This is a genomic window from Saccharopolyspora elongata, assembly GCF_004348985.1.
Lineage (GTDB): Bacteria > Actinomycetota > Actinomycetes > Mycobacteriales > Pseudonocardiaceae > Saccharopolyspora > Saccharopolyspora elongata.
In genome coordinates this window covers 1-56,749 of record NZ_SMKW01000026.1, presented here as the reverse complement: position 1 = coordinate 56,749, position 56,749 = coordinate 1, and the positions used below count along the sequence as shown (strand labels likewise).

Sequence of the window (56,749 nt, the reverse complement as noted above, 5' to 3'; positions counted from 1 at the left end):
CGGGGCACCGCCGCCACCGCCACCGCGGAAGCCGCCGCCGCCCCCACCGGGACGACCGCCGCCACCGCCGGGACGGCCACCGCCGCCACCGCCCGGACCGCCACGGCCGCCGCCACCGCGGCCACCGCCGGGACCGCCACCGCTGCGCGGCGGACGGGGCGGCATCATGCCGGGGTTCGGACGCGGCGGCATCATGCCCGGGTTCGGGCGCGAGCCACCTTCACCGCGCGGGGCGTTGCCCGCGGCCGGGGCCGTGCCGGCACCCTGACCGCCGCCCTGACGCTGGCCACCGGGACCGCCGTGCTGGCGGCCGGGACCCTGCCCGCCGCCCTGACGGCCACCCGGGCCCGGCCGCGGCGGCCGCTGCTGCGGCGCTCCGCTGCCAACGCCGAACGGGTTGTTGCCGACGCGCGGCTGCCGCGGGCCCGGCTTGGGCGCCTTCGGGCGCGGCGGAACCACGCCGGCGTCGCCGTCGCCACCCTGCTTCGGGCTGGGCTTCGGACCCGGCTTGGGGCCGGACGCCGGACGCGGCGCGGCCGCCTTGGCGGCCGGTGCCTGCTCAGCCGGCTTGACCTCCGGCTTGACCTCCGGCTCGGGCTTGGGGGTCGGCTTCGGACCCGGCTTGGGGCCGGGCTTGGGACGCTCTCCGACCGGCGCCTCGGGGCGCGGGCCGGGCTTGGGTCCAGGCTTCGGCGCCGCCGCATCGGCGCGGGACGGCCTGGGTTCTGCCGGAGCGGGCTTGCCTCCGCCGGCGTCGCTCTTCTTCGACGCCGAGGGCTTGGCGAGTGCGTCGCGAAGCCTGCGGGCCACCGGGGCTTCCACGGTGGATGACGCGGACTTCACGTACTCGCCCTGCTCGGCGAGCTTGTTCAGAACTTCCTTGCTGGTAACACCGAGCTCTTTGGCGAGCTCATGTACGCGGGCCTTGCCTGCCACTGCTCTCCTCATCTGGGTGAGGCCGGGCGGCAGTCCCGCTCGACCTCGTCCTATCGCCGATGCGCGTTCATGGCTTCAGCTTCACGGCTGATTCATGACGGGTCGACCTGCTTTCCTTCAGTTGCCTGGCGCGGGACGGATCCCGCGTCGGTCACGTCTTGAGCCGCCTGCTGCGGTTGCCCGGCACTCAGGTGGGCCTGCACGGCCGAGGTGTCCAGGACTCCCGGTACACGGAGTGCACGCGGAAAAGCCCGGCGCCGTTCGGCCAGACGAAGGCACGCCGGATCGGGGTGCAGCCAAGCGCCCCGGCCCGGTTGCCGACGTCGTGGATCGGGTACGGCGACGGGACCAGCCCGACCGACCTCAGCCACCACACGCAGCAGCTCAGAGGATGACGTCCGGGCACGACACCCCACGCAGGTACGAACGGGCTCACGGCTTTCGCCGTGCTCGCCGGACACCCGTGTGCGGATTGTCGCTCCCCTCGCGTCGAACCTCCTTTGATTCTAACCCGACGACGTTACTCGGCCGAACCCACGGTCGGCAGTCCCTCCACCGCAGGGTCCAGACCGGACGCCTGCGCCGGGGGTTGCGCCGCCGGAGTGGCCGACGCACCCGGGTCGGCATCGCTGCGGATGTCGATCCGCCAGCCGGTGAGCCGAGCCGCGAGCCGGGCGTTCTGGCCTTCCTTGCCGATCGCCAGCGAGAGCTGGAAGTCCGGCACGACCACCCGCGCGGTCTTGGTGCGTTCGTCGACGACCTCCACCGAGACTACCTTGGCCGGCGACAGGGCGTTGCCGACGAAGGTCGCCGGGTCGTCCGAGTAGTCGATGATGTCGATCTTCTCGCCGCCGAGCTCGCTCATCACGTTGCGCACCCGCGAGCCCATCGGCCCGATGCAGGCGCCCTTGGCGTTGACGCCGCTGACGGTCGAGCGCACCGCGATCTTGGAGCGGTGCCCGGCCTCCCGCGCCACCGCGGGGATCTCCACGGTGCCGTCGGCGATCTCCGGGACCTCCAGCGCGAACAGCCGCCGCACCAGGTTCGGGTGGGTGCGGGACAGCGTGATCTGCGGTCCGCGCGCGCTCCGGGACACCCCGACGACGTAGCACTTGATCCGGGTGCCGTGCTCGTAGTTCTCGCTGGGCACCTGCTCGGCGGCGGGGATCACACCCTCGCTGTCGCCGACCGACACGATGACCATGCCGCGCGAGTTGGCGCGCGCGTCGCGCTGGATGACACCGCCGAGGATCTCGCCCTCCTTGGCGGAGAACTCGCCGAAGGTGCGCTCGTGCTCGGCGTCGCGCAGCCGCTGCAGGATGACCTGCCGCGCGGTCGTCGCCGCGATGCGCCCGAACCCCTCCGGGGTGTCGTCCCATTCCTCCTGCACGCTGCCGTCGGCCGCCAGGGTGTGCGCGAGGACCCGCACGACACCGGTCTTGCGGTCCACCTCCACCCGCGCGTGCGGCTGGTGCCCCTCGGTGTGGCGGTATGCGGTGAGCAGTGCCGATTCGATCGCTTCCAGGACCGTCTCGAACGGGATGTCCTTGTCGCGTTCGATCGCCCGCAGCGCCGCGATGTCGACGTTCACCTCGACTCCTCCGTGTCTTCCCGGTCGTCCCCCTCTTGGGAAACGCCGCTCGCAGCCCGCTCCAGCTTGACCAAATCCTCCGCCGGTGGCTGCTGGAACTCCACCTCGACCACCGCGCGTTCGACATCACGGTAGGCCACCCGGCGCAGTTCGCCGGCGACCAGCACCGTGACTCCTTCATCATCGGCCGCCCCGACCCGCGCCACCAACTTCTCGCCGTCGGCGAACCGGATCTTGACCAGCCGGTAGCGGGCGCGACGCCAGTGCCGCGCGCGGGTCAGCGGCCGGTCCACGCCCGGCGAGGTGACCTCGAGCGTGTAGGAGCCGGCCAGGACGTGCTCGTGCGCGTCCAGCACCTCCGACACCGCGCGACTGACGTCGGAGATCTCGTCGAGCCCGACGCCGTCGTCGGAGTCGATGACGACCTTGATCAGCCGGCGGCGGCCGGCCTGCTGCACGTCGAACTCCTCGAGGTCGAAGCCCGATCTAGCCACGGCCTCGGCTACGACGGGCTCCAGCTGCGCGGTGATCGCACCGCGCGGCGGGCTGGACACGTTGGCACTCCCTAAATTCCGATCGGGGTCTGGAGCAGACCTGGAAACATCGCGGCACGGGGTCTCGCGGCCGGGCCGGCCGGCGGGACGTTCACGACCAGTGCTGTCCGTGCCGGCCGCGGTCGCCCAGGGTATCGCGTCCACCCGCACCCGAGCGCGGCGTGGGACCCCAACGATCGGCGGATCGTACCGATCACCGGGGGCGATGCCCGGGCGTCCGGCCGGGTGATCGCCTGGCAGGATAGGCCGACGTGGAATCCCCTTCGCGAGCCAGGTCGCTGCTGGGGCGGCGGAGCGCGCTGCGGTTGTTCGCGGCCGTTCCGGTCGCCGCCGCGCTGACCGCGGCGTGCAGCTCGGCACCCGAGGAGCCCGACCCGCTGGTGGCGCTGGCGGCCGCGGCGAAGTCCGACGCACAGCTGGCGAAGGCGATCGCGCAGGCACATCCGGGCCTGGCCGACGCCGCCGGCGAGGTCGCCTCGGTGCGTTCCGAGCACGCCGCCGCGTTGCAGCGCGAGGTCGACCGGGTCAATCCGCGCGATCCCGAAGACCCGCCGTCGGTGCCCGATCCGGCGCCGCAGCAGGCCCCGTCCTCGGCGAGCACGGCGACGAAGGCGCTGCGCGATGCGCTGACCGGCGCGCAGGACAGGGCGGCCCAGCTCGTGCCCGGGGTGGAGCCCTATCGCGCCGGGCTGCTGGGATCGGTCGCGGCGAGCTGCGCGAGCCTGCGGGAGGTGCTCGGATGACGGGGCTTTCGGACGAGGCGGGCAACGCGCTGCGCAGCGCGTTGAGCGCGGAGCACGCGGCGGTGTGGGTGTACGGGCTGGCGAGCGCGTTCGTGAGCGAATCCCGCGTGCGCAGCGCGATCGGCGACGCGATGGAGCAGCACAGGAGGCTGCGCGACACCGCGGAGCGGGTGATCCGCGACGCGCAGCAGACGCCGCCGGCGGCTCAGCCGGCGTACGACGTCGGGGAGTCGGTGAGCGACCAGAAGGCGGCGATCGGGCTGCTGGTCAAGACGGAGAGCGACTGCGAGACCGGCTGGCGTTCGGTGTTGGAGAACGCCGAGGACGCCGCGCTGCGCGGTATCGCGCTCGACGGCCTGACCACCGCTGCCGTCCGGGCCACCCGGTGGCGGCTCACCGTCGGCACGCAGCCGGCCGCGAAGCCCTTCCCCGGTCAGCCCTGACCCCGGCGGTCAGCGCGGGGTCTGCTCCTGCGGCCAGCCGAGCTTCAGGGCTTCCTTGGTGACGTCGAGCAGCGCCGGGTCCTTGTGCGGCGTGTTCTTGTCGAAGTAGGCCGAGTCGCCGATCACCACCAGCCGGTCCTGGCGGCCCGAGGCGTAGGCGTCGTCGTCCAGCGCCGGCATGCCCTTAGTGCCGTCCCGCCCGTCGTCGACCAGGTCCCGGATGTTGCCCGTGCCGTCCTTGGTGGTCAGATCGTTGAGCTGCTGCGCGGTGGCCGCGTCCGGCATCAGGACCGTGACCAGCGAGGTCAGCACCCGGGTGCCGTCGGGCAGCTTGGTGCTGTAGAGCGCCCGCGTGAGGTGCGCGCACTCCTGCTCCTGGAAGAAGCTCTTGATCTTGGCCGTGGAGACGTTCTGGCAGCCCTGGAACGCTTCTTCGCGGCGGATCGGGACGAACTCGTAGCGCGGCACCTCCGCAGGCGGCGGCGCGGCCTCGTCCTCGGTGTCCGGCTTGATCATCAGCCAGATCAGCCCGGACAGCACGGAGATCGCGACGAGCCCGAGCCCGCGCAGCAGCCAGCCGGTCGGCGTGATGCGACGCGGCTGCGGCTCGGGCTGCGCCACCGGGGCCTGCCAGCTCGTCGCCTGCGGCGGCTGCTGCTGCACCGGCGGCGGCGGCTGCGGTGGCTGGTCGCGGCGGGGCGGTGGGGCGAACGCCGGCCGGGTGGCCTCGTCCGGCGGCGGCACCGGTGCGCGATCCGGTCTGATAAGCGAGTTGTCGCGCCGCAGCGGCGTGGTTTCGCGCTGCGTGTTGGCTTGTGCTCCCGTCATCTCTTCGGGCACACCTCGTCGGTCCGGCACGAGCACCAACCGTAGCGGGCGCTGATTACAAGTCGGACACCCCGGATGGTCATCGCAGCGCACGCACCGCACGCTCGACGTCGGCGGAGGTGTTGTAGAGGTGAAATGACAGGCGTGCCCGGCCCGCTCGCGCCGCGCAGGTGATCCCGGCCTCCGTGAGCTTCGACACGGCGTCCGGCGCCCGCACCGAGACGATCGCGGAGCCGGCGGCTGGCAGGCCCAGCGCCGCGCTGAACTCGTCGGCCAGCCCGGTGCAGTGCGCGGCGACCGCGGCCATGTCGAGCCCGGCCAGCCATCGCATCGCCACCGCCGCCCCGACCTGCGCGAACCACGTCGGCGAGAGGTCGAGCGAGCGGGCGCCGCCGGCCAGCCGCAGCGGCAGGCCGTAGGTGGTGCTCCACGGGTCCTGCCCGGCGTACCAGTTCGCGCTGTTCGGCACGACCTCGGGCGCATCCGGGTGCACCGCCAGCCAGGCGGCGCCGCGCGGTGACAACAGCCACTTGTAAGCAGCGCCGACGACCCAGTCGGCCCAGTCGAGCCGCACCGGCAGCCAGCCCAGCGCCTGCGTGACGTCGATGAGCACCCGCGTCGAACCCACGGCGGCGCTCCGCCGGAGGCCGTCGAGGTCGACGATCCGGCCGTCGCTGGACTGCACCGCGCTGACCGCCACCAGGTCGTGGTCCGCGGCGTGCTCCGCGATCTCGTCCAACGGCACCTCGGTGACCTGCACGTCCGGTTGCGCGGCGAACGGGAAGACGACGCTGGTGAACTCGTTCTCGGCGACCAGCACGCGAGCGCCCGCCGGCAGGCTCGCCGCGACCAGGCCGACGAGCTGGGAAGCGGTGGCCCCGATCGCCACCCGCTCCGCGGTGGTGCCGACCAGCGCCGCGAACGACGCCCGTGCGTCGGCCACCGCCGGCTCGAAGTCCTCGGGCAGGTCGCGGCCGCTCCCCCAGCGCGCCACCGACTCCGCGACCGCGCGGGCCGCGTCGGCGGTCGGGATGCCGATGCTCGCGGTGTTGAGATAGCCGTCCGGGACGTCGAACCGCGCACCGAATGCCTCACGCATGGCGGCATCCTCGCACCGGCCGGGCCGGTTCCGGTACCGCTGCTTACGGTGGAACCCATGCACAGCGAGGAAATCGAGGTCCGGACCGGCTCCGTGGAAGTCGTCTACGACCTGGGCGCGGAGTGCGAGCGGTTCCTGCGTTCGGCCCGGGCCCGCGACGGCCTGCTCAACGTCTGGGTGCCGCACGCGACCGCCGGGCTGGCGATCATCGAGACCGGCGCGGGCAGCGACGACGACCTGCTCGCCGCCCTTCGGGACCTGCTGCCCGCCGACGACCGCTGGCGGCACCGCCACGGCTCGCGGGGCCACGGCCGCGACCACGTGCTGCCCGCGTTCGTCCCGCCGTACGCGTCGATCCCGGTGCTGGGCGGGGAGATGGCGCTGGGGACCTGGCAGTCGGTGTGCCTGGTGGACACCAATGTGGACAATCCGGTCCGCCGGGTCCGCCTGAGCTTCCTGCCCGGCTGATCCCGGCCGCGATTTCCACCGAAATCGACGATTCGATTTCAACCGCATTGCGAACAGGAGCGGGAACGAGGCAACTTCGAGCCGGGATCTTGCGCGGGGCGTGGTCGCGCGAGCACTCTTTGCGACCGTGACGACAACAGCTGGGGGAACTCGCCGCCTGGCCCGCGTGGTGTCCGCGGGCGTGGTCGGGACCACCGTCGAGTTCTACGACTTCTTCCTGTACGGGGCGGCCGCGGCCACCGTGTTCGGCCCGGTCTTCTTCCCGCATTCCGACGGGCTGCTCGGCGTGCTGCTGGCGCTGGTCACCTATGCCGTCGGGTTCGCCGCCCGGCCGCTGGGCGGCCTGGTGTTCGGGCACTTCGGCGACCGGGTCGGCCGCAAGCGGCTGCTGGTGATCAGCCTGGTCCTGATGGGCTCCGCATCGGTGCTGATCGGCGTGCTGCCGGGCTACCAGCAGATCGGGATCGCGGCGCCGCTGCTGCTGACGCTGCTGCGGCTGGTGCAGGGCTTCGCGCTCGGCGGCGAGTTCGGCGGCGCGGTGCTGCTGGTGGCCGAGCACGGGCCGCGCGAGCGGCGCGGTTTCTGGACCTCGTGGCCGCAGACCGGCGGGCCGCTGGGCAACCTGCTCGCCACGGGCGCCCTGGCCGCGATGGCGGCCGCGACGACCGGCGCGCAGTACTCGGCGTGGGGCTGGCGGATCCCGTTCCTGGCGTCGATCGTGCTGGTCGTCATCGGGTTGTGGGTGCGGCTGCGGGTGGCCGAGTCGCCGCTGTTCCAGGCCGTCGCCGAGGAGAGCCGCGAGGAGCGGGCGCCGGTGCTCGAAGCGTTGGCCCAGTACCCGCGGGCGGTGTTCGCGGTGTTCGCGGCGCGCGTGGGCGAGAACGCCGCGTTCTACGTGTTCACCATCTTCCTGCTGGTCTACGCGGGCAACATCGGGCTTCCCACCGCGATCACGACCACCGCGGTGGCCGTCGGTTCCCTCGTGCAGGCGTTGTCGATGCTCGCCGGCGGGGCGCTGTCCGACCGGCTCGGCCGCCGCCCGGTGGCGATCACCGCCGCCGTCGGCTGTGCATTGTGGACGGTTATCTTCTTCCCGCTGGTGGGCAGCCACGATCCGGTGCTGGTGTTCCTGGCGGTGGCGGTCGGCCTGCTGCTGCACGGCACGCTGACCGGCGCGCAATCCGCCTTCTACGCCGAACTCTTCGGCACCTCGGTGCGGTATTCCGGGGTGTCGCTGGGATATCAGGCCGCCACGGTGGTCGCCGGCGCCGCCGCGCCGCTGATCGGCGCGGCGCTGCTGCGGGCGACGCATTCGGCGATGCCGGTGGCGATCATGTTGATCTGCTGCCTGGCGCTGACGGTGCTGGGCATGTCGATCGTCACCGAGACCGCCCGCCGCGAGCTCGCCGCCTGAGCCCGCGGCTGCTGGGAAATCGGGCGTCCCGCACCGTCCTGTCGGCTGGCAGGATGGTGCGGTGACGCGACTCGTGCTGTGGGACATCGACCTGACCCTGATCGACGCCCGGGGCTTCGGCTCCCGCTGGTACCGCCGCGCGCTCGCGGACGTGACCGGGAAGGCCCTGCAGCGCATGCCGGACACCGCCGGCCGCACCGAGCTGGCGATCACCACGGACGTGCTGGAGATCCACGGCAGCACCCCGGACGAGCCCACGATCGCGGCCATGTTCGCGGCGCTGACCAGCGCGGTCGCCGAAACGCGCGACGAGCTCTCGCAGCGCGGCAGCGCGCTGCCCGGCGCGGCCCGGGCGCTGACGGCGCTGGCCGACGAGCCTCGGTTCACGCAGACGCTGGTGACCGGGAACCTCGCGGAGGTCGCCTTCCACAAGCTCGAATCGTTCGACCTGCACCACCACGTCGACTTCGAGATCGGCGGCTTCGGCGAGGCCTCGGTGCACCGCCACGACCTGATCGCGGACTCCGTCGCGAAGGCCGAAGACCGCCACGGCGGGCCGATCGCCCCGGACGCCGTGGTGGTCGTCGGCGACACGCCGCACGACGTCGCGGGTGCGCTGCGCTTCGGCGCGGTCGCGGTCGGCGTCGCCACGGGCTCCAGCAGCGAGGACGACCTCCGCGCCGCAGGCGCCCACGCGGTCCTGCCGAACCTCGCCGACACCGACGCGGTGCTCGCCGCATTGTCCTGACCTGCGGATTCCGGAGCAGCGAAGACACGGGGCCGTGGGTCCAGGGAAACCCCGGCCCCACGGCCCCGTTATCGGCTTCGGGTCTCTCAGCCGCGGACGACGTCGATGAGGTGCTGCACCGCGTTGTCCGCCTCGACCTCCGCGCGGTCGCCGGAGCGGCGGTCGCGGACCTCGACGACGCCCCTGGTCAGGCCCTTGCCCACCACCAGGACCGTCGGCACCCCGATCAACTCGGAGTCGGCGAACTTCACGCCCGGCGACACCGTCCGGTCGTCGAGGATCACCTGCACGCCGGCCGCGTCGAGCTCGGCCGCGATGGCCTCGCCGCGCTCCCGGATGCTCTCGTCCTTGCCCGCGATCACCACGTGCACGTCGGCGGGCGCCACCTCGCGCGGCCACACCAGGCCGACCTCGTCGTGGCTCTGCTCGGCGATCGCGGCCACCAGCCGCGACACGCCGACGCCGTAGGAGCCCATGGTGATTCGCTTCGGCTTGCCGTCCTGGCCGAGCGCGTCCAGCGAGAACGCGTCGGCGTACTTGCGGCCGAGCTGGAAGATGTGGCCGATCTCGATGCCGCGCGCGGCGACCAGGGTGCCGCGGCCGTCCGGCGACGGGTCGCCCTCGCGGACCTCGGCGGCCTCGATGGTGCCGTCCGGGGTGAAGTCCCGGCCGCACAGCAGGTCCACCACGTGGTGGTCGGTCTTGTCGGCGCCGGTGACCCACGCCGTCCCGGTCACCACGCGCGGGTCGACCAGGTACCGAACGCCGTTGTCCTGCAACGCCTTCGGGCCGATGTAGCCCTTGACCAGGAACGGGCTGGCGGCGAAGTCGGCTTCCTCCAGCAACGCCACCTCGGCGGGCTCCAGCGACGCCTCCAGCCGCTTCATGTCGACCTCGCGGTCGCCGGGCACGCCCACAGCCAGCAGCTGCCAGTCCGACGAGCCCGGCTGCCGGGTCTTGACCAGCACGTTCTTCAGCGTGTCGGCCGCGGTGAACTTGCGGTCGGTGTTGGCGTTGAGGTAGTCGACCAGGGTCTCGATGGTCGGCGTGTTCGGCGTGTGGTGGACCTCGGCGGCCGCCTTGCCCTCGACCGGTTCGGCGGGCGGCGCGGGGGTGACCACGGCCTCGACGTTGGCGGCGAAGCCCGACTCGGTGCTGCGGACGAAGGTGTCCTCACCGGTCTCGCTCTCGGCCAGGAACTCCTCGGACGCCGAACCGCCCATCGCGCCGGAGGTGGCCGCGACGATCACGTAGCGCAGCCCGACCCGGTCGAAGATCCGGATGTAGGCGTCGCGGTGCAGCTGGTACGAGTTCGCCAGGCCCTCGTCGTCCAGGTCGAAGGAGTAGGAGTCCTTCATGACGAACTCGCGGCCGCGCAGGATGCCGGCGCGGGGCCGCTCCTCGTCCCGGTACTTCGTCTGGATCTGGTACAGCATGACCGGGTAGTCCTTGTAGGAGCTGTACTCGCCCTTGACGGTGAGCGCGAACAGCTCCTCGTGCGTCGGACCGAGCAGGTAGTCGCCGCCCTTGCGGTCCTTCAGCCGGAACAGGTTCGGGCCGTACTCGGTCCAGCGGTTGGTCGCGTCGTAGGGCTCCTTCGGCAGCAGCGCGGGGAAGTGGATCTCCTGCGCGCCGATCGCGTTCATCTCCTCGCGCACGACCTCCTCGATCTTGCGCAGCACCCGCAGGCCCAGCGGCAGCCACGAGTAGATGCCCGGCGCGATCCGGCGGACGTAGCCGGCGCGGACGAGCAGCTTGTGGCTCGGCACCTCGGCGTCGGCCGGATCCTCGCGCAGGGTACGCAGGAACAACGTCGACATCCTCGTGATCACGGCTACTAGCTCCTCGTCCGGCCCGATACGTCAACCGCAGGGTAGCGACCCACCCCGGGGTCACCACCAGCGGATTACCCGCGCCGCCCGGCGGCTGTCGGGGTCGGCGCCTATCTTCCGCGCCATGGCACTGAACATCGGCATGGTGACGATCGACTGCGCATCGCCCCGGAAGCTGGCCGACTTCTGGACGCAGGCCCTGGACACCTCCGTCGTCCTCGACGTCGGCGAGTTCGTGATGCTCGCCGCGAACCAGGAGGGCGGGGTGGCGCTCGGGTTGCAGCAGGTCCCGGAGCCGCGCGCCGGGAAGAACCGGGTCCACGTGGACCTGGGCACCACCGACCGGCAGGCCGAGGTGCGCCGCCTCGTCGAACTGGGCGCCACGGAGGTCGGCGAGCACGATGGGCCCGGCGGCCTGGCTTGGACCGTGCTCCGGGACCCGGAGGGCAACGAGTTCTGCGTGGCCAGCGGACACTGATCCGGTTGGCCCATTGTCGGGCCACCGCGGGTGCGGTTACCTCGAACGAGGTGTCCGTTTCACGTAGGGGGTTCGATGTCCGCTCAGCAGGCCCGCAGCGACAACGGCCGATTAGCGGAGTGGAGCCTCCGCACGCGCCTGCTCGCGCAGGGGGCGCTGACCTGGCTCTTCGCCGTGCGCGGCGACCCGATGGCGCGCCTGTTGCACGCCCCGTGGCGGGACGATCCGTACCCGCTCTACCGGCAGATGCGCGAGCAGGGGCCGCTGGTGCGCAGCAAGCTCGGGGTGCTGGTCGCGACGACCCACCAGCTGTGCGACGAGGTGCTGCGGGACCGGCGGTTCGGCGTGCGCACCAGCGACGGCTCCTACGGCGATCCGACGGCCGCCGCCGTTGACCTGCAGCTCTCGCTGCTGGAGCTCGATCCGCCCGATCATGCGCGGTTGCGCAAGCTCGCCGCCCCGGCCTTCCGGCCGCGCCGCCTGGAGACCTATCGCGAGCGCATCGAGCAGATCGCCCACGACCTGCTGGACCGGGCCGCCGAGCGCAGCGAGTTCGACGTGGTCCGGGACTTCGCCGGGCCGCTGCCTATCCGGGTGATCTGCGAGCTGCTCGGGCTGCCGCCGCTGGACGCGCAGCGGCTGGCGCACCACGGCACGGTGCTGGCCGGCGCGCTGGACGGGGTCCGATCGGCCCGCCAGCTCCGGCAGATGCGGGAGTCCTTCGGCGAGCTCGACGCGATGTTCACCGGGCTGATCGAGCAGCGCCGCGCGGAGCCCGGCGAGGACATCGTCAGCGACCTGGTCGCGGCTCTCGACCAGGACAAGCTGACCGGCGCCGAGCTGGTGCAGCTGTGCGACCTGCTGCTGGTCGCCGGTTTCGAGACGACGGTCAACTTGATCGGCAACGGCACCCTCGCGCTGCTGCAGCACCCGGAGCAGTGGGATCTGCTGCGGGCCGATCCCGGCATGGCGTCGGCCGTGGTCGAGGAGACGCTCCGCTGGGATCCACCCGTTCAGGTGACGATGCGGATCGCGCACGAGCCGGTGGAGCTGGCCGGTCGCCGGCTCCGGGCGGACACGCCGGTGCTGGCGGTGCTGGCGTCGGCCGGGCGGGACCCGGCGGTGCACGACGCCCCGGACCGGTTCGACATCACCCGCCCGGACCGGGCGGATCACCTCGCGTTCTCCTCGGGCATCCACTACTGCCTGGGCGCGCCGCTGGCCCGGCTGGAGGCGGAGATCGCGTTCCGCTGCCTGGCGACCCGCCTGCCGGGGCTCCGCCGGGCGGGCGCGGTGGTCCGCCGCCCGACGTCGATCATCCACGGCCTGTCCGCACTACCGGCCACCACCGACCGCACCCTCTCCCCCGCCTGACGTCACCCGTCCGACTCGAGGTCCCGCAATTTCAATGGAAATCGAACCCTCGATTTCCATTGAAATTGCGGAAGTTATCCACAAGGGGGTCGACCTATCCACAGATTTTCGACGAGGTGTATCTGATCGAGGGTCTCGCGCCTCTACATCTACATGACACTCCAAGCGTTCCCTCCCGAAATCGGCGATACCCCCCACAAGCTCTTCCTCCGCTCCGAGGCCATTGCCGCGGGTCTCACCGACTGGCAGTTGCGGGGCAGCGCGTTCCGCAAGGTGCTGCACGGGGTCTACACCACCTGCGATACCCAGCTGACGCACGAGCTCAAATGTGCCGCAGCGGCCATGACCTTGCCGAGCGGCTCGGTGATCACCGGCCGATCCGCTGCGACGCTGCGTGGCGTGCCGCTCGCGGATTTCAGGGCGCCGGTCGAAGTGATCGTGCCCCGCGAGGACGGGATGCTTCGCAGGAAAGGACTCCGCTGCACCGCTGCCCGAGCCTTCGACTTCGAGCATTCGTCGTGGCGTGGGATCGGGGTGGCGGGATTTCCGCGCATTTCGTTCGACATCCTGAAGCAGCGCTCGATGTCCCAAGCCGTCGCGTACTGCGACGCGCTGTTGCACGCGGGGAGCATCACGATCGAGGAGATCGCGGGCTTCCTGGTCGGCAGGAAGGATCATGGAATCGTCCGGGCGCGTATGCGGCTCGAACATCTCGACGGCCGCGCGGAGTCCGTGCCGGAGTCGATCCTCCGCGTCGAACTCGCGCTGTGCGGACTACGCCCGGTTCCGCAACTGGAGGTATTCGATGGTGATGGATTCGTCGCGCGCGTGGACCTCGCCTTCGAAGCCGCCCGGGTCGCGGTCGAGTACGACGGGGGATGGCATGCGGACCCGGCGCAGATCAAGCGCGACGAGATCCGGCGGAACCGTCTCAGGAGTCTCGGGTGGGTCGTCATCGTCGTGACGAACGACCAGCTCCGGGAGGGTTTCGACCAGGTCGTTGCGAGGATCCGAGCCGCGTTGAAGCACCAGTACGCAATTTCCATTGAAATTGGAGGTTCGATTTCAATGGAAATTGCGTGACCCCGGAGGTGAGGCGCTGCGCACCGGGCTCGTCTGCCTCGTCTGGGGACCGCTTAGCCTGGTGGGGTGTTGGTTCTGCTTCCTCCTTCGGAGACCAAGGCCCTCGGCGGGGCGGGGGCGCCGCTGGACCTCGACGCCCTGTCCCATCCGGAGTTGACGCCCACCCGGCGGAAGCTGATCGAGGCACTGTCCACTTTGGCCGATGACGTGCCCGCCAGCCTGACCGCGCTGGGGTTGTCGGAGCGCCAGGTGGAGGAGGTCGAGCGCAACGCAGAGCTGTGGGATTCGCCCACTGCTCCGGCGCTCGAGCGCTACACCGGGGTGCTCTACGACGCGCTGGACGTCCGGTCGCTGTCGGCCGCCGAGCGCGCGCGGGCCGATGCCCGGCTGGCCGTCGCTTCGGCGCTGTTCGGGCTGGTCCGGGGTACTGATGCGATCCCCGCCTACCGCCTGTCCGGGGGCAGCGCGCTGCCCGGGTTCGGGACGCTGCGCGGCGTGTGGCGCCCGGTGCTGGAGCCGGTGCTCGCGGATGCCGACGCGCTGGTGGTCGACCTGCGGTCGGGCGCGTACTCGGCGCTGGCCAAGGTGCCGAACGCCGTCGCGGTTCGCGTGCTGTCCGAAGACGCGGCGGGCAAGCGGAAAGTCGTCAGCCACCACAACAAGTCGCACAAGGGGAAGCTGGCCCGGGCCCTGGCCCGGACATCCGAGGAACCCGGTGCGCTCGAGGACGTCCTCGACGTCGCCAACGACGCCGGGTTGCAGGTGGAACGAGAGGGTGCGCGCGGGCTCTGCGTCGTCGTCCGGGCCTGACTTTCCGGGCGCGGAAATTCGGTTGCGGCGGCGGCCGTCGATCGATCAGACTTGCTCCGGCCGGTTGGTATGGCTCGGAAAGCTGGAGGGGGGTTCGCCATGGTGGCCTTTGTGGCCTTCGCGCGCGTGCGTATTCCGCGCAGCCGCCCCCGAACCCGCCTCTCTCCGCCACGCGTGCGCTGAAACACCGGTGCCCGGCGGAGGTCCCGCTTGAGGAGCACCAGATCTTGTCTGCGTACGACGAGTACGACCCGGACTTCATCCGCATCACGAAGCCGATCAAGAACCGCAAGCCGAAGCAGTCGAAGAAGCGTCGCTTCGACGACGAGCCGATGCGGCGCGGCCGACTCACCGAGGAGGAACGCGCCCTGCTCGCCGCGCTGCGCGACGAGCCAGAACCACAACCGCTGCCCGACGGCGCCGACCGCTGGTCCACCTGGGACACCGGGGAGCGCGGCCCCGGTCCGCACCCGCCCTGGCTGGTGACCGAGCTGGCCGCGGTCGACCACGAGCTGGGCGTGCTCAAGACCGGCAAGGAAGCCGACGTGCACCTGCTGCGCAGGTCGTTGCCCGGTGGGAATTCCTGCCTGCTCGCGGCGAAGCGGTACCGAGACATGGACCACCGGATGTTCCATCGCGACGCGGGCTATCTCGAAGGCCGGCAGATGCGCAAGTCCCGCGAGACGCGGGCGATGCAGCAGCGCAGCTCGTTCGGGCGCGGCATGATCGCGCAGCAGTGGGCGGTGGCGGAGTTCACCGTGCTGTCGTCGCTGTGGCTGGCCGGCGTGCCGGTGCCCTACCCCGTGCAGCGCGTCGGCACCGAGGTCCTGCTGGAGTTCCTGGGCTCCGCCGACGGGACGGCGGCTCCGCGGCTCGCGGCGCTGCGGCCAACACCGGACGAGCTCGACGAGCTCTGGCGGCAACTCGTCGACGCGCTCGTGGTGCTGGCCGAGCAGGGTTACACCCACGGTGACCTGTCCGCGTACAACGTGCTCGTGCACGACGGCAGGCTGATGCTGATCGACCTGCCGCAGGCGGTCGATCTCGCGGCGAATCCGCGGGGGCTCGAATTCCTGCGACGTGACGCGGACAACATCGCCGGCTGGTTCCGCGCCCGCGGCGCCAACGAGCACCTGGCGGATCCCGAGGAACTGACGGTTCTCCTTGCCACAGCGGGAAATGTGATGTGACCGCGGTCTCAACGCCGGGTCCGGCCGCCGCGCACGCCAGCCACCGGCGACCGCGCGTGATCAGCTAGACTCGGCGCTGAACCGGGCCGGGAAACCTCCCGGCCGACCACGAGTCGACGGACTCGGAATCCACATCCATCGGCGCGAATGCGCCGGGCTCGTCCTTGCGATCGCACGCGGTCTCCGCGAAGCCTCCCCGTGACGTGCCGCATCTCGGGAGTCTCTTCGTGCCATCAAGTTCGTACAACACGCCCGCGCGCTCGTCCCGGCGGCCCCGCCGGCGCCGCCCGCAATCCCAGCAGCCGGCGCCGAAGCGCAGCCTGTTCGACGAGGTCGGCGTCACAGCCGTCGACCCGGCGCCCTTCGACCAGCTCGGGCTGCCGAAGCGGCTGGTGCGCGCCCTGGCCGACAGCGGGATGGTCGAGGCCTTCCCGATCCAGGCGGCCACCATCCCGGACGCGTTGACCGGACGGGACGTACTGGGCCGGGGCCAGACCGGATCCGGCAAGACGCTGGCCTTCGGCCTGCCGCTGCTGGCGATGCAGGAGGGCAACGCCCGCCCGCTGCACCCGCGCGGGCTGGTGCTGGTGCCGACCCGCGAACTGGCGACGCAGGTCACGGACGCCCTCAAGCCGCTGGCCAAGGCGCTCGGCCTCTACGTCCGCGAGGTCGTCGGCGGCACCTCCTTCACCCGGCAGGCCGACACCCTGCGCCGGGGCGTGGACGTGCTGGTCGCGACGCCCGGCCGGCTGGCCGACCACGTGCGCCAGGGCACCTGCGTGCTGTCCGAAGTGGAGCGGACCGCGCTCGACGAGGCCGACCAGATGGCGGACATGGGCTTCCTGCCGCAGGTCCGGGAGCTGCTCGACCTGGTCCCGGCCGACGGCCAGCGCTTGCTGTTTTCCGCGACGCTGGACGGCGACGTCGACAAGCTCGTCGAGCGCTACATGACCGACCCGGTGGTGCACTCGCTGGCACCCCCGGCGGCGAGCGTGGACAGCATGGAGCACCACCAGCTCCTGGTGTCCGCGGCGGAGAAGCAGGCGGTGCTCGCCCGCATCGCGGCCCGCGAGGGCCGCACGATCATGTTCGTGCGCACCAAGCACCACGCCGACCGGCTCGCGAAGAAGCTGCGCGCGGTCGGGATCCGGGCCGGGGCGCTGCACGGCGGCAAGGCCCAGAACGCGCGCACCCGGATCCTCGACGAGTTCAAGACCGGCGAGACCGAGACCCTGGTGGCGACGAACGTCGCCGCGCGCGGCATCCACGTGGACGACGTCAGCCTGGTGGTGCACGTCGAGCCGCCGGCCGACCCCAAGGACTACCTGCACCGAGCGGGCCGAACCGCCCGTGCGGGCGCGACCGGCACCGTCGTCACCCTGGTCACGGACGACCAGAAGCAGGCCTTCCGGACGATGGCGAACCAGGCCGGGGTCACGGCCACGACCACGACGGTCCGCCCGGAGGACGCCGAACTGGCGCGCCTGACCGGAGCCCGCGAACCCGACGGCGTCGCCATCGTCGACCCGAAGCGGCGCGAAGCGCCGCGCAGCAGGCCCGCGAAGCAGGGCGGTGCGCCGCACAGTCGCGGTGCGAGGCAGGGCGAAGCGCCGCGAGGCGCGAAGCGGCGCACCGAGCACGAGGTCGGCGAGCCCAGGGCGAGCCGCAGGCCGCGCCGTGCGGACGGCAACGGCCAGGTGCGCCGCGACAGCGGCCGCAGCGCCGAAGGCGCGCACGGAGATCGCGCCGGCCGCGGCGTGCACGGTCCGTCCGGGCGCGGTGCCCGGCGAGGCCACGGCACCCGCAACGACCGCGGCGGTGCGCGCCGGGGGTGACGCGCGGCTGCGGGCGCTCGTGAACACGGGTCGCCAACCCGAGCAGGAGGGAAACCGGTGGGCCAGAAGTCGCCGCTGGACGGCAAGGGCGAGGATTTCGTGCAATTCTGGCAGGAACGGCACCTGTGCACGCTGACGACGGTGCGCCGCGACGGCACACCGCACGTCGTTCCGGTGGGTGTGACCCTCGACGTCGAGTCGGCGGTCGCGCGCGTGATCTCCTCGGGCACCTCGCACAAGGTGCGCCAGATCCTCGCCGCCGGGCCGGCGGGCGTGCCCGCCTCGGTCTGCCAGGTCGACGGGCGGCGCTGGTCCACATTGGAGGGTCGTGCCGTGGTGCGGGACGATCCCGGCGCCGTGGCCGATGCGGAGGCCCGGTACGAGCAGCGCTACAAGAAGCCCCGCCCCAACCCGTCCCGCGTGGTGATCGAGATCTCCGTGACGAAGGTCCTCGGCACGGTCTAGCGGCGACGTGGTGAGGTGGTGCAGTGACCGTTCACCAGGAGAAGCCGGAGCTCGTCCACGTCGTGGGCATCGGGGCCGACGGTGCAGCGGGTCTGTCGCCGCACGCCCGGGAGATCGTCGATTCCGCGGACGTGCTGTTCGGCAGCTCGCGGCAGCTCGACCTCGTGCCCGAAGCGAGCGGGCGGCGGGTGACCTGGCCCACGCCCATGCTGCCCGCGCTGCCCGGCTTGCTCGCCGCGCACGCCGACCGGTCGATCTGCGTGCTGGCCAGCGGGGACCCGATGTTCTACGGGGTCGGCGCGACCCTGGTGAAGCTGCTGGGCCGGGATCGCGTGCGGATCGTTGCGCACCCGTCATCGCTGTCGCTGGCCTGCTCGAGAATGGGCTGGCCGCTGCAGGAAACGGCCGTCGTGAGCCTCGTCGGCAGGCCGGTGGAGCTGCTGCACCCCCGGCTCCAGCCGGGAAACCGGTTGCTGGTCCTCAGTTCCGACGGCGGCACGCCGGACGAGGTGGCCGCGCTGCTGCGGGCCCGCGGTTACGGACCGAGCAGCATGACGGTGCTGTCCGATCTCGGCGGCGCGCAGGAGGGCCGGACGAGTTCCACCGCGGACGACTGGGACCAGTCGGCGGTGAGTCCGCTCAACGTGATCGCGGTCGAGTGCCGCCCGGCTCCCGACGCGAAGCTCCTGCCCAGCACGCCAGGTCTGCCCGACGACGCCTTCGAACACGACGGGCAGCTCACCAAGCGCGACGTGCGGGCGATCACGCTGGCGCGGCTGGCCCCGACGCCCGGGCAGTTGTTGTGGGACGTCGGTGCGGGCGCCGGTAGCATCGCGATCGAGTGGATGCGCAGCGATCCGGCCTGCCGGGCGATCGCTATCGAGCACCGCGAGGACCGGGCACGGCGCATCGCGACGAACGCGAGCGCGCTGGGCGTCCCCGGCTTGCAAGTCGTCACCGGAGCCGCGCCGCGCGTGCTGGACGGGCTGGACGAACCCGATGCGATCTTCATCGGTGGCGGTGGCACCGCACCGGGTGCGCTGGAGGCGTGCTGGGCCGCTCTACGACGAGGCGGTCGGCTGGTGGTCAACGCGGTCACATTGGAGTTGGAGGTGCTGGTGACCGACTGGTACGGCCGCCACGGCGGTGAGCTGGTCCGGATCTCGGTGGAGCGCGCGGCGCCGATCGGTGGCTACACCGGCTGGCGACCGGCGATGCCGGTGACGCAGTGGGCGGTGAGCAAGCGATGACAGTGCGTTTCGTGGGTGCCGGGCCGGGTGCCGCAGACCTGATCACCGTGCGGGGCCGCGACGTGATCGCCTCGTCGCCGGTGTGCCTGTACGCGGGCAGCCTGGTGCCGGCGGAGCTGCTGGCGCACTGCCCGGCCGACGCCAGGCTGGTGGACACGGCGAAGCTGACGTTGGACGAGATCCTCGCCGAGATGCTGGCCGCCCACGGGGCCGGGCTCGACGTGGCGCGGCTGCACTCCGGGGACCCGTCGGTGTTCAGCGCCGTCGCCGAGCAGATGCGCCGGCTCGACGCGGCCGGGATCCCCTACGAGGTGGTGCCGGGCGTGCCGGCGTTCGCGGCCGCGGCGGCCTCGCTGAAGCGGGAGTTCACCGTGCCGGGGGTCGGGCAGACCGTGGTGCTCACCCGCACCTCCGCGCGCGCGACACCGATGCCCGAGCACGAGGACCTCGCCACGCTCGGCCGGAGCCGGGCGACGATGGTGCTGCACCTCGCGGTCAACCGCATCGAGCAGCTCGTCGAGGAACTCCTGCCCAACTACGGGGCGGACTGCCCCGTGGCCGTGGTCGCGAACGCGAGCCGCGCGGACGAGATCGTCCTGCGCGCAACGCTTTCCGACATCGCGGAACGCGTGCGCGCCGCGGGCATCGTGCGAACCGCCGTCGTCGTGGTGGGCCAGGTGCTGACCGCGTCGGAGTTCCCCGACAGCCACCTCTACTCCGCCACCCGCTGCCGCGACTAGGGCTTGGGCCCTGGTGGTCCCGCAATTTCCATTGAAATCGAAGGTTCGATTTCAATGGAAATTGCGGGACGTCCCCGGGCGAGCTCTCAGGTGGTGGCGGTGGTCATGCGGCCGACGATGGTGCCTGCTCGGTCGATGACGACGACGTCCACCGAAACTCGACCACCGCGAACCCACGCGGCGAGCACGGAACCGGGCGTCGCCGCGCTACCAGCCGTTCCACCTCCTGCTCGCGCGAGGTGTCGGGGCGCAAGCACAGGTGGATCCGGTTCTTGATCTCCTTGGGCTCGGGCACCTGGTTGAAGTGCAGCACCGGTCCCTCGGCCAGCATCACCTCGGTCTCCCGGTCACCCGGCTCGCACTCCGGATGCAGCGGCCGGCCGGTCACGCTGCTCCAGAACCGGGCGAGCTCGTAGGCGTCCGCGCAGTCGATCGCCACGTTCTGCAATACCGAAACCATGCGCGCGAGCCTTCCCGAACTCCGCTCCGAGCACCACCGAATTGCGGTGGCCCGCGCTAGTCCGCCTCGGTGCGGCCAACGATCGTGCCCGCCCGGTCGATGACGACGACGTCCACCGAAACCGGTGCCCCGCGCAGGGTTTCGAGGCACACCGCCCGTGCCCGCTCGGCGATGAGATCGCCGAGCGGCAGGCTCGCGGCGCGGCAGAGCTGCAGCGCTTCGAGCGCGGTGTTGGCGCCCCTGACCCGGGCGACCAGTTCGCCGCTGCCGCCCGCGTCGCGCACGATCCCGGCGAGCGAGCCGAAATCGACCTGGGACCGCTTGGAGTGCAGGTCCATGTGCCCGTCGGCGAGCTTGGAGATCTTCCCGATGCCGCCGGCGATCGTGAGCCGGGGAACCGGGTGCCGCCGCAGGTACTTCAGCACCGCGCCGGCGAAGTCGCCCATGTCGAGCAGCGCCTCGCCGGGCAGCGCGTGGAGTTCCGCGGCGACCTTCTCCGAGGTGCTCCCCGTGCACCCGGCGACGTGTTCGAGCCCCGCCGCCCGGGCGACGTCGACACCGCGGCGGATGCTGTCGATCCACGCCGAGCACGAGTACGGCACGACGACGCCCGTGGTGCCCAAGATGGACAGTCCGCCCAGGATTCCCAGCCGCGGGTTCCAGGTGTGCCGGGCGAGTTCCGCCCCGTCGTCGACGGACACCTCGACGACGACGTCGCCGCTGCCGGCGTGCTCCGCGGCGACGCGCGCGACGACGTCGCGGATCAGCTGCCGCGGCACGGGGTTGATCGCCGGTTCGCCGACCGGCAGCGGCAGGCCGGGCTTGGTGATGGTGCCCACGCCTTCCCCCGCTCGGAACACCACGCCCTGCCCCGGTTCCGCGGGGCGGACCGTGACCGACACGAGAGCGCCGTGCGTGACGTCGGGGTCGTCGCCGGCGTCCTTGATCACGCCGGCCGTCGCGAAGCCGTTGCCCAGCCGTTCGCGCGCGAGCGCGAACGCCGGGCAGTGCCCCTTCGGCAGGACGATCTCGACGGGATCTGGGAACGTCCCGGTCAGCAGCGCCGTGTAGGCAGCCGCCGTCGACGCCGTGGCGCAGGCCCCCGTCGTCCAGCCGTACCGGAGGCCCGATCCCTCCCCTCGCCCGCTCATACCGGGAGAATGCTCCTCATGCGGTTCGCAGCGACAACGGGGCGGGTCGGATGACCCGCGTGCTCGTCCTCGGTGGCACCGGCGAGGCCAGGAAGCTCGCCGAACGGCTCGCCGAGCGGCCGGACCTGCGCGTCACGTCCTCCCTCGCCGGCCGGGTCCGCGAGCCGCAGCTGCCGCCGGGCGAGGTGCGCGTCGGCGGCTTCGGCGGTGTCGACGGGCTGGCCGAGTGGATTCGGCGCGAGCAGGTCGACGCGGTCGTCGACGCCACCCACCCGTTCGCCGGCACGATCACCGAGAACGCCGTGGCGGCAGCGGAACGCGCGGGATGCCCGATCCTGGTGCTGCGCCGTCCCGCGTGGCGGCCGGGCCCCGGGGACGACTGGCGGGCGGCGGCGTCCTTGGCCGCGGCCGCGGAGCTGCTGCCCGAGCTCGGCGAACGGATCTTCCTCACCACCGGCCGGCAGGGCCTCGCGCACTTCGCCGCGCTCGACCTGCGATTCCTGGTGCGGACCGTCGATCCGCCGGAACCGCCGCTGCCGCCGCACACCACGGTGCTGCTCGCCCGCGGGCCGTTCACGGTCGACGACGAGGTCGCACTGCTGCGGGAGCACCGCATCGACGTCGTCGTCACCAAGAACAGCGGCGGTTCGATGACGAGCGCGAAGCTCACCGCGGCCCGCGAGCTCGGGCTGCCGGTAGTGGTGGTCCAGCGGCCGCCCCAGCCCGCCGCACCCTCGGCCGAGACGGTCGAGGACGCCGTCGCCTGGCTTGATTCCGCGCTGCGCCAACGAGATCACGCCGGGTAGCGCCGCGGCGTGAACACGACGTCGCGCCCGTCGGCGCCGCCGACGAGCCGCGTCGTCGACGAGCCGATCAGCAGCAGGCATCGCATGTCCACATCGGACGGATCGAGGTCGGCCAGGCGCACCACCTTGATGCTCTCCGCCGGGCCGCCGACGTCCCGTCCGATGACCACCGGCGTGTCGGGCGAGCGGTGCTCCAGGACCGCGTCCCGGGCGGCCGCGACCTGCCAGGTCCGGCTGCGCGAAGCGGGGTTGTAGATCGCCATGACCAGGTCCGCCGACGCCGCGGCCCGCAGCCGCTCGACGATCACCTCCCACGGCTTGAGCCGGTCGGAGAGCGACAGCACGCAGAAGTCGTGGCCCAGCGGCGCGCCGACGCGGCTGGCCACCGCCTGCGCCGCCGTCATGCCGGGCAGGACGCGCACGGGCACGTCCGATCGCTCCGCCGCGACCTCCAGCACCGCGCTGGCCATCGCGAACACCCCGGGATCGCCGGAGGAGACCACCGCGACCCGCGACCCGCGCCTGGCCAGCTCCAGCGCGAACTCCGCGCGTTCGGCCTCCACCCGGTTGTCGGACGCGTGCTTGCGCTGCCGCGGGTTGTCCGGGATCCGGGCGAGGTACGGGGCGTAACCGACCAGGTCGTCGGCCGCGGCGAGCGCAGCCTGCGCCTCCGGCGTCACCCACTCGCGGCCGCCGGGGCCGAGCCCGACCACCACGACCTCGCCCCGTTCCGCGCCGCGGTCGGCGGCCGCGGCGGCGGCGTGGATCGCGGTGTCCGAATTCGCCGGTCCGGGCAGCAGCGCCAGCGAGAAGTACGGGACGGTTTCCGGGTCGACGTCCGCGAGCGGCTGCAAGCGCTGCCGATCCGTGGTCGCGCGCTCGGCGTACCAGGCCTGGTCCAGGCGGCCCGCCTTCTCGAACGCCTGCCGCACGCCTTCGAAGGTGCGCCCCAGCTTGAGCACCGCGGCGGCATCGGTCGTGGCGAGCCGTTCGGCGAGGACGTCCGGCGGGAGGGTGCCCGGCAGCACGGTGAAGATCTCGTCGCGTTCGGCCAGCGGGCGCCCGAGCGCCGCCGACGCCCCGCTGACCGAGGTGATGCCGGGGACGACCTCCGCGCGGAAGCGGCCGGCCAGCCGCTTGTGCATGTGCATGTAGGAGCCGTAGAAGAGCGGGTCGCCCTCGGCGAGCACGACGACGTCCCGCCCAGCGTCGAGGTGCGCCGCGAGCCGGGCCGCGCAGTCCGCGTAGAACTCGTCGATGGCGCCCTGGTAGCCGCCCGGGTGGTCGGTGGTCTCGGTGGTCACCGGGTAGACGAGGGCCTCCTCGATCTGCCCCGGCCGCAGGTACGGCTCGGCGACGGACCTCGCGATGCTCCTGCCGTGCCGGGCGCTGTGGTACGCGATCACCTCGGCCCGCTCGATCAGCCGGGCGGCCTTGACCGTCACCAGCTCCGGGTCGCCGGGGCCGAGACCCACGCCGAAAAGCGTGCCCTTGCCGTTGCTGCTCACTCTTCCTCGCTCGCGATCGCGTTGATGGCGGCCACCGCCATGGCGCTGCCGCCGCGGCGGCCGTGCACCACCAGGTGGTCCAGCCCGGCGGGGTGCGCCGCCAACGCCTCCTTCGATTCCGCCGCACCGATGAAGCCGACGGGCAGCCCGAGCACCGCGGCGGGCTTCGGGGCGCCGTCCTCGATCATCTCCAGCAGCCGGAACAGCGCCGTCGGGGCGTTGCCGATCGCGACGACCGATCCCGCCAGCCGGTCGCGCCACAGCTCCAGTGCCGCGGCGCTGCGCGTCGTGCCCAGCTCGCGGGCCAGGTCCGGGACCCGCTCGTCGGACAGCGTGCAGATCACGTCGTTGTCCGCGGGCAGGCGGCGCCGGGTCACGCCGGCGGCGACCATCGCGGCGTCGCACAGCACCGGCACACCGGCGCGGAGGGCCGCGCGCGCGTTGAGCACCGCGTCCGCCGAGTACGCCAGGTCGTCGACCAGGTCGACCATGCCGCAGGCGTGGATCATCCGCACCGCTACCCCGGCCACCTCCGGCGGCAGGCCGCTCAGGGCGGCTTCCGCGCGGATCGTGGCGAAGGAGCGGCGGTAGATCTCCGCCCCTTCCCGGACGTATTCGGGCACCCCGCGGTACCGGGTCGCCCCGTTGTTCTCGTTCACACTGCCCTCCGTGCCGCGACGAGCGCGGCGGATACCTGGTCGACATCGGCGCCGGATGCCCGCGTCTCGCCGTCGAGACCGACCTCGTAGCCGGCACCGGTCGCCAGCACTTCCACGACGCGCCCCTGCGGTCGGCCGCAGCGCCGTTCGCAACCCGACCAATGCACCGGCAGAGCGCCGCCCGCCGGGGCTCGCACTGCGCGCCGGGCGTCTTCGCGGACGTCGGCCCGCGCCTTCGCGCACCCCGGACGACCGGCGCACGCAGTCACCCCGGCACCGGCCGAGGACGGATCGACGAGCAGGCCGTGCGCGCCGAGGTCCGAGAGCCACCGACCGGCTTCGTCCGGCCGCAAGCCGGGCAGGACGACGGTCCGCCACGGCGTCAGGCGAAGTTCGCCCGCGGCCTCGGACGCGGCGGTGATGATATCCAGCTGGTCCCGCGACAGGCGGCCCAGTGGTGCCCCGGCCACCACCGCGACCGTTCCGCCGGGCCGTTCCACCGCGCCGACCTGCGAATGCGTCGCCGGCTGGGTCGCAGGCAGCGGCCCTGCCGGAACGGCGCCGAGGCGATCGGCGATCCGGCGCGCACCATCGTCGAGTTCGGCCAGTCGCCAAGCCGAGCGCCCTTGCTCGGCCTTCTCCGCCAGGAACGCCTCCGCTGCGGCGATGGCGACGCCGGCGGCCTGGTCCGGGGTCGATCGCACTCCGGAATCCAGACCTGCGAGCACCAGCGCCAGGGTGTCGGCGCGCTCCGCGAGCAGGCCGACATCGGCGCCGAGCGAGATGACGTCCGCGCTGCCGTCGTCGACGGCGAACAGGAAACGTCCTGGCAGGTCCGCCAGCGATGGCGTCGCGCAGAGCGCCGCGTCGAGTTCCCGGGCCACCGCCCGCACGTCGACCAGCTCGCGGCCGTCCGCCGAGGGCGAGCCGATGATGTTGCGGACCCGCTCGTGCGTTGCCGACGGCAGCAGCCCCGCCGTCCGGAGCCCGGCGGCGAGTTCCTCCTCCGCTCCCGCGGGCAGTCCGCGCACCTGCACGTTCGCCCGCGAGGTGAGCTCCGCGCCGCCGTCGCCGAGCGCCGCGGCCGCCGCGATCGCCCGGGCCTGGGGCGGCGTGAGCACGCCGCCCGGGACTCGGATGCGGGCCAGTCCGCCGTCGGCTGCCTCGTGCACCCGCAGCGCGCCGGGACACGCGTCCCGCTCTGGTCTGGCTCTGTGCAACACCCGGCAGATACTACGGACCCAGGTAGTTGCGGACGCAAAACAAGCGCGATGCGACGTGCGTCATGCCCGCGCCGCTTGACGTAAGATCGCCCCGTTGCGAAGAGTGGTCGCAGCATTCAGCGGCGACGGTGGAGGAAGCCGGTGCGAATCCGGCGCGGTCCCGCCACTGTCACCGGGGAGCGGACTCCAGGGAAGTCACTGTCCTAACTGGACGGGAAGACGGAGCGAGCGCTGATCCGGGAGCCAGGAGACTCCGGTCGCCGCGACCTACGAACCGGGGCGAGGACCCCGAGGGAGGTGCCGTCATGCGCTGCGCACGCGCGCCCAGGTCCCGCGACGCCGGTCGCCACGCCGAGGAGCGATCCGCATGATCCTACTTCTGTCCACTTCGGACACCGATCTGCTCAGCGCGCGGGCCGCCGACGCCGAGTACCGGCTCGGCAACCCGGCGCGGCTGGGCGTGGACGACCTGCCCCCGCTGCTGGAGGACGTCGACCTCGTCGTCGTGCGGCTGCTCGGCGGCCGCCGGGCCTGGGAAGAGGGCCTGGACGCGCTGCTCGCGGGCCCGCGCCCGGTGATCGTGCTCGGCGGCGAACAGGCCCCGGACGCGGAACTGATGGAATGCTCGACCGTGCCGGGCGGGGTGTGCGCCGAAGCGCACCGCTACCTCGCCCACGGCGGTCCGGACAACCTGGCTCAGCTGCACCGCTTCCTGTCCGACACGATCCTGCTCACCGGGCACGGCTTCGAGCCGCCGGCGGAGACGCCGACCTGGGGCGTGCTGGAGCGGACCCCGCGGCGCGCCGAAGGCCCGACCGTCGCCGTGCTCTACTACCGCGCGCACCACATGGCGGGCAACACCGCGTTCGCGAACGCGCTGTGCGAGGCCATCGAAGACGCCGGTGGCCAGGCCCTGCCGCTGTTCTGCGCCTCCCTGCGGGCGCCCGACCCGCAGCTGCTGGAACAGCTCGGCCGGGCGGACGCACTGGTAGTCACCGTGCTCGCCGCAGGCGGCACGAAGCCCGCCACGGCCTCCGCCGGCGGTGACGACGAGGCGTGGGACGTCGGCGCGCTCGCCGAACTCGACATCCCAATCCTGCAGGGGCTGTGCCTGACCAGCAGCCGCGAGGCCTGGGAGGACAACGACGAGGGCCTGTCGCCGCTGGACATGGCCACGCAGGTCGCCGTGCCCGAGTTCGACGGCCGCCTGATCACCGTGCCCTTCTCCTTCAAGGAGAACGATGCCGAGGGGCTGCCGGTCTACGTGGCCGACCGCGAACGGGCGGCCCGGGTCGCCGGCATCGCGGTCCGGCACGCGACGCTGCGGCACGTGCCGCCGCAGGACAAGCGGCTGGCGCTGATGCTGTCGGCCTACCCGACCAAGCACTCCCGGATCGGCAACGCGGTCGGCCTGGACACGCCGGTCAGCGCGGTCCGCCTGCTGCGGGCGCTGCGCGAGCAGGGCTACGACATCGGCCCCGAGGACGGCCCCGACGCGCTGCCCGGCGTCGCGGACCAGGACGGCGATGCGCTGATCCACGCGCTGATCGCCGCCGGTGGCCAGGACCGCGACTGGCTGTCCGAGGAGCAGCTCAGCGGCAACCCGGTCCGCATCCCCGCGCGCCGGTACGCGAGCTGGTTCGCGACGCTGCCCGAGGACCTGCGCACCGCGATCGAGCAGCACTGGGGACCGCCGCCGGGCGAGCTGTTCGTCGACCGCTCCCAGGACCCGGAGGGCGAGATCGTGCTCGCCGCCGTCCGCGCGGGCAACGTCGTGCTCATGGTGCAGCCGCCGCGCGGTTTCGGCGAGAACCCGATCGCGATCTACCACGACCCGGACCTGCCGCCGAGCCACCACTACCTGGCGGCCTACCGCTGGCTGATCGACGAGTTCGGCGCCCACGCCATGGTGCACCTGGGCAAGCACGGCAACCTCGAATGGCTGCCCGGGAAGACGGCGGGCATGTCCGCCTCGTGCGCCCCGGACGCCGCGATCGCCGACCTCCCGCTGATCTACCCGTTCCTGGTCAACGACCCCGGCGAGGGCACCCAGGCCAAGCGCCGGGTGCACGCCACCCTGGTCGACCACCTCGTGCCGCCCATGGCCCGCGCGGAGAGCTACGGCGACATCGCCCGGCTGGAACAGCTCCTCGACGAGCACGCCAACATCTCCGCGATGGACCCGGCGAAGCTGCCCGCGATCCGCAGCCAGATCTGGACGCTGATGCAGGCCGCCAAGCTCGACCACGACCTCGGGCTCGACGAACGGCCGCACGACGCGGAATTCGACGACATGCTGCTGCACGTCGACGGCTGGCTCTGCGAGGTCAAGGACGCCCAGATCCGCGACGGCCTGCACGTGCTCGGCGACGCCCCGGCCGGCGAGGCCCGGGTGAACCTCGTGCTCGCGATGCTGCGCGCGCGCCAGATGTGGAGCGGGCAGAGCGCCGCGCTGCCCGGCTTGCGGGAAGCACTAGGGCTCGCCGAGGACGGCAGCGCGGCCCGGGAGCAGGTCGACGACGTCGAGACCCGCGCGCACGCCCTGGTCCAGGCGATGGAGGACCGCGGCTGGAGCCCGGATTCGGCGCCGGAGGTCTGCCGGGAGGTCCTCGGCACCGCCGAGGACGCGGTCGTGCGGGTGCTGGAGTTCGCCGCGACCGAGGTGGTGCCGCGGCTCGCCGCCACGACCGACGAGATGACCGCGACGCTGCACGCCCTCGAAGGCGGGTACGTTCCCGCAGGTCCCAGCGGGTCGCCGCTGCGCGGGCTGGTCAACGTCCTGCCCACCGGCCGCAACTTCTACTCGGTCGACCCCAAGGCCGTGCCCAGCCGCCTGGCCTGGGAGACGGGGTGGGCGATCGCCGAATCCCTGCTCGACCGCTACCGCGCCGACACCGGCGACTGGCCCCGCTCGGTCGGCCTGTCGGTGTGGGGCACCAGCGCGATGCGCACGTCCGGCGACGACATCGCGGAGGTGCTGGCGCTGCTCGGTGTCCGGCCGACCTGGGACGAGGCGTCGCGCCGGGTCAACGGGCTGGAGGTGATCCCGCTCGACGAGCTGGGCCGCCCCCGCATCGACGTCACGGTCCGCATCAGCGGTTTCTTCCGGGACGCCTTCCCGCACGTGGTCGCGCTCCTCGACGACGCCGTGCGCCTGGTAGCCGCCCTCGACGAGCCGGACGAGCAGAACTTCGTGCGGGCGCACGCGCGCGCCGACCTCGCCGAGCACGGCGACGAGCGGCGCGCCACGATGCGGATCTTCGGCTCCAAGCCGGGCGCGTACGGCGCGGGGATCCTGCCGCTGATCGACAGCCGGAACTGGCGCGACGACGCCGACCTGGCCGAGGTGTACGCGGTGTGGGGCGGCTTCGCCTACGGGCGCGAGCTGGACGGCGAACCGGCCCGCGCCGACATGGAGAGCGCCTACAAGCGGATCTCCGTGGCGGCGAAGAACACCGACACGCGCGAGCACGACATCGCCGACTCCGACGACTACTTCCAGTACCACGGCGGCATGATCGCCACGGTCCGCGCGCTGACCGGCAAGGCCCCAGCGGCCTACATCGGCGACAGCACGCGCCCCGACTCGATCCGCACCCGGTCCCTGACCGAGGAGACGTCGCGGGTGTTCCGGGCCCGCGTCGTCAACCCGCGGTGGCTGGCGGCGATGCGCCGCCACGGCTACAAGGGCGCGTTCGAGCTGGCGGCGACGGTGGACTACCTGTTCGGCTACGACGCCACGACCGGCGTCGTGGCCGACTGGATGTACGAGAAGCTCGCCGAGACCTACGTGCTGGACGAGGAGAACCAGCGGTTCCTCACCGAGTCCAACCCGTGGGCGCTGCACGGCATCACCGAGCGGCTGCTGGAGGCCGCCAACCGGCAGATGTGGCAGGAGCCGAACCCGGACACCTTGCAGGCGCTGCAGGACGTGTACCTGCAGACCGAGGGTGATCTGGAGGACGGTCCCGGCCAGCGCTGACAACCGGTCCGGGGCGGGCCAGAGCTACCAGACCCCGCCCCGGCCTCCCGCAATTTCCATTGAAATTGCGGAGGTTGTCCACAGCCATCGGCGTGTCGTGGCGCGAGACGCCGACGGTCCGCAATTTCCATTGAAATCGAAGGTTCGATTTCAATGAGGTTTTTCCAACCTCGTTTTGCGTGGCGGTGCGGGTAGCGGAACCTCAGAGGCTCCCTGGACTGTGGGTGCCCTGACTTATGTATGTCCAATACACGGCGTCAGGGCCGTCCTCGCCAGGAAGCCTCTGAGAACCCGCGGCGGTGCAGGTGTCGTAGGTGGGTTATGCGCCTGCGGCGCATGCGGCACCCCATCGACGTGCAGCTTTGCGACCCGCGGCTGCGGGCCGACCAGGATGAAAAACGCTCAATGGAAATTGCGGGGCTCCGCCGCTACCGGCGCGATTCCGGAGCGAGGTCCGCCACCGGACCGACGACGATCACCGCGGGCGGCTTGATCTCCGCGTCCCGCACGGCGTCGGCGACCTCGCCGAGCGTGGTGCGGAGCGTCTGCTGGTTGCGCGTGGTGCCTTCCTGCACCACCGCGACCGGCGACTTCGGGTCTCGTCCGTGCTCGATCAGGACGGCCGCGAACTCCCGGATCCGCTTGACCGCCATCATCAGCACCAGGGTGCCGCGCAGCCGGCCCAGCGCCGGCCAGTCCACCAGCGACTGCTCGTCGTGCGGCCCGACGTGCCCGGACACGACCACGACCTCGTGCGCGACGCCGCGATGGGTGACCGGCACGTCGGCCGCGGCGGGAGCCGCGAAGGCGCTGGTGATCCCGGGAACCGAGGTCACCGCGACCCCGGCCTCGACGCACGCCAGCAGCTCCTCGAACCCGCGCCCGAACAGGTACGGGTCGCCGCCCTTGAGCCGGACCACGAACTTGCCGGCCTTGGCGTGCTCGATCAGCAGCGAGTTGATGACGTCCTGGTTGGCCGCCCGCCCGTAGGGGATCTTCGAGGCGTCCACGACCTCCACGTGCGGGCCGAGCTCTTCGAGCAGCTCGCGCGGCGCCAGGCGGTCGGTGATCACCACGTCCGCGCGGCCCAGCAGCTGGCGCCCGCGGACCGTGATCAGGTCCGGGTCGCCCGGGCCGCCGCCCACGAGCGCGACGCCCGGCGCCGGCGGCTCGGACCGCTCGTCGACCACACCGGTGCGCAACGCCTCCACGAGCCCGTCCCGCACGGCGGCGGAGCGCCGGTGGTCGCCGCCTGCAAGCACGCCGAGCAGCAGCCCGCCGTGCTGGGCCACCGCGGGCGTGACGGCGGTCCCCTGCGAGGCGTCGTCGGCGCGGACGCAGAAGATGCGGCGCCGCTCGGCTTCGGCCGCGACCGCGGCGTTCACCTCGGCCCCGGTCGCGCACGCCACGACGTACCAAGCACCTTCCAGGTCGCCGTCGGCGTAGGGGCGCCGGTGCCACGTCAGGTCGCCTGCCTCTGCCATCGCCTCGACGGCCGGGGTCGCCTCCGGCGCGATCACGTCGACCAGCGCACCGGAGTTGATCAGGCGCGGGACCCGGCGTTGCGCGACGGTGCCCGCGCCGACGACGACCACCCGCTTCCCGGCGAGGTCGAGCCCGGCGAAGTAGTGCTGTTCAGTGTGCTTGGTCATGTCCGTAGTCCATGTCGGCTCCGCCCCGGCGAACTCGCCGGGGCCTTGTGCTCGGGGGCGCAGCCACGCGGTAGGCCACCTCGTCGTGGCTCACGATCACCGGCCTGACCGCGGGGCGCCACCTGGCACAGCCGGTGGACGCCGGTCACGCGCGTTCCGCGTCGTCGCCGCGGGCGGCGACTTTCCACCAGAGCGCGGCGCCGCCCCATACTGCCATGAAAGCGGCCAGCGTCAGATAGCCGAGCAGTTCGAAGTGGTTACCGATGGCCGCGATCGGCTCCGCGAAGGACACGCCGAGCTCCTGGAGCAACCCGGCGAGGACGACCAGCGCGACGACCGCGGCGAGCACCACCGTCAGCGCGGTGGTCGTCACGTTCACCCACAACCGCCGCAGCGGCCGCGCCAGCGACCACGTGTAGGCCCGGGACATCAGCATGCCGTCCACGCTGTCCACTGTGCACATTCCGGCGGCGAACAGCAGCGGCAGGCTCAGCACGGCGATCGCGGACAGGTGCTCGGTCGGGGAGACCATGGCGAGCACGGTGATCTCGGTGGCGGTCTGCATGCCGAGCCCGAACAGCAGCCCGATGCCGAACAGGTGCCAGGAGCGGGCCACGTTGCGCATCCGCCCCCGCAGCACCCGGGCGAGCAGGCCGCGCCGCCCGAGCACCAGCTCGACCTCGGCCTCGTCGACCGCGCCGCGGCGGGCGCGGCGCAGCAGCCGCAGGGCATCGCGCAGCACCAGCGCGTTGAGCACGGCCAGCGCGGTCAGGACCGCGATCACGATCAGGTCCACCGCCGTGGCGATCCGCACGCCCGCTTCCTCGGCCCACCGCTGCGCGGCGGGCCCGGCGATGAAAGCGACCGCGACGGCGAGGAAGAGCACCACGCTGGCGTGTCCGAGGGCGAACCACATGCCGGTCGACACCGGTCGTCTGCCGCGCTGCATCAGCAGCCGCGTGGCGTCGTCGATCACCGCGACGTGGTCGGCGTCGAACCCGTGGCGCAAGCCGAGCAGGTACGCGGTCATCCCCGCGGCGGCGAGTCCTCCCACGGCGCCGAATTCCTGCTGCTGCAGCAGGTACGCGCCCCAACCCGCCAGGTGGAGCACTCCGACGGCGGCCAGCACGACCGCTGCTTTCCGGCGCTCGGTGGCGCCCCAACCGGCCTGCGGCCGACTCACTTCGGCATCCCGAGACATGGGATATCCGACCTCCTGGGTTTCCCGCCCGAGGGGCTCGGTGTCCGCACGCCGCGGCGCGGCGCGGGGCCGGCGCGCAGTCTCCTGACTCCCGGATCGACGCGGCACCCCGGCCTTCCAGCTGCACGCAGCCGTGGCAACGAGTGGGGCCCACTCCCCGGTCACAGTGGCGGGACCGTCCCGGATTCGCACCGGGTTCCTGCACTGTCGGCGGCCGTATCCTTGCCTGCCCCGCGACCCGAGGTCAAACCCCGGGTGAAGTCGATCACGGCGGGACGGCAGGTCAACTGATCGGCCCGCCCGACCAGCTGCCCGAACGGGTGAATTCGACTCTTCCCTCGTTCCGGTCGGCCAGCGCATGCTTGGGCTACGGCGACCTCAAGAGCCCGGTTTACCTGGGCGTATTTGATCAGAACTGGAGAGATCGAGTAGGCTGCCAGGCGTCGGGATGTTCCCGGCAACGGCCCGTTCAGGACCCAGGGATCACACGTATCAGCCCAGGCTGGTGCGTCACCGTTCATGCGGGGTTCCCCGGCAAGAGAACGGGACGTAGCCATCACCACAGCTCGCGGAACGATGGCCGATCGGCTGAGACTGCCCAGCCTGGACTCCAGCCGTGCACCAGTGGTACGGCGGAGAGCGAAATGTCCTGCTCGAACAAGTAAGAACAACGAGTAGGAAGCAGGCGACCATGAACGAGACCCACACCATCACGCTGAACCTCCAGGTCGTGGAGGCGGGCGCGAAGACCACCGCCGACGTCGGGTTCACCACCCCGGGCGGTCAGGCGCTGCACGGGCACGGCACCGCGCGCCGCCATCCGGACGACCCGGAGGTACCGCAGATCGGCGACGAGATCGCGATCGCCCGCGCCCTGTTCGAACTGGCGCACAAGCTGCTGGACAACGCGGCCAGCGACATCGGCGAGCGCCTGCACCGCCGCGTGCACCTGCCCGCCTGACGCGCAGCCGGGGGGCGTCTCCGATCCGTCGGGGGCGCCCTCCGGCATGTCTCACGAATGCGCTTCGACCACCTCGCGCGCCGTCTTCGCGACGAGGTCCGCGAGGTCGTCGTCGAGCCCGGGGCGGGCCCGGACCCGCAGCGGCGCGGAATCCAGCTGCGGGAGGTCGTCGCGCACCACCAGCCCTTCCAGGCGCGGCTTCGCCGAGGGCAGCAGCGTGACGCCGAGGCCGGACCGCGCGGCCGCGAGCACCCCGGCCAGATCGGCGGCCTCGCACACCAGGTCCGGATGCCGGCCGATCCCGGTCACCGCGTCGACCGCGAGCCGCCGCATGATGCACGGCTCGTCGAAGACGACCATCGGCAGCGGCTCGCCGGGGCCCGGCGGCGCCCAGTCCGGTGCCGCGTACCAGTCCAGCCGGAGCCGGCCCGCGCCCGGCTCCGCCCGCCGACCGACTGGTCGATCAGCAGGGCGATGTCGATGCTGCCGCGATCCACCGCTTCCGCGAGCCGCGCCGTCCGGTCCAGCCGGAACCGCACCTCGAACGCCGGGAAGGCGGCTCGCATCCGGGTCGCCAGCTCGGGGAGCAGCCGGTCGGCGGCGTGCTCGGTGGAGCCGAAGACGAGCGTGCGGCGTTCCTCCGCGCCGAGCCGGCGCAGCGCTTCGTCGTGCGCGTCGAGGATGCGTCGCGCCTCCGCCAGCAGGAGCTCTCCGGACGCGGTGAACTTGGCCTGCCGCCCCTCCCGGACCACCAGCTTCCGGTCCAGCACCCGCTCCAGCTTGCGGAGGTGCTGGCTGACCGCGGACTGGGTCAGGCACAGCGCGGCGGCGGCCCGGTGGAACCCGCCGCAGTCGGCGACCGCGACCACGCTGCGCAACGCGACGATGTCCAGAACGGCACTCATGCGACCACCCTAACCGATCAGCGATTGAAATCGATCGCGATCACTTATCGTTGTTGGACGCGGCCAGGTCTGGCGGGCGAGGCTGGGATCATGAAGGGCACCCGCTCGATCCCGCTGCCGCTGGCGGCGCCGATCGTCGTCATCTGGGCCAGCGGATTCCCCACCGGGAAGCTGGGCGTCGGCGCCGCTCCCCCGTTCCTCCTGACCTCCGTGCGGCTCGCGCTGGCCGCGGCGGTGTTCGCGGCGATCGCGGTCTGCGCCCGCGCGACCTGGCCCGGCGGCAAGCGGTTCGGGCACACCGCCGTCGCCGGAATCCTCACCAGCGGAGCACAGTTCGCCGGGTGCTACGGCGGGATGGCCGTCGGGGTCCCGGCATCGGCGACCGCGCTGGTGCTCGCCATGAACCCGGTGCTCACCGCGGCGCTCGCGGCCGGATTCCTGGGCGAGCGGCTGAGCCGGATCCGCATGATCGGGCTCGTCCTCGGCGTGCTCGCCGTCGTCGTCACGCTCGGCGGCCACGTGCTCGCCGACGGCGCGGTGAACCCGGGAATCCTGCTCACCCTGCTGGGGTTGCTCGGTTTCTCCGCGGGCGGGCTCTACCAGCAGCGGTACTGCACCGGCGTCGACGTCCGGGCCGGTGGCGCCGTGCAGTCGGGCGCGGCGGCGCTGGCGGTCGGCGTGATCGCGGTGTTCGAGCAGGGCCACGTCGCGCACTGGGGGCAGGCGACCGCGGTGCTGCTGTGGCTGGTCCTGGCGGGATCGGTGGCCGGAACCGCGTTCTACCTGCGGGCGATCGCGGTCGGCGGCGCGAGCCGGACGAGCGCCCTGTTCTGCATCGTCCCGCCCGTATCCGCCCTGCTGTCCTGGCCGATCCTGGGCGAAACGCCGTCCCTCACCGCCGTGCTGGGAATGGCCCTCGGAGCCGTGGCGTGCGTGCTCGGCACCAGGCCCGACCCGGCCCGCGAGCCCAAGCCTCGAGAACCCGCAGAGGCTCATGCCGCGGCGTGAGCGTTTTCGGTTGTCGCAGACGCTCTTCCGGATGCGGTACGGCGCGCTTCTGCCCTCGAAGCGGCGAAGCCGCGTGGTGCGGTGCGGCGTTTTCGCGCGAAACCGGCGCGCTCAGGCGTGGCGAACGCCGCTTTCGCGCGAAACCGGCGCGTAGAACGCCCCCAGCAGCCGTGCAACAGCGCTCACGAACCCCTCACTGCTTGAGGTATTCCAGCACCGCCAGCACTCGGCGGTTGGTGTCGTCCGAGGTTTCCAGGCCCAGTTTCCCGAAGATGCTCGCGATGTTCTTGCTCACCGCGCCTTCGCTGACGAACAGCTGCCCGGCGATCGCCGCGTTCGAGCGTCCTTCGGCCATCAGCGACAGCACCTCGCGCTCCCGCTCCGTCAACCGCTCCAGCGGGGTGGTCCGCCGGGCGACCAGCGCGGAGATCACCTCCGGGTCCATCGCGGTGCCCCCGGCGGCGACCCGGCGCACCGCGTCGATGAACTGCTCCGCGTTGAACACCCGGTCCTTGAGCAGGTAGCCGATCCCGCCGGTGCCGTCGGCCAGGAGTTCGCGGGCGTAGAGCTGCTCGACGTGCTGGGACAGCACCAGCACCGGCAGCCCCGGAATCTCGCGCCGGGCGACCAACGCGGCCCGCAGCCCCTCGTCGGTCTGGGTGGGCGGCAGCCGCACGTCGACCACCGCCACGTCCGGCCGGTGCTCCAGCAGCGCCCGCTCCAGCTCGGGACCGGTCTCCACGGCGGCGACGATCTCGCAGCCGTGCGCGGCGAGCAGGGTGGTCAGGCCGTCTCGGAGGAGGAAGAGGTCTTCTGCGAGGACAACGCGCACGGGATCTCCATCGTCGCCCGGGTCGGACCGCCGGGCGGGCTGCTGAGGTGCAATGTTCCGTCGAATGTACCGAGCCTGCGCCGGATTCCCCGCAGCCCGCTGCCGCGGTCCGGGTCGGCCCCGCCCGAGCCGTCGTCGGTCACGACGATCCGCAGCGACTCCCGCTGGTAACCCACCTCGACGCGGATCTCGTCCGCACCGGCGTGCTTGAGCGCGTTCGTGACCAGCTCCCGGGTCGCGAAGTAGGCCGCGGACTCCACCGCGGACGGGCATCGCCCGGGCAGGTCCGCCGACACCTCGATCCGCACGCTCAGGTCGAGGGCCAGCGCGCGCACGGCATCGACGAGGCCGCGCTCGGTGAGCACCGGCGGGCGGATTCCCCGCACCAGGGCGCGGAGTTCGGAGAGCGTCTGGCCGGACTCGGCCTTGCTCTCGCCAAGCAACTCCCTGGCCCGCTGCGGGTCGCTGTCCAGGAGCTGCTCCGCGGCGGCGAGCTTCAGCCCCAGCGCGATCAGCCGGGCCTGGGCGCCGTCGTGCAGGTCGCGCTCGATGCGGCGCAGCTGGGTGTCCTCGGCTTCGGTCGCGTCGGCGCGGGTCTCGGCGAGCCGCCGAACCCGTTGCGCCAGCAGGGTTTTCCCGGTCGGCGCCAGCAGCAGGCGGGCCCACCGGCCGTGCAGGCGCACCAGCGGCGGCGCCAGCGCCACGACCGCCGCCCCGGCGGCCAGCCCGAACGGGAATCCGGCCAGCGGGGTTTCCGCGAGCCACTTCGCCGGCGCGGGCAGCTCCGCCCACGGCCGCCCGACGTCGAAGAACAGTCCGCCGACCCGGACCCAGAACGGGATCCAGAAGCCCCAGCCGAAGACCCAGCATAACGCCGCGAGCGGGGCCAGCAGCGCCGCGGTGACCGGGCCGTCGCCGAGCAGCCACAGCAGGTCTCGCGGGCTGGCCGGATCGGTCATCGCCTGGCGGTAGCGGGCCCGCCTGATCGCGGGCCGCGGCGACTTCCGCAGCATCCGGCCGGCCCGGTAGAGCCCGTCGGACGTGGGCACCGGCGCGATGAAGGGCAGGTAGACCTCGTCCACCGGCACCCCGGACCACTTCCCGGCGAGGCTGCGGCCCAGGCCCGCGAGCAGCCGGGCGACCCGGTTGCACCAGGGCCACCACAGGAACGCGCCAAGCACGTGGGTGAGGACGAAGAGGACGACCAGGACCACGCCCGCGAGCAGGTTCACCACGGCCAGCAGGCCGAGAACCGCCAGGTGCCAGAGGGCGTGCAACCCGTGCACGACGCGTTCCCACCAAGGGCGCGGCCGAACCGGGCTCAACAGCATCCGCGTCCAAAGCCCGTGCGCCCGCAGGAAAGTCCGGCCGCCCAGCACCGCCAGCAGGCCCAGCACCGCGCCGACGACCGTGTTGAGCAGCATCCAGTTCAGGTCCCGGTTCGTCGCCGGGTCCTCAGCCAGCCACACGACGCGCGCGAGGTAACGCGGGATGCGCGGCTTCCGGTACAGCGCTTTGTCATGCCGGTACCAGCCTTCGGCGTCCGGCTGCGGTTCCGGCGGGGCAGGCCGGTACGGCACCGGCACCTCGACGCCGCCCCAGTCCCGCGCCAGCCGACGGCCGAGGTTCGCGGCCGCCCGGCAGCGTCCGATGAGCCACTCCCCCGGCGTCAGCAGGCCGATGGACGCCACACCCAGACCGAGCAGGTACAGCACGAACAGCAGTGGCCCCGGCAGCGCCAGCAGCAGGAGCACCAACCCTCGCCCGGCGGTTGTCGCACGCTGTCGTGCCCGATTTCGCATAGATCCATCTTCTCCGGCACCGGTGGAAAAGCACTGCCCATGCCTGCCGCGTGGAGGTAGAGCTAGCTCTACTCCCGAACGGGCCGGAAGCCCCCCTCGAACGGCCGCAAGACGCATACCAGCAGGCACGCGGCGTTCCTAGCGTCGAGGTCATGGCAATCAGCGAAGATTCGTCCACTGTGGATGACCTGGGGAACCGCGTCGGCGCCGAGCTGGCGAGGCTGCCCCGCCAACCGCTGGCGATCGCCTCGGCCTTCTCCTCCCTCCTCGCACCCGCGATCGGGCTCCCCGCGGCCATCGTCGTCGCGCTGGTGATCGCGGCCGCCAACCTGCGGCGGTGCACCGAACCGGTTGCCGCGTTCCTCGCTCACCTGGTGGCGTTCGCCGGGCTGTCGCTGGCCGCCACGGCCATCATGCCGCCACAGCGAGCCATGGCCGTGCTCGTCGCATGCTCGCTCACCGCGCTCGCTCTGCTCAGCTGCGGGTTGCTGACCGCGGCGATGCCGCGCCGCACCGGTTCGGCGCTCGCTGCGGCGCTGCTGCTGCCCGGCCTGCCGCTGGCCGCGATTCCGGGCCCGCTGCAACCGATCGGCGACCTCACCGCGTCGGGCGCCGCGCTCCACGCCCTCCAGACCGCCTCGGCCGGTGGCTGGCCGGCTCCGGTGCACGTGCTCGTGCTGATCGGGCACGCGCTGCTCGCGGGCAGGTCAGCCCATCGCCTCCTGGATCCGCTTCCAGGCCGCGAGCACGTGCCGCCGCTCGGTCTGCGGCGAGCCGACCGCGAGCCGCAGCAGCGTCCGGCCGTCCACCTTGGTGTGGGTCAGGTACAGCTCGCCGGAGTCGTTCAGCGATTCCATCAGCCGGTAGACCCGGTCGTTGGCGTCCTCGGTGGACAGCTCCGGGAACAGCGGCCGAAAGCAGACCAGGCCCAGCGGATGCGGCTCCAGCAGCTCGAACCGCGGGTCGTCGCGTACCCGGTCGGCGAACTCCTGGGCCAGGCCGACGGTGGCGCGGATGTGCTCGCGCAGCCCTTCCGCGCCGTACCAGCGCAGCACCGACCACAGCTTCAGCGCCCGGAACCTGCGCCCCAGCGGCACCTGCCAGTCCCGGTAGTCGATCACCTCACCGGACGCCGTCGCCGGATTGCGCAGGTACTCCGGCAGGATCGACAGCGCATCGACCATGGGCCGCCGGTCGGCCATCCACAGCAGGCTGCAGTCGAAGTTCGTCAGCAACCACTTGTGCGCGTTCGTGCAGTACGAATCGGCGAATTCGGCGACGCCGTCGTTGATCCAGCGCAGTTCCGGGCACACCGCGGCAACGCCCGCGTACGCCGCGTCCACGTGCAGCCAGATCCCGCGCGCCCGGCACACCTCGCCGACCGCGCGGACCGGGTCGATCGCCGTCGTCGAGGTGGTGCCGATCGTCGCGCACACCAGCGTGGGCACCGCGCCGGCGGCGAGGTCCTCGGCGATCAGCGCGTCGAGGTGCGCAGGGTCCATGCCGAGCGTGTCCGGGTCGACGTCGACGATCCGGACGTTGTCCCCGCCGATGCCCACCATCCGCGCCGCGCGCTCCAGGGACGAATGGGTGTGCGCGGAGACGTAGAGCGTGTGCCGCCGGGTGATGCCCCGGCTCGCCACCTGTCCGTCGCTGACCCGCTGCAGCGCGGCGAGGCAGGCGACGAGCGCGGCGCTGGACGCCGAGTCCTGGATCACCCCGCCGCCGACGGCGTCGGTCCGGAAGTGCTCGGGCAGGCCCAGCAGCTCCGCCATCCAGTCCACGACGACGGTCTCCAGCTCGGTGCACGCCGGGCTGGTCGCCCACACCATGCCCTGCACGCCCAGCCCGCTGGAGAGCAGGTCGCCGAGGATCGACGGGCCGGTGGCGTTGGCCGGGAAGTACGCGAAGAAGTTCGGGTGCTGCCAGTGCGTGACGCCCGGCACCAGCACGGCATCGAGGTCGCTGAGCACCCGTTCGAACGGTTCGCCCCGCTCGGGCGGGTGCGCTGGGAGCTGCGCCCGGACCTCGCCGGGCCCGACCTGGGACCGGACCGGATGCCGCTCGACGCCGGAGTAGTAGTCGGCGATCCAGTCGACGACCTGCCTGCCGAACTCCCGGAACTCCTCGGGAGACATGTGCCCGCTCATCCCAGCCAGCTTCGCACGCCCACCCCACCAAAACCAGCGGCCGTCGGCGCTGCCTCCCCGTTGCCGGGATGCTGCAGCGGTTCTGGATGAGGTGATGCGCGCCAGCGGCCGGGCTTGCGTCGTTGCCGAGGCGAAGCCGCCTGGCCGCCGGGTGAGGCACGCCGTTTTCGCGCGAAAACGTCACCGCCAGGCGTGGCGAACGCCGGTTTCGCGCGAAAACGGCGCTCACAACAGCCCCTGCAGCACTCGCCGTCAGCGGAGGAGGTCGACGGTGGTCAGCGGGAGTCCGCCGTCACCGGCTGGGCTCCGCGCGGGGTCACCATCCGGCCATCGACCACTGTGGACCGCGAGGTGCCCACGACCACCGTGGTGGACGCGTCCGCCTCCGCCGGGTCGAAGTCGGTGATCGGCGCGCACCACACCCGCTCCCCGGCGCGACCGGCCCCGCGGACCGCGCCCACCGGCGTGGTCCCCGGGCGGTGCTCCGCCAGGACCTCCAGGGCGCGGCCGAGCCGCCGGTCCCCCGGACGCGGATTGTGGAAGCACACCACCAGGTCGGCCTCCGCCGCCGCGCGGACGCGGCGCTCGATGACCTCCCACGGCGTGTCCGCGTCGGACAGGCTGATCAGCGCGTGGTCGTGCCCGAGCGGCCCGCCCAGCAGCGCGGACGCGGCCAGCGCCGCCGTCACGCCGGGCACGCCGACCAACTCGATGTCGGCACCGGCCTCCTCCAGCGCCATCGCGGACCCGCCGATCAGCGCCACCGCGCGCCCCTCCCGGGCCAGCGCGACCGCCTCGGCGCCGCCGGTGGCGCGCACCTCGGTGCCGGGGCGCAGCAGGTGCCGGACCTGGTCGACGTGCTCGTCCGGGCCGACGACCACGGAGGCGCGGCGCAGCTCGACGTCGGCGCGCGGGGTGCGCAGGTCGGGGTTGCCCGGGCCAATGCCGATGATCGTCAGCCGGCCGCGGGGCCGGATGCGCGCGGCGGCCGCGGTCACGTCGTCGCCCTTGATCTTGGGCACGACCAGCTCGACAGGCGCCCCACCGCCGAGCTCGGCGGCCGCGCGCAGCGCCGATGCCTCGGCGACGGAGGGCGTGCCAGCCGCCGCGCTCGCCGCCTCGCTGGGGTTGGGCACCTCGATGCCTGCCAGCGCCTCCGCCGGATAGGTCAGCAGCGACAGCTCCTCGCCGCCGTCGGAGTGCCAGAAGCCCAGGTCCTGCACCGCCTCCAGGATGCCGTCCTCGTCCGCCTTCAGGTCGACGCTGGCGACCGCGCGGATCGCCCGCGGGTCCAGGCCGTGCTCGCGGTCCAGCCGGGCGATCGTCTCGGTCACCGCCGTCCGCGAGACGCCTCGGGCGGCTCCGACGCCGACGACCAGCGTGCGCGGGATGAGCCGCAGCGTCCGCTCCTCGTCCTCCGTCGGCCGCCGATCGTCGATCACGACCGTCCACAGCGGCGCTTCGGGGTGGGCGGAGACGTTGGGCGGCAGCGCCGGCAGCGGGAAGCCGTGCGGGTTGACCAGACGGACCGACCAGCCGTCGAGGATCGCGCCGCCGCAGGCCGCCAGGTCACCGTCCACAGTGGCGTCGAGCTGGTCGACGAGCTCGTCCAGCGGGGTGGTGCCGGCGCTGTCGGAGGCGGCGGTGACCACCGGGGTGCAGCCGAGCACGTCGGCGACCTGCTCGGCGAGCGCGCCCCCGACGTGGCCGCCGGTCAGGGCGATGGCGAAGCGGCGGTCGTCGTCGACGCAGACCACCCCGGGATCGCTGTGCTTGTCCCGCAGCAACGGCGCGACCAGCCGCACCGCCGCGCCGCTGGCCAGGAAGAACACCGCCGCGTCCAGGTGGTCCCACAGGCGGCGCACGGCGGGCGCGATCGGCCCGTCCGCGACGACGGCGTCCGGCCCCAGCCGCCCGGCCAGTTCGGCGGCGGACCGCCGTCCCGCCGCGGTCACCGCGAACAGACCGATCACTGGCACTCCTCAACCTGGTCGACTGCTTTCCCGAACGCCTCAGCATGGTGCCACCCCCATGGCGCCCTCCCGCCCGGGCGGGACCACTGCCACCGCAATTTCAATGGAAATCACGTCTCCGATTTCCATTGAAGTTGCGGAAGTTGTCACAGCCATCGGCGTGTCGTGGCGCGACACGCCGACGGTTCGCAATTTCCATTGAAATCGAAGGTCCAATTTCCATTGAAATTGCGGCCGACGGGGACCTGGCCCGCCGGGAGGGGATGTGGTCAGCGTTGTTTCCGGTAGCCCGAGATCAGGACGACCGGGTCGGCCGCTTCCAGGCGGGATGCGCCGTCCTGCAGTTCCGCCAGCCGGGCGGCCGACAGCTGCACGCCCTCGACCTCGTAGTCGGCCGCGCGCAACGCGTCGCGGGTCGGCCCGACCCGGTCCAGCGCCGACAGCGCCACCACGACGCGGGACGCCCCGGCGTGCGCGCACGCGGTGACGACCTCGGTGCCGCCGCCTCCGACGAAGATCGCGTCCGGCCGCGGCAGGTTGCGCAGCACCTGCGGCGCGGAGCCCTCCTCGACCCGGACGTCCACGCCGTGGCTCGCGGCGTTGGTGATCAGCCGCACCGCCTGCGCCTCGTCGGACTCCACCGCGATCGTCGCCGCGCCCATCCGGGCGCACTCCACCGCCACCGAGCCCGAACCCGCGCCGACGTCCCAGACGAGCGTGCCCGGCCGCGGCGCGAGCTTCGCCAGCGCCACGGCCCGCACCTCGGCCTTGGTGATCATGCCGTCGCGGTGCGAGAACTCGTCCTCGGACAGCGCCCAACCGGTCGCCGGCGGCACCGGCTCGCCGCCCGCGATCCAGCCCCGCTGCGGCACGTCGTCGAGATCGGCCAGGGAGAGCACGATGTTCGGCTCGTGCCAGCTGCGCTTCGCCGCCTCCACCGGTTCGAGGGTGACCACCGACTCGTTCGGCCCGCCGAGGTCCTCGGCGACGATCATGGTGCGCCGCCAGCCGGCCAGGCCGGAGCCGATCTGGGCCGGGCCCGCCTTCGGCGCGGTCAGCACCACCACGGCCGGTCGCGCGCGGCAGACGTTGATCGCCCGGGTGAGGTCGCTGCCGAGCGCGCTGACCACGACGACGTCGTCCCAGGACCGGCCGACGCGCGCCATCAGCTGCTGAACGCTGGAGGTCGACGGCAGCACCGTGCACCGGATGCCGCGGTCGCGCAGCGCGCGGACGGCGCCGAAGAAACCGGGATCGCCCGAGGCCAGCACCACGCCGCTCTCGTCGCCGGACAGCGACGACAGCGCGTTCAGCGCCGGTTCCAGCGGCCCGAGTTCGAGCTTGCGCGCGTGTTCCGGCGCATGCGCCTCCAGGTGCCGCCTACCGCCCACCACGAGCCGCGCCGACTCCAGCACCTCGGCGCTGCCCTTCGGCAGGTCGCCACCATCGACCCCGATCACCGTGACTGCCACGCCACCCACCTCGCTCCGGCGGCCGCCACCGCGTGTTCGTCCCGGAAGCCCGCGCGACCCGAACACGCGGCCGACGGCCGCATTACTGGCTGATCCGCTTCAATACTGCTGCCACCGGGGCGCAGAGCCGGTCCGCACACGCCGAGAACGGCCCGGCCCGCTGTCACATCTCGCATGACCGGTGGGCGGCCGGGCCCCCGACGTCCAATTCGGACCCCTCGGGTGCCTCACGACCTCGCCGGGAACGGCGGCTTCGCCTCGCTATTCGCCCTGCTCATCCGGCTTCGCCGAGGGCTTGCGCTTCGCGGCGGGCTTCGCCTTCGCCGTCGTCGTGGTGGTCGCGGACTTCGTCCGCTTCGCGGCTGCGGCCTTCGCCCCCCGCTTCGCGGGAGTGGCCTTCGCGCTGGCCCGGGTCGTCGTGGTGCGCGCCGCGGATGTCCGCTTCGGCTTCGCCTCCGCGGCTTCGGCGCGAACGGGCTGTTCACCAACGTCAACGGGCAGTTCGCTCCCAACCGCTTCCGCCCGAACCGGCGCCACCGGATCGACCGGCCGTTCGGCGGCCGCAACGGGCTCCTCGGCGAACAGCTGCGACTGCGCCTCGTCTACCCGCCGAGCCGTGCGGGTGGACGCGACCCGCGCCGCGCCGCGCGCGCTCTCCTGCCAGTTGCGCACCGCCCACCACGCGACGTCGGACTCTCGCACCCGGCCGTTCTCACCGGGGTCCTCGGCACGCGGCTCGGTGTTCTCCGCGCGGCGGCGCACCGGGGTGGGACGGTCCGCCCGCAGCGCCCGGCGCGTGACCGGGTCGGCGCGGCGGTAGGTGTGGAAGTGCCCCGCGGCGTACGGCGAGCGGGTTCCGCTGCCGTTGAGGCTCTTCCCGACGATGAACAGCGTGTTCCGCCACAGCTTGTGCTGCTTGACGGTCTTCTCCAGGTCAGCGAGGTTCGTGCGCAACAGCAGCTCGTCGGGCCAGGAGACCTTGTAGGCCACCAGCACCGGGGTGTCTTCCGGGTAGCCGCCGGCGCACAGTTCCTCGACGAGCTGCGCGGCGCGCGACGCGGACAGGAACAGCGCCATCGTGGTGCCGTGCTTGGCGAACTCGCGCACCTTCTCGCCTTCCGGCATCGGCGTCTTGCCGCCCTCCAGCCGGGTCAGCACCAGCGACTGGGCGACCTCCGGCACGGTGAGCTCCCGCCCGACCGCGGCCGCGGCGGCGGAGAACGCCGGAACGCCCGGCACGATCTCGACCTCCACGTTCATCCGCGCGCACGCGTCGTGCTGGTCCTGGACCGCGCCCCACAGCGACGGGTCGCCGGAGTGCACCCGGGCGACGTTGAGCTTGTCCCGCTCGGCGCGGCGATAGATCTCCAGCGCCTGCTCGTGGGTCAGCCGGGAGGAGTCGATCAGCTCCGCGTCGCCGCGCGCGTGCTCCTGGATGCATTCCGGCGCGACGAGGCTCGCGGTCCACACCACGATGTCGGCCTCGGCGATCCGCCGGGCGCCGCGGACCGTGATCAGGTCGGCCGCGCCGGGCCCGGCACCGATGAACGAGATCCGGCCAGTCAGCATTGTTCTCCTCTTCCGCCTCGGGGTGGAAGTACTACCACGGTGGACAGGTACGGCGCGTCGTCCACTTCGGACGGCGGGAGCACTCGCGCGCCGAGGTGCTCGGCGCGGACCGGGCGCTCCGGGGCTCCGCATTCGGCGATCGCGGCGCGCAGCTCGCCGAGCCACCGGCCGCCTTCGTAGGCAACGACCGTACCGCGTGACCGCGAAGCGACCCGCAGCGCGGTGACGTCCCGCATCGCCTGGATCACGGTGCGTGAACCGGCTCTCCCGGCTCGTATGCGACCCACCGCTGGACGGCTGGAAGCCGAATGCGCGGCGGGATCCTCGGAGGCGGGGAAAGCCGCGGTGCCGTCCTGATCACGCTGCCGCAGCACCAGGGCTGCTCCCGGGACGAAAACGGTCCCCGTTCCGCGGAATTCGCGCAGCGCGGCCGGGGTCAGCATCCCCGGCTCGCCGGACGGACGAGCCTCACCGCGCGCACCGCGCCACGAACCGCCGCACCGCTTCGGGCTGCCCGGCCGGATGGGTGTGCAAGTACGAGGCGTGCACCCCGCCGTCGACGAACCCTTCCCGCTGCGCGCCCGTCGCACGCCACAGCCACGCAGGCCGCGAGCCGCTGCCGGGCTCCAGAACGGTGCGGTGGAACTCGTGGCCGCTCACCCGGGCACCTTCCTCGAACAGGACCGAATCAGCGGCGGCCACGGCGTCGCGGTAACCCAGCGTCAGCCGCGGCGACATCCGCGCCCGCGCGTCGAGCACGCCGCACAGCGGGTGGCCGTCCAGCTCCTCCGCCAGGTACAACAGCCCGCCGCATTCCGCGTGGATCGGTGCCCCCGTGGCCGCGAAGGCCCTGATCTCCTTGCGCAGCGCGGTATTCGCCGACAATTCGGCGACGTGCTGCTCGGGGAAGCCGCCCGGCAGCACCAGGCCCGCGGTGCGTTCCGGCAGCCGCTCGTCGTGGAGCGGGTCGAGGACCGCGACCTCGGCACCGGCGGCTTCGAGCAGCTCGACGTGCTCGGCGTAGCCGAAGGTGAACGCCCGCCCGCCGGCCACCGCGACCACGGCCCCGGCCTGCGGCTGCACCTCGTCGCGCGGATTCCAGGCGGCGCCGGGCAATCCGGGAGCCGAGCGGGCCAACGCGCACACCGCGTCGAGATCCACCGACCGGGCAACGACTTCGGTCATCGCCTCGACCGCGCGGACGGCCTCGCCGCCGTGCTCGGCAGCCGTGACGAGGCCGAGGTGGCGCGATGGGACGGCGAGATCATCGGCGCGCGGGATCGCGCCGAGCACCGGGAGGCCGGCGTTGTCGGCGGCGTCGCGGAGCACCTGCTCGTGCCGCTGCGAGCCGACCCGGTTGAGGATCACGCCGCCGATCCGGACCTCCGGGCGGTAACTGCGGAAACCGTGCAGCAGCGCGGCGAGGCTGTGGCTCTGGCCCCTCGCGTCGACGACCAGCACCACGGGCGCGTCCAGCAGCTGCGCGACGTGCGCAGTGGATCCGGCGGCGATCCCCTCGCCCGGCCCGATGCGGCCGTCGAACAGGCCCATCACGCCTTCCACGACGGACAGTTCGGCGTCGGCGGCGCCGTGCCGGAACAGCGGCGCGATCCGCTCCTCGCCGACCAGCACGGGATCGAGGTTGCGGGCCGGGCGGCCGGCGGCGAGCCGGTGGTAGCCGGGGTCGATGTAGTCCGGGCCGACCTTGAACGGCGCGACCCCGGTCCCGCGCCGCCGCAGCGCGCCGAGCAGCCCGGTCACCACGGTGGTCTTCCCCTGCCCGGACGCCGGTGCGGCCACCACCACCCGGGCGTGCGAGGAATCGGTCACCACTCGATGCCCCTCTGGCCCTTCTGGCCGGCGTCCATCGGGTGCTTGACCTTGGTGGTCTCCATGACGAGGTCGGCGGCGTCGATCAGGGCCGGTGGGGCGTAGCGGCCGGTGATCACGACGTGCTGGTGCCCGGGCCGGTCGCGCAGGGTCTCGACGACCTCGGCGACGTCGACCCAGCCCCAGTGCAGCGGATAGGTGAACTCGTCCAGCACGTAGAGGCCGTGGCGCTGCTCGCCGATCCGGCGGGCGATCTCCCGCCAGCCCTCCAGCGCCGCCGCCGCGTGGTCCTCCTCGCTGCCCTTCTTGCGGGCCCACGACCAGCCCTCGCCCATCTTGTGCCACTCGACGGGCCCGCCCTCGCCGGTCTCGTCGTGCAACCGCCCCAGGGCGCGGAACGCCGATTCCTCGCCGACGCGCCACTTCGCCGACTTGACGAACTGGAACACCCCGATCGACCAGCCCTGGTTCCAGCCGCGCAGGGCGAGCCCGAAGGCAGCGGTGGACTTGCCCTTCATGTCGCCGGTGTGCACCACGAGCAGCGGCCTGTTGCGGCGCTGGCGAGTGGTCAACCCGTCGTTCGGCACTGTCGAAGGCTGTCCCTGAGGCATGCCCCGACCCTAACGGGCCGCCCCGGCACCGTCCGACTCGTCCCGAGCGGTCTCAGCGGGCGGGCCGGAAGGCCGCGAGCTGCTCGTCGAGGTACCGGGCCAGCCGCTGCTTGTCCGCTGGCCCGAAGGTGTTCCAGCGCTCGCCGTCGTTGTTGCGGCGCGTCGTGACGCTGTAGCGGCCTTCTTCGGTGTCCCGCCAGCCGATCGCCGGGAGCCGGACCGGCTGCCCGCCGCCGTCCCGGCCGGTCACCACGAAGTAGCCGACCCGCCGCGTCGGCAGGGCCATGATCTTCTCCACCTTGCGCAGGTCCCCGCCGCCGCGCCTGGACGCGCCCGGCTGCGCCGAACCCAGCCACGAATCCGGCTCCGCCTCTCGCACCGGCTGGGGCTTCGGCTCGCCGCCGGCGGCGATCGTCCCCGCGTCGAGCTTGCCGGCCGGGACCTCCGGCAGCAGGCCGACGCAGACCCGGGCGAGGCCGCGGACGTCGATGAACTCGATCCGCAGGCCCTGCTCCTCCTGGACCGCCAGCACCCCGGCCCGCCCGGCCACCGCCACGCGCGCCCGGTAGACGGCGTCCGACTTGCCGTCGTAGGAGGTGACCGCCACGCCGATCTCCGGGCGGTGCAGCAGGTTCAGCGCCTGCTCCACCTCCGGTTCGGCGCGGCCGCGATCGGCCAGCCGGCGCTGCTCCAGCCCACCCCAGACGTCCTTGCGGAGCCGCGCGCGTTCGTCGAGCGTGGCGGCGAAGTGCGGGATCTCGAACGGGAACTGCCGAAGGTCGACCCGCAGATCCTCGCCGAGGACGTCCGCCGCCTCCGCGGAAAGCGTGAACGATTCGATCATCTCTTCCCCTTCTGGGCACGCCTCGATTCCCCGGGGAACAGGTGCTCCCCGGGGAATCGCGCGAAACTTCGGACGCGGGCGGGCTACTCGCCGAACACCGGCGGTGCGACCTTCGGCAACCCGAGGTCGTCCCAGGCCTCATCGGTGTCGACCACGTACTTGCTCTCGTGCTCGTCGTCCTCTTCGGACTTGCCGCCCTGGCCGCGACCGGCCGCGCCGCCGCCGGCCATCCCGGCACCACCACGACCACCGGCCGCACCACCGGCCCCGGCGCCACCGGCACCCGCACCACCGGCGGCCCCCAGACCGCCGATACCGGCACGACCACCAGCGCCGAGCTGGCCGCCACCGACACCGCCGACCCGGCCGGCACCACCCGGTCCGCCGCCGCGGCCACCGCCCATGCCACCGGCGCCGCCCGGGCGTCCGCCACCGGGCCCGCCGGGGCCGGGGCGCTGCTGGTTCGGCGGCAGCGGAGCCCACCGTCCGTTGTAGGGGTTCTGGCGCTCCCACTGGCCGGTGTTCGGATTCCAGCGGGTGTCCGACGGCGGCGAGGCCGGCGGGCTCTGCTGCCACACCGCGTTCGTGCTGCTCGGCGGGACGTTCGGCGAGCTGGGCGGGCTGTACTGAGGCGTCGAGGTGTTCGGGCCGGACCAGGCCGACTGGGTCGACGCGGGCGTGCTCGACGGGTTGATGGAACCGATCGTGTTCTGCGACGGCTCCGACGTGCCGGGCTGTTCCTCGGGCCCGCGCGGGGCGGGCACGAACGCCGGTGTCTGCGCCGCGGCCGTCCCGAAGTCGGTCTCCATCTTCGACATCACCTGGGCCGCTTCCTGGTGCGCGGCCTGGCTCTTCTCCTGCTTCTCCACGATGTCGTTGGCCCGGCTGAGGGCCGTGAACGGGTTCGGGTCGGAGAAGTAGTTCTTCAGCTCCTGCTTCATGTCGAACTCGACGACCTCGGGCATCGAGTTCCGCGCCCGCTCCGCGGCCTCGGCCTGCATGCCGACCTGGTTGGCGGTGAGCTGAGCGGCGTTGCCGGAGTGCGACATGTGGTCGGCCAGCTGCGTGACGTGCTTCCGCATGGCGTCACCGGCCTCGCCCTGCCAGGTGTGCTCCGTCTTCGTCGCGGCCTGCCGGATCTGCTCGGCGAACTCCAGGAACTTCGCCCCGTGGCCGTGGTAGACGCGGCCGACGTCGTGCACCGCGGTGGGGTCGAAGTTCTCCCGGACGAACCGGTCCATCTCCTTGTGCTCGAAGGACAGGTAGTGCGTGTTCCCCAGCGAACCGGGCTTCTCGCGAAGCTCCTGGTCGACCGACAGGGCCTTGGCCTGCTCCTGCCCGTACTTCGACGCTTCCGCCGTGGCCTTGGCCTTCGACAACACGTCCGTCAGCACATTGCCGATGATCGGCACGTTGGACGCGCCCGCGTACTCCTGCTTCCCCTGCTCGTACGCGGAGTGCTCGTGATCGGCGATGTATTCCGACCCACCACCCGGTGGCGACGTCATGACTTCCCCCTTGATTTACCTTTTTAAGTTCTGTGCCGAATTCTTCAGTTCTTCGGAAGATTCGCCAGCACCAACGGCGCAGCCTCCTGCGCCGCCAGGCAGGCCGACTCGGTGTCGCGCGCGGTGGCGTTAATCGCAATGGATTCCTTTGGAGATAGGGGGAAGAACACCCCGCAGTCTCCCGGACCGACGAGCTCGCGGACGCGCTTGCCGTCCACACCTGCGACAGAGACGGCATCGACCTTGCCTTCGGTGAGGTTCAGTTCGTCCACCGACTTGTCGCTGTTCACCACCACGGAAATGCCACCTACAGCAAGCTTGAAATCACAGCCAGGAGCACCCGCGTAGCGCTTGGGCGTGCCAGGACCTTTGACGCCCAGCTTTGCCGTATCGGCCGACTTCAACGTCTGGCAGGGATCAATGGCTGCTGCCGCATTGCTCGTCGGCGATGCGCTCTCCCCGGTTTCTCCTGAACCGTCGCCGGTTCCGCCAGTGACCGACGATCCACAGCCCGCGACACCCATCGCCAACAGCGCGAGCGCTCCGGCGATCACAGACTTCGTCAACGACCTACGCACCTGAGCAATCCCCGTTTCTCAATCCCGCACGCCAACGTTGCCAGCGTTGCCCTCGTCGACTTCCCGGTAGGATTGAATGCCCTTCTTGATCGCTTCGATCACTTGAGGCACTCGCTCTTTCATCTGCAAGATCAGTTCTTCATAGGAACGACCGTCGCCGCCCGCTACAACCTGTTCGTTGAAGTCGGCGATAGCCTGTCCTGCTGGGCTATCGCCCAAAGGGGTCCGGTACTTCAGGTTGGACAGCTCTCTCTGAATATCCAGCAGCGCGGCGTCCTGGAACTCCCGGAAGACCCTGATCAGCTCGTCGCCCGCCTCCGGCGTGACCTGGAAGCCGCCGCTGTTGGCCGCGCTGATGATGCCCTGCATGGCGTCGTTCGTGGCGGCGAGCCCTGCCGCTGCCGATCCAATCGACCCCGTCATCGCTTCTCCCCAGAAGGTTCGTCTTTCCCCGCAGCGCGCCCGAACCTAGCACCGCACCCCGCGCGCGAACGCCGATACGAGACAAATCCGCAATGCCTCACCCGCTTGATCGCCCCCAATGGCCTAATGCCACCGACTCGATGGTGGCCGACCTCACGGGGTTCTGGAACGGTGCAGGCGACGATCATGGGCGGTCGTCCCAGTCAGCGAGGAGTCGCCCGATGCCGACCAGGCCGCCGCTGGCGCTGTCCTTCGCCGCGCTGATCTCCAACTTCGACCGCTTCGCGGTCACCCCGATGCTGCTGCTGATCGCGCTGGCGCTGGACGAACCGCTGGCCGCGGCGGTCGCCGTCGCCAGCGGCTACTTCCTCGCCTACGGCCTTTCCCAGCCGCTGTGGGGTTTGCTGTCGGACCGCTTCGGCCGGCTGCCGGTCATGCGCGGCACGATGCTCGCCGCCGCGGCGGGCGGGGTGGTTTCCGCGCTGGCGCCGAACCTGACCGCGCTGGTCGTGGCGCGCGTGGTCACCGGACCCGGGTCGTCGCGCCCTCGGTCGGCGACCGGGCTGCGTGAGGGGCGATTTAAAAGAGCCCCCGCACTCGACCGGCCTGGGGGTTACCGGGAGCGCGGGGGCATCTTGCGGGTCCACCCCTGGGGGTCAGGTGGACGGCGTCACCGTACCAATCGGTCGGGTGGGCCAGAAGACGGAACGTCGGATCTCGTAATCAAAAAGAGATCAAGCGGCGCGGGGCCGCTCGTCCCGGACCGCGCGGACGACGCCGGCGACGTTGTCCGCGGACAGCTCCTCTAGCCGCAGGCAGGGACCGGCCAGCGCGGCCCCGAGCCGGCCGGCCAGGCCGAGCCGGACCGGACCGTTCTCGCAGTCCACCACGACGGACGCGACGCCCGCGTCGGCGAGCAGGCCCGCTGAGCGCAGCGCATCATCGACAGCGCGCTGCGTGCGAATCCGCCCGGTGAGCCCGGAATCCAGCGGCACGGTTGCCTTACCGTCGGTCAGCAGCACGACCAGGGCCCGGCGCTGCGGGTCCCGCATCCGCTCGGTCTGCACCACCCGGTGCACGCGCAGCAGTCCATCTGCCAGCGGCGTGCGGCCACCGGTGCACAGCCGGCGCATCCGCGCGGCCGCGATGTCCACAGAGGACGTCGGAGGCAACGCGAGTTCCGCCGAATCGCCGCGGAAGGTCACCACGCCGACCTTGTCGCGCCGCTGGTAGGCGTCCCGCAGCAGCGACAGGACGGCGCCGCTGACCGCCGACATCCGCTCCCGCGCGGCCATCGACCCCGACGCGTCCACCGCGAACAGCACCAGGTTCCCCTCGCGCCCCTCCCGGATGGCGCGCCGCAGGTCGTCGCCGCGCAACACCAGCCCGGAGCCGCTGCGCCCGCGCGCGACCTGGTGCGGCGCCGCGGCGGCCAGCGTGGCCGCCAGGTGGATGCCGTGACCCTCCACAGTGGATGCCCGCGTCGTCCGGCCGCTCCGCGCCCGGGACCGCGACCGCCGCCCCGGCGCGCCGTCGCCGAGCCCCGGCACCTCCAGCAGCCGCGCCTGAAAAGCCAGCGCCGGCGCCGCCGGCGGCCGCTCCGCGGGCGCCCGGTCGTCGCTGCGCTCCTCCGAGCCGTCGGCTCCGCCGTCCGGCCCGGTGGGTCCTTCGGGCCCTTCCGGCGGCTGACCGCCGTCGTCCGGGCCTTCCGGCGGTTCGTCGTCGCCGTCGTCGGCGTGCTCCGCCGCCTCGGACAGGGCCTGTTGGAGCTGGTCCTCGTCGATGCCGGGCTCGTCGAACGGGTCGCGGCGGCGCCGGTGCGGCAGCGCGAGCCGGGCCGCCGCCTCGACATCCTCCTCGGCGACCGCCTCGGCGCCGCGCCAGGCCGCATGAGCTGTCGCGGTACGCGCCAGCACGAGGTCGGCTCGCATGCCGTCGACGTCGAAGGACGCGCACAGCGCGGAGATCCGGCGCAGCTCGGCGTCCGGGAGGTCCACCGAGCCCACCCGGGCGCGGGCGGCGGCGATCCGCTCGGCCAGTTCGGCGTCGGCGTCGGCCCACCTCGCGGCGAACCCGGCCGGGTCGGCTTCGAACGCCAGGCGGCGGCGCACCACCTCGGTCCGGGTCGCCACGTCCCGCGACGCGGCGACGTGCACGGTGAGGCCGAACCGGTCGAGCAGCTGCGGGCGCAGCTCGCCTTCCTCCGGGTTCATGGTGCCCACCAGCAGGAACGACGCCGCGTGCGAGACCGAAACGCCTTCCCGCTCGACGTGCGCGCGGCCCATCGCCGCGGCGTCCAGCAGGAGGTCCACGAGGTGGTCGTGCAGCAGGTTCACCTCGTCGACGTAGAGCACGCCCCGGTGCGCGGCGGCGAGCAGGCCGGGTTGGAAGGCGCGGACCCCTTCGGTCAGGGCGCGTTCCAGGTCGAGCGAGCCGATCAACCGGTCCTCGGTGGCGCCGACGGGGAGTTCGACGAGCTGGGCGGGTCGTTGCGCGGCTTCGGAGCCGTGCGGGCCGTCCGGGCACTGCGGGTCGGCGGCCTGCGGGGCGCAGCCGAAGCGGCAGCCGGTGATCACGTCTAGCGGCGGCAGCAGCGACGCCAGCGCACGCACCACGGTCGACTTCGCCGTGCCCTTCTCCCCTCGGACGAGCACGCCGCCGATGGCCGGGTGCACGGCGTTGAGCAGCAGCGCCAACCGGAGGTCGTCGTGGCCGACGACGGCGGAGAAGGGGAAGCGCGGGGCAGCGGTCATGCCGGTGTTCCTTCCTCGGGGTTCGGACGCCCCGGTGGCGGGAACAAGGGGCGGCAGTGTCCTGACTCCCGGATCACCGCGCCCCTCCGGCCTTCCCAGGTCTCCCCGGTGGCTCGCGAGGGAGGGCCGCTCCCCGGTCACAGTGGCGCCGACCGTGCCGGATTCTCACCGGCTTCCTGGCGCACCCCTTGCATTCGGATCAAGGTGCATCGTCGCAGAACCGGCCCGGCGGACCAACCGGCCGCGGCGGCGACGAGACCAGCACCACTGCGGCCGGGGCCCGCGGTACGGCGATTTCGCGCGAAGTCGCCGTCCACTGTCACCGGCGGGCGGCGTGCAGCCCGTCTGTGATGTAGCGGTGCGCGTGGCGGGCCAGGTCCTCGTTCTCGTCCCGCAGGTTCCGCCACACCGCGAGGGTGTCCGAAAGCACCGGGTCCACCACGGCCGAGGAGAAGCTCTCGAAGGTGATCGGCCCGGTGTAGCCGATGTCCACCAGCGCGCGGAAGAACGCTGGGAAGTCGATGGTGCCGGATCCCAGGTAGCCGCGGTGGGTCTCCGCGCGTCGAAGACGCCCCTGGGCCGGGACTGGCTCAGGCGGCGTCGGGGCCGGTGCGGGACCGGCAGGAGGGATGCGCGCGATTCACCCGGCCGCGAAGCGCCGGGAGCGTTGCGGCCCGATCGAGCGCGGTCAAGTCCCGAGTAGCGCCGGTCACGCCCGCCGGCGGGGCTCCCGGCGCATGTCGACGTGCGGGACGCCGTCCTCGAGGTATTCCTCGCCGTCCTCGACGAACCCGAAGGAGCGGTAGAACTCCTTGGCGTAGGTCTGGGCGGCGAGCACGGCAGGCGTGTGCTGCACCTCGGCGACCGCGGCGCGCATCAGCTTGCGCCCCAGCCCGAGCCCGCGCGCGCTCTTGGCGGTGCAGACCCGGCCGATGCGGAAGGTGCCGTCGGGGTCTTCCAGCAGCCGCAGGTAGCCGAGCACGTAGCCGTCGGCGGAGTCGATCCAGAAGTGGCGGGTGGTCTCCTCCAGGTCGCGACCGTCCAGCTCCGGGTAGGGGCATTCCTGCTCGACGACGAACACGTCGACGCGCAGGCGCAGCATCCGGTAGAAGTCCTCGGCGTCCAGATCCGCGGTGTAGGCGCGGTGGACGGCGGTCGCGAGCGGCTGGAGGGTCACCCTTACCTGGATATCACAGCGAGGTCTCAGAACCCGCATCCACCAGCACCGGGAGTAGTCAACGCCACTCCTGCCGACGGTGGGCGGGCGCTGCTCTGATCGGGCCAGTTTCGCGCCGAATCGCTGACCCGCCGTCGAGGCCGCGGTTAGCCTGCGCAAGATCGGGAGCCAAGCGGCCAATGGGGGATTCGTGAGCGAACCGGTGTTCGGCGTCGACGGCGCGCGAACCGAGGAGGAGATCAGGCGCTGGGCCGCCGGCATCCAGGCGAAGGCAGACCGCTACCAGCAGATGCAGCAGCAGGTGACGGCGGTCAAGGCCACCGCGGAGTCCCGCGACGGGGTGGTGCGGGTGACGGTCGACAGCGCCGGCGCGGTCACCGACCTGCAGATCACCGACGACGCGCGCCGGATGTCCGGCGCGGGCCTGGCGGAGTCGGTGCTGACGACCATGCGGCAGGCCCAGGCGGGCATCCGGGACCAGGTGGCCGAGGTCATGTCGGCCACGGTCGGCGACGACACCGAGACCGTCAACGCGGTCGTGTCGGCCTACCGCGAGCGCTTCCCCGATCCCGAGGCCGAGGACGGTGCGGAGCGCCGGCCGCCCGACGACGAAGACTTCGAGGACGACTCCTACCTGCGCTGACCGTCGCCTGGGGGATGACGATGACGAACGCATTCGACGTGTCGCCGGAGGAACTCCGGGCGCACGCCAGCAAGCTCGACGCGCTTTCCGACCAGCTGAAGACCGCGTTGGACGCGGCGAACCAGGTCACGATGGGCTCCGAGGCCTACGGGGTGATCTGCTCGTTCTTCGTGCCGATCGTGCAGGCGGTCTCGCAGCCCGGGGTCGACGCCCTGTCCACCGCATCGGAATCGATGAGCGACCAGGCCGGCAACGTCAAGGACACCGCGCAGACGTACGAATCCGGTGACCAGGCGAACGCCGACAGCTTCTCCGGCTGGGAGGTGTGATGGCGGACAACCCGCTGGTCGCGCAGCGGCAGGACTCCACCACCGCGGTGAGCGGCATCGGCATCCTCGAGTCCGTCGGCGACCTCCAGTCCGGCATCGAATCGGGTTCCTGGTCGGAGATCGCGCTCGGCGCGGCCGGCACGGGCCTGGAAGCGCTGTCGATGGTGATGGACCCGGTCGGCACGCTGGTCTCGTACGCGGTGTCCTGGCTGATGGAGCATGTCAAGCCGCTGTCGGACGCCCTGGACTGGCTGGCCGGCGACCCGGACCAGATCTCCGCCTACGCGCAGACGTGGGGCAACGTCGCGAAGTCGGTGGAGCAGGTCGCGGCCGATTTCACCAACGAGGTCAACAACATCACCGGCACCTGGACCGGCGAGGCGGCCGACGCCTACAAGAACGCCACGACGAAGCAGGCCGAGCAGATCAAGGCGGCGGGCGGCGCGGCGAACACGATCAGCACGGTGGTCGAGATCGTCGGCGTGCTGGTCGGCATCGTCCGCGAGCTGGTGCGCGACCTGGTCGCCGAGTGCGTGGCGGCGCTGATCACCCGGATCCCGCGCTGGATCGCGGAAATCGGCGGCACCCTCGGCATCGGCACCCCGGCCGTGGTCGCGGAAGCGGCGGGGTTGATCGCCAAGTGGGTCAGCAAGATCTCGGACGTCATCACCAAGCTGACCCGTTCCCTGAACAAGCTCCAGCCGCTGCTGAAGAAGCTCGACGAGATCTGGGAAGGCATCAAGGACGCCCTGAAGGGCCTCCGGAAGGTCGACGGCCCGGCCAGCACGAAACCGTCCAGCGTGGACGCCCCAAGCCCCAAACCCGACGCCCCGGACGCCACCCCCAACTCCCCCGACA

The 56,749-nt window shown here is 72.4% G+C and carries 55 protein-coding genes and 3 riboswitches (1 of these 58 cut by a window edge); of the genes, 22 read left to right on the top strand and 33 right to left on the bottom strand.

Features of this window, described 5'->3' with window-relative positions; translation table 11 throughout:
* The 4 genes from infB to rimP form a co-directional block, all read right to left on the bottom strand.
* On the bottom strand, nt 1-936 hold the 5' end (the start) of the coding sequence (gene infB / locus E1288_RS20255; RefSeq protein ID WP_132487372.1) for a translation initiation factor IF-2. Its footprint begins 2,004 nt before the window's first position; only the first 936 of its 2,940 coding nucleotides appear in the window; its start codon is at nt 934-936; its stop codon lies off the left edge, out of view.
* 92 nt (nt 937-1,028) lie between these two features.
* The gene (locus E1288_RS20250) at nt 1,029-1,307 is read right to left on the bottom strand and encodes a YlxR family protein (protein ID WP_235883683.1); all 279 of its coding nucleotides are present in this window, start codon (nt 1,305-1,307) and stop codon (nt 1,029-1,031) included.
* Between the two features lie 149 nt (nt 1,308-1,456).
* Nucleotides 1,457-2,527: a transcription termination factor NusA gene (nusA, locus tag E1288_RS20245; protein ID WP_132487368.1), complete on the bottom strand. Its 1,071-nt coding sequence runs from the start codon at nt 2,525-2,527 to the stop codon at nt 1,457-1,459.
* The gene (gene rimP / locus E1288_RS20240) at nt 2,524-3,081 is read right to left on the bottom strand and encodes a ribosome maturation factor RimP (RefSeq protein ID WP_132487366.1); all 558 of its coding nucleotides are present in this window, start codon (nt 3,079-3,081) and stop codon (nt 2,524-2,526) included. Before rimP ends, nusA begins: the two co-directional genes overlap by 4 nt.
* Nucleotides 3,082-3,332: 251 nt before the next feature.
* On the opposite strand from rimP, the gene E1288_RS20235 reads away from it, so the two are divergent.
* Both E1288_RS20235 and E1288_RS20230 read left to right on the top strand, forming a co-directional pair.
* On the top strand, nt 3,333-3,824 hold the full coding sequence (locus E1288_RS20235; protein ID WP_132487364.1) for a hypothetical protein: 492 nt from the start codon (nt 3,333-3,335) through the stop codon (nt 3,822-3,824).
* Nucleotides 3,821-4,267, top strand: a complete 447-nt coding sequence (locus E1288_RS20230) for a ferritin-like domain-containing protein (RefSeq protein WP_132487362.1) — start codon at nt 3,821-3,823, stop codon at nt 4,265-4,267. Before E1288_RS20235 ends, E1288_RS20230 begins: the two co-directional genes overlap by 4 nt.
* Before the next feature lie 9 nt (nt 4,268-4,276).
* Here E1288_RS20230 and E1288_RS47040 read toward each other — a convergent pair whose 3' ends face one another.
* Both E1288_RS47040 and E1288_RS20220 read right to left on the bottom strand, forming a co-directional pair.
* Complete coding sequence (locus E1288_RS47040; RefSeq protein ID WP_165968188.1) at nt 4,277-5,095, bottom strand: hypothetical protein; 819 nt, start codon at nt 5,093-5,095, stop codon at nt 4,277-4,279.
* 79 nt (nt 5,096-5,174) lie between these two features.
* Entirely contained in the window at nt 5,175-6,194 is a 1,020-nt protein-coding gene (locus E1288_RS20220) for an aminotransferase class V-fold PLP-dependent enzyme (protein ID WP_132487360.1), read from the bottom strand.
* A gap of 57 nt (nt 6,195-6,251) precedes the next feature.
* Here E1288_RS20220 and E1288_RS20215 point away from each other — a divergent pair, with 57 nt between their 5' ends.
* From E1288_RS20215 to E1288_RS20205, 3 genes are all read left to right on the top strand, one after another.
* On the top strand, nt 6,252-6,662 hold the full coding sequence (locus E1288_RS20215) for a YjbQ family protein (protein ID WP_132487358.1): 411 nt from the start codon (nt 6,252-6,254) through the stop codon (nt 6,660-6,662).
* Nucleotides 6,663-6,789: 127 nt separating this feature from the next.
* Nucleotides 6,790-8,076, top strand: coding sequence for an MFS transporter (locus tag E1288_RS20210; RefSeq protein WP_132487356.1), 1,287 nt, complete (start codon nt 6,790-6,792; stop codon nt 8,074-8,076).
* 61 nt (nt 8,077-8,137) lie between these two features.
* The gene (locus E1288_RS20205; protein WP_132487354.1) at nt 8,138-8,824 is read left to right on the top strand and encodes an HAD family hydrolase; all 687 of its coding nucleotides are present in this window, start codon (nt 8,138-8,140) and stop codon (nt 8,822-8,824) included.
* Nucleotides 8,825-8,910: 86 nt separating this feature from the next.
* Here the strand turns inward: E1288_RS20205 and E1288_RS20200 are convergent, their stop codons facing one another.
* Complete coding sequence (locus tag E1288_RS20200; RefSeq protein ID WP_132487352.1) at nt 8,911-10,656, bottom strand: proline--tRNA ligase; 1,746 nt, start codon at nt 10,654-10,656, stop codon at nt 8,911-8,913.
* A gap of 124 nt (nt 10,657-10,780) precedes the next feature.
* Here E1288_RS20200 and E1288_RS20195 point away from each other — a divergent pair, with 124 nt between their 5' ends.
* From E1288_RS20195 to cobM (E1288_RS20155), 9 genes are all read left to right on the top strand, one after another.
* A complete protein-coding gene (locus E1288_RS20195; RefSeq protein ID WP_132487350.1) occupies nt 10,781-11,134 on the top strand; it encodes a VOC family protein in 354 nt (117 codons plus the stop codon).
* A gap of 75 nt (nt 11,135-11,209) precedes the next feature.
* Nucleotides 11,210-12,508 carry a cytochrome P450 gene (locus tag E1288_RS20190; RefSeq protein ID WP_132487348.1) on the top strand — a complete coding sequence of 433 codons (1,299 nt, stop codon included), beginning with the start codon at nt 11,210-11,212 and terminating at the stop codon, nt 12,506-12,508.
* A 153-nt stretch (nt 12,509-12,661) separates the two neighbouring features.
* Nucleotides 12,662-13,591, top strand: coding sequence for an endonuclease domain-containing protein (locus tag E1288_RS20185; RefSeq protein ID WP_132487347.1), 930 nt, complete (start codon nt 12,662-12,664; stop codon nt 13,589-13,591).
* A 66-nt stretch (nt 13,592-13,657) separates the two neighbouring features.
* Nucleotides 13,658-14,401: a peroxide stress protein YaaA gene (gene yaaA / locus E1288_RS20180; RefSeq protein ID WP_132487345.1), complete on the top strand. Its 744-nt coding sequence runs from the start codon at nt 13,658-13,660 to the stop codon at nt 14,399-14,401.
* A 227-nt stretch (nt 14,402-14,628) separates the two neighbouring features.
* A complete protein-coding gene (locus tag E1288_RS20175) occupies nt 14,629-15,591 on the top strand; it encodes a serine protein kinase RIO (protein ID WP_132487343.1) in 963 nt (320 codons plus the stop codon).
* Nucleotides 15,592-15,818: 227 nt separating this feature from the next.
* Nucleotides 15,819-17,426, top strand: a complete 1,608-nt coding sequence (locus E1288_RS20170) for a DEAD/DEAH box helicase (protein WP_132487341.1) — start codon at nt 15,819-15,821, stop codon at nt 17,424-17,426.
* 57 nt (nt 17,427-17,483) lie between these two features.
* Entirely contained in the window at nt 17,484-17,891 is a 408-nt protein-coding gene (locus E1288_RS20165) for a pyridoxamine 5'-phosphate oxidase family protein (protein WP_132487339.1), read from the top strand.
* A 23-nt stretch (nt 17,892-17,914) separates the two neighbouring features.
* Complete coding sequence (cbiE, locus tag E1288_RS20160; protein WP_132487337.1) at nt 17,915-19,141, top strand: precorrin-6y C5,15-methyltransferase (decarboxylating) subunit CbiE; 1,227 nt, start codon at nt 17,915-17,917, stop codon at nt 19,139-19,141.
* Nucleotides 19,138-19,881: a precorrin-4 C(11)-methyltransferase gene (gene cobM, locus E1288_RS20155; RefSeq protein ID WP_132487335.1), complete on the top strand. Its 744-nt coding sequence runs from the start codon at nt 19,138-19,140 to the stop codon at nt 19,879-19,881. The genes cbiE (E1288_RS20160) and cobM (E1288_RS20155) overlap by 4 nt, the downstream gene beginning before the upstream one ends.
* Nucleotides 19,882-19,984: 103 nt before the next feature.
* Here cobM (E1288_RS20155) and E1288_RS20150 read toward each other — a convergent pair whose 3' ends face one another.
* The gene (locus E1288_RS20150) at nt 19,985-20,341 is read right to left on the bottom strand and encodes a VOC family protein (protein ID WP_165968187.1); all 357 of its coding nucleotides are present in this window, start codon (nt 20,339-20,341) and stop codon (nt 19,985-19,987) included.
* Nucleotides 20,342-20,397: 56 nt separating this feature from the next.
* Entirely contained in the window at nt 20,398-21,492 is a 1,095-nt protein-coding gene (locus tag E1288_RS20145) for a cobalt-precorrin-5B (C(1))-methyltransferase (RefSeq protein WP_132487333.1), read from the bottom strand.
* Nucleotides 21,493-21,542: 50 nt separating this feature from the next.
* On the opposite strand from E1288_RS20145, the gene E1288_RS20140 reads away from it, so the two are divergent.
* Nucleotides 21,543-22,298, top strand: coding sequence for a cobalt-precorrin-6A reductase (locus E1288_RS20140; protein ID WP_132487331.1), 756 nt, complete (start codon nt 21,543-21,545; stop codon nt 22,296-22,298).
* On the opposite strand, the gene E1288_RS20135 is transcribed toward E1288_RS20140, so the two are convergent.
* The 3 genes from E1288_RS20135 to cobG are packed head-to-tail and all read right to left on the bottom strand — an operon-like array spanning nt 22,286 to nt 25,688.
* Entirely contained in the window at nt 22,286-23,806 is a 1,521-nt protein-coding gene (locus E1288_RS20135; protein WP_132487329.1) for a precorrin-2 C(20)-methyltransferase, read from the bottom strand. The two genes, E1288_RS20140 and E1288_RS20135, sit on opposite strands and share 13 nt — an antisense overlap.
* Complete coding sequence (locus tag E1288_RS20130; protein WP_132487472.1) at nt 23,803-24,429, bottom strand: precorrin-8X methylmutase; 627 nt, start codon at nt 24,427-24,429, stop codon at nt 23,803-23,805. Before E1288_RS20130 ends, E1288_RS20135 begins: the two co-directional genes overlap by 4 nt.
* 32 nt (nt 24,430-24,461) lie before the next feature.
* Nucleotides 24,462-25,688: a precorrin-3B synthase gene (cobG, locus tag E1288_RS20125; protein WP_132487327.1), complete on the bottom strand. Its 1,227-nt coding sequence runs from the start codon at nt 25,686-25,688 to the stop codon at nt 24,462-24,464.
* Nucleotides 25,689-25,774: 86 nt separating this feature from the next.
* Nucleotides 25,775-25,961: riboswitch (cobalamin riboswitch) on the top strand.
* A gap of 94 nt (nt 25,962-26,055) precedes the next feature.
* Between cobG and cobN the strand changes: the two genes are divergently transcribed.
* On the top strand, nt 26,056-29,670 hold the full coding sequence (cobN, locus tag E1288_RS20120; RefSeq protein WP_132487325.1) for a cobaltochelatase subunit CobN: 3,615 nt from the start codon (nt 26,056-26,058) through the stop codon (nt 29,668-29,670).
* Between the two features lie 428 nt (nt 29,671-30,098).
* On the opposite strand, the gene cobA is transcribed toward cobN, so the two are convergent.
* Complete coding sequence (cobA, locus tag E1288_RS20115; protein WP_132487323.1) at nt 30,099-31,322, bottom strand: uroporphyrinogen-III C-methyltransferase; 1,224 nt, start codon at nt 31,320-31,322, stop codon at nt 30,099-30,101.
* Between the two features lie 145 nt (nt 31,323-31,467).
* Nucleotides 31,468-32,505, bottom strand: coding sequence for a HoxN/HupN/NixA family nickel/cobalt transporter (locus tag E1288_RS20110; protein WP_235883682.1), 1,038 nt, complete (start codon nt 32,503-32,505; stop codon nt 31,468-31,470).
* Between the two features lie 95 nt (nt 32,506-32,600).
* A riboswitch (cobalamin riboswitch) is annotated at nt 32,601-32,725 on the bottom strand.
* A gap of 489 nt (nt 32,726-33,214) precedes the next feature.
* On the opposite strand from E1288_RS20110, the gene E1288_RS20105 reads away from it, so the two are divergent.
* Nucleotides 33,215-33,484, top strand: a complete 270-nt coding sequence (locus tag E1288_RS20105) for a DUF1876 domain-containing protein (RefSeq protein WP_132487319.1) — start codon at nt 33,215-33,217, stop codon at nt 33,482-33,484.
* 51 nt (nt 33,485-33,535) lie between these two features.
* Here the strand turns inward: E1288_RS20105 and E1288_RS49850 are convergent, their stop codons facing one another.
* Both E1288_RS49850 and E1288_RS20100 read right to left on the bottom strand, forming a co-directional pair.
* Complete coding sequence (locus tag E1288_RS49850) at nt 33,536-33,844, bottom strand: LysR substrate-binding domain-containing protein (RefSeq protein ID WP_268951849.1); 309 nt, start codon at nt 33,842-33,844, stop codon at nt 33,536-33,538.
* Nucleotides 33,790-34,389: a LysR family transcriptional regulator gene (locus E1288_RS20100; RefSeq protein ID WP_268951848.1), complete on the bottom strand. Its 600-nt coding sequence runs from the start codon at nt 34,387-34,389 to the stop codon at nt 33,790-33,792. Before E1288_RS20100 ends, E1288_RS49850 begins: the two co-directional genes overlap by 55 nt.
* 90 nt (nt 34,390-34,479) lie before the next feature.
* On the opposite strand from E1288_RS20100, the gene E1288_RS20095 reads away from it, so the two are divergent.
* Nucleotides 34,480-35,397, top strand: coding sequence for a DMT family transporter (locus E1288_RS20095; RefSeq protein WP_132487317.1), 918 nt, complete (start codon nt 34,480-34,482; stop codon nt 35,395-35,397).
* 193 nt (nt 35,398-35,590) lie between these two features.
* Here E1288_RS20095 and E1288_RS20090 read toward each other — a convergent pair whose 3' ends face one another.
* The 14 genes from E1288_RS20090 to E1288_RS20025 form a co-directional block, all read right to left on the bottom strand.
* A complete protein-coding gene (locus E1288_RS20090) occupies nt 35,591-36,229 on the bottom strand; it encodes a response regulator transcription factor (RefSeq protein ID WP_132487315.1) in 639 nt (212 codons plus the stop codon).
* The gene (locus tag E1288_RS20085) at nt 36,181-37,983 is read right to left on the bottom strand and encodes a sensor histidine kinase (protein WP_132487313.1); all 1,803 of its coding nucleotides are present in this window, start codon (nt 37,981-37,983) and stop codon (nt 36,181-36,183) included. Before E1288_RS20085 ends, E1288_RS20090 begins: the two co-directional genes overlap by 49 nt.
* 415 nt (nt 37,984-38,398) lie before the next feature.
* Nucleotides 38,399-38,632 (bottom strand): hypothetical protein, encoded by a 234-nt coding sequence (locus tag E1288_RS20080; protein ID WP_132487312.1) that lies wholly within the window; start codon nt 38,630-38,632, stop codon nt 38,399-38,401.
* A 106-nt stretch (nt 38,633-38,738) separates the two neighbouring features.
* Entirely contained in the window at nt 38,739-40,169 is a 1,431-nt protein-coding gene (locus tag E1288_RS20075; RefSeq protein ID WP_132487310.1) for a pyridoxal-dependent decarboxylase, read from the bottom strand.
* Nucleotides 40,170-40,456: 287 nt separating this feature from the next.
* Nucleotides 40,457-42,154, bottom strand: coding sequence for a cobalamin biosynthesis protein (locus E1288_RS20070; RefSeq protein WP_132487308.1), 1,698 nt, complete (start codon nt 42,152-42,154; stop codon nt 40,457-40,459).
* A gap of 269 nt (nt 42,155-42,423) precedes the next feature.
* Nucleotides 42,424-43,626 carry a precorrin-6y C5,15-methyltransferase (decarboxylating) subunit CbiE gene (gene cbiE, locus E1288_RS20065; protein ID WP_132487306.1) on the bottom strand — a complete coding sequence of 401 codons (1,203 nt, stop codon included), beginning with the start codon at nt 43,624-43,626 and terminating at the stop codon, nt 42,424-42,426.
* Between the two features lie 261 nt (nt 43,627-43,887).
* Nucleotides 43,888-45,195: a precorrin-4 C(11)-methyltransferase gene (gene cobM / locus E1288_RS20060; RefSeq protein ID WP_207954450.1), complete on the bottom strand. Its 1,308-nt coding sequence runs from the start codon at nt 45,193-45,195 to the stop codon at nt 43,888-43,890.
* Nucleotides 45,189-45,638 carry an SAM-dependent methyltransferase gene (locus E1288_RS20055; protein WP_207954449.1) on the bottom strand — a complete coding sequence of 150 codons (450 nt, stop codon included), beginning with the start codon at nt 45,636-45,638 and terminating at the stop codon, nt 45,189-45,191. Before E1288_RS20055 ends, cobM (E1288_RS20060) begins: the two co-directional genes overlap by 7 nt.
* Before the next feature lie 25 nt (nt 45,639-45,663).
* Nucleotides 45,664-47,025 carry a cobyrinate a,c-diamide synthase gene (locus tag E1288_RS20050; protein ID WP_408013630.1) on the bottom strand — a complete coding sequence of 454 codons (1,362 nt, stop codon included), beginning with the start codon at nt 47,023-47,025 and terminating at the stop codon, nt 45,664-45,666.
* Entirely contained in the window at nt 47,022-47,636 is a 615-nt protein-coding gene (gene cobO, locus E1288_RS20045) for a cob(I)yrinic acid a,c-diamide adenosyltransferase (protein WP_132487302.1), read from the bottom strand. Before cobO ends, E1288_RS20050 begins: the two co-directional genes overlap by 4 nt.
* Before the next feature lie 52 nt (nt 47,637-47,688).
* Nucleotides 47,689-48,480 (bottom strand): ESX secretion-associated protein EspG, encoded by a 792-nt coding sequence (locus E1288_RS20040; protein ID WP_132487300.1) that lies wholly within the window; start codon nt 48,478-48,480, stop codon nt 47,689-47,691.
* Nucleotides 48,481-48,563: 83 nt separating this feature from the next.
* Entirely contained in the window at nt 48,564-49,988 is a 1,425-nt protein-coding gene (locus tag E1288_RS20035) for a PPE domain-containing protein (protein WP_132487298.1), read from the bottom strand.
* Between the two features lie 44 nt (nt 49,989-50,032).
* Nucleotides 50,033-50,554, bottom strand: coding sequence for a DUF3558 family protein (locus E1288_RS20030; RefSeq protein WP_132487296.1), 522 nt, complete (start codon nt 50,552-50,554; stop codon nt 50,033-50,035).
* Nucleotides 50,555-50,584: 30 nt separating this feature from the next.
* Nucleotides 50,585-50,989, bottom strand: coding sequence for a hypothetical protein (locus E1288_RS20025; protein WP_132487294.1), 405 nt, complete (start codon nt 50,987-50,989; stop codon nt 50,585-50,587).
* Between the two features lie 221 nt (nt 50,990-51,210).
* Between E1288_RS20025 and E1288_RS48840 the strand changes: the two genes are divergently transcribed.
* Nucleotides 51,211-51,798 carry an MFS transporter gene (locus E1288_RS48840; RefSeq protein ID WP_235883681.1) on the top strand — a complete coding sequence of 196 codons (588 nt, stop codon included), beginning with the start codon at nt 51,211-51,213 and terminating at the stop codon, nt 51,796-51,798.
* Here the strand turns inward: E1288_RS48840 and E1288_RS20015 are convergent.
* From E1288_RS20015 to E1288_RS20005, 3 genes are all read right to left on the bottom strand, one after another.
* Nucleotides 51,724-53,742 (bottom strand): putative cobaltochelatase, encoded by a 2,019-nt coding sequence (locus E1288_RS20015; protein ID WP_132487292.1) that lies wholly within the window; start codon nt 53,740-53,742, stop codon nt 51,724-51,726. The two genes, E1288_RS48840 and E1288_RS20015, sit on opposite strands and share 75 nt — an antisense overlap.
* Before the next feature lie 32 nt (nt 53,743-53,774).
* Nucleotides 53,775-53,946: riboswitch (cobalamin riboswitch) on the bottom strand.
* 115 nt (nt 53,947-54,061) lie between these two features.
* Nucleotides 54,062-54,280: a hypothetical protein gene (locus E1288_RS20010; RefSeq protein ID WP_328592466.1), complete on the bottom strand. Its 219-nt coding sequence runs from the start codon at nt 54,278-54,280 to the stop codon at nt 54,062-54,064.
* Nucleotides 54,281-54,451: 171 nt separating this feature from the next.
* Complete coding sequence (locus E1288_RS20005; protein ID WP_132487290.1) at nt 54,452-54,919, bottom strand: GNAT family N-acetyltransferase; 468 nt, start codon at nt 54,917-54,919, stop codon at nt 54,452-54,454.
* A gap of 190 nt (nt 54,920-55,109) precedes the next feature.
* On the opposite strand from E1288_RS20005, the gene E1288_RS20000 reads away from it, so the two are divergent.
* From E1288_RS20000 to E1288_RS19990, 3 genes are all read left to right on the top strand, one after another.
* Complete coding sequence (locus tag E1288_RS20000; RefSeq protein WP_132487288.1) at nt 55,110-55,562, top strand: YbaB/EbfC family nucleoid-associated protein; 453 nt, start codon at nt 55,110-55,112, stop codon at nt 55,560-55,562.
* 20 nt (nt 55,563-55,582) lie between these two features.
* Nucleotides 55,583-55,891 (top strand): type VII secretion target, encoded by a 309-nt coding sequence (locus tag E1288_RS19995; RefSeq protein ID WP_093263118.1) that lies wholly within the window; start codon nt 55,583-55,585, stop codon nt 55,889-55,891.
* A partial coding sequence (locus tag E1288_RS19990) for a WXG100 family type VII secretion target (RefSeq protein WP_132487286.1) occupies nt 55,891-56,749 on the top strand: 859 nt, incomplete at its 3' end. The genes E1288_RS19995 and E1288_RS19990, both read left to right, overlap by 1 nt.

Coding starts and splice junctions, on each gene's coding strand:
- E1288_RS20095 (WP_132487317.1), top strand. CDS start 34,480: ATGAAGGGCACCCGCTCGATCCCGCTGCCGCTGGCGGCGCCGATCGTC.
- E1288_RS20055 (WP_207954449.1), bottom strand. CDS start 45,638: ATGCTGACCCCGGCCGCGCTGCGCGAATTCCGCGGAACGGGGACCGTT.
- E1288_RS20190 (WP_132487348.1), top strand. CDS start 11,210: ATGTCCGCTCAGCAGGCCCGCAGCGACAACGGCCGATTAGCGGAGTGG.
- E1288_RS20040 (WP_132487300.1), bottom strand. CDS start 48,480: ATGATCGAATCGTTCACGCTTTCCGCGGAGGCGGCGGACGTCCTCGGC.
- cobM (WP_132487335.1), top strand. CDS start 19,138: ATGACAGTGCGTTTCGTGGGTGCCGGGCCGGGTGCCGCAGACCTGATC.
- E1288_RS20075 (WP_132487310.1), bottom strand. CDS start 40,169: ATGTCTCCCGAGGAGTTCCGGGAGTTCGGCAGGCAGGTCGTCGACTGG.
- cobA (WP_132487323.1), bottom strand. CDS start 31,322: ATGACCAAGCACACTGAACAGCACTACTTCGCCGGGCTCGACCTCGCC.
- E1288_RS20015 (WP_132487292.1), bottom strand. CDS start 53,742: ATGACCGCTGCCCCGCGCTTCCCCTTCTCCGCCGTCGTCGGCCACGAC.
- E1288_RS20185 (WP_132487347.1), top strand. CDS start 12,662: ATGACACTCCAAGCGTTCCCTCCCGAAATCGGCGATACCCCCCACAAG.
- E1288_RS20195 (WP_132487350.1), top strand. CDS start 10,781: ATGGCACTGAACATCGGCATGGTGACGATCGACTGCGCATCGCCCCGG.
- E1288_RS20150 (WP_165968187.1), bottom strand. CDS start 20,341: ATGGTTTCGGTATTGCAGAACGTGGCGATCGACTGCGCGGACGCCTAC.
- E1288_RS20025 (WP_132487294.1), bottom strand. CDS start 50,989: ATGACGGGGTCGATTGGATCGGCAGCGGCAGGGCTCGCCGCCACGAAC.
- E1288_RS49850 (WP_268951849.1), bottom strand. CDS start 33,844: ATGGTCGTCTTCGACGAGCCGTGCATCATGCGGCGGCTCGCGGTCGAC.
- E1288_RS20140 (WP_132487331.1), top strand. CDS start 21,543: ATGACCCGCGTGCTCGTCCTCGGTGGCACCGGCGAGGCCAGGAAGCTC.
- cobO (WP_132487302.1), bottom strand. CDS start 47,636: ATGCCTCAGGGACAGCCTTCGACAGTGCCGAACGACGGGTTGACCACT.
- E1288_RS47040 (WP_165968188.1), bottom strand. CDS start 5,095: ATGACGGGAGCACAAGCCAACACGCAGCGCGAAACCACGCCGCTGCGG.
- E1288_RS20105 (WP_132487319.1), top strand. CDS start 33,215: ATGAACGAGACCCACACCATCACGCTGAACCTCCAGGTCGTGGAGGCG.
- E1288_RS20230 (WP_132487362.1), top strand. CDS start 3,821: ATGACGGGGCTTTCGGACGAGGCGGGCAACGCGCTGCGCAGCGCGTTG.
- cobN (WP_132487325.1), top strand. CDS start 26,056: ATGATCCTACTTCTGTCCACTTCGGACACCGATCTGCTCAGCGCGCGG.
- E1288_RS48840 (WP_235883681.1), top strand. CDS start 51,211: ATGCCGACCAGGCCGCCGCTGGCGCTGTCCTTCGCCGCGCTGATCTCC.
- E1288_RS20215 (WP_132487358.1), top strand. CDS start 6,252: ATGCACAGCGAGGAAATCGAGGTCCGGACCGGCTCCGTGGAAGTCGTC.
- E1288_RS20145 (WP_132487333.1), bottom strand. CDS start 21,492: ATGAGCGGGCGAGGGGAGGGATCGGGCCTCCGGTACGGCTGGACGACG.
- E1288_RS20035 (WP_132487298.1), bottom strand. CDS start 49,988: ATGACGTCGCCACCGGGTGGTGGGTCGGAATACATCGCCGATCACGAG.
- E1288_RS20100 (WP_268951848.1), bottom strand. CDS start 34,389: ATGAGTGCCGTTCTGGACATCGTCGCGTTGCGCAGCGTGGTCGCGGTC.
- E1288_RS20220 (WP_132487360.1), bottom strand. CDS start 6,194: ATGCGTGAGGCATTCGGTGCGCGGTTCGACGTCCCGGACGGCTATCTC.
- E1288_RS19995 (WP_093263118.1), top strand. CDS start 55,583: ATGACGAACGCATTCGACGTGTCGCCGGAGGAACTCCGGGCGCACGCC.
- cobM (WP_207954450.1), bottom strand. CDS start 45,195: ATGCTGACTGGCCGGATCTCGTTCATCGGTGCCGGGCCCGGCGCGGCC.